Below are 57671 nucleotides of genomic sequence, written 5' to 3'. Positions count from 1 at the left end.
TTTTGGCTGTATGTTGATCCCAAACAAAAGAAACCACATTTGCACGCTTTTAGCAGTTGGATTGATGATGCGGTTTATAATTACTACCTCGTAAATCTCGATAAACATTTTGTTGAACAGGCTTTGCCTTTACTCAATACTGATTATCACGTTTGGGAAGCGGAAAAGCAGCTGCCTTCCAAACTGTTCTGGCAGTTTGATGTACGCGACGCGATGGAGGAAAGTATCAGCGGGGGCCGTAAAGTCAAAAACATCCGTCCTACTATTAACAGTTACATGTACGGCAATGCTGTGGCGTTATCAAAAATGGCGGCCCTAACCGGCAATGATTCACTGAAAACAAAATACACTCAAAAAGCTATCGACCTTAAAAAACTGGTGCAGGACAGCTTGTGGAACGATAGCGCGTCCTTTTTTGAAGTACGTAAACCCGACGGGCATTTTGCCAATGCCCGCGAAGAATTGGGTTTTATCCCCTGGTATTTTAAGCTTCCCGATGATAAACCAGCTTATGCCAAACAATGGGATCAGCTAACCGACACCAAAGGTTTTAACGCCCCATGGGGAATTACTACTGCCGAGCGCAGGCACCCATTGTTCCGCACCCATGGTACCGGGCACGGCTGCGAGTGGGACGGCGCCGTATGGCCTTTCGCCACTACGCAAACATTGAAAGGATTGGCTACCCTGCTTACGGCTTATCAAAATAAAGGCGCGATGACATCTGGTATTTTTTATAATGAACTGCATAAATACGCCCTTTCGCACGTTAAACGGGGACAGCCTTACCTTGGCGAGTACCAGGATGAAAAAACAGGTTACTGGCTTAAAGGGGATAACCCAAGAAGCAGTTATTACAACCACTCCGGTTTTTGCGATTTGATCATCAGCGATCTTGTTGGCCTGAAACCTCGTGAAGATAATATGCTGGAGGTTTTCCCGCTGATCCCTCAAAACCAATGGAAATGGTTTGCGCTGGATAATGTGCTTTATCATGGACGCATCATAAGTGTTGTATGGGATAAAAACGGCGCTAAATATCACAAAGGCAAAGGTTTTATCATTTATGCCGATGGAAAGATGATATCCCGTAGTACGCAACTGAAGCATGTACTTGTGAAACTTCCGGGTTAAATCCTGACTCATTTTCTCTCTTTTATTGGCCTGTTGGGTTTAATGATGGTAATATCGTATAGTAGATAGAGAAAATATCAGATGAAATTGCAGCAGTGTACTGATATTTTTGAATACTATACAACCAATTAAGTTCAAAACCCGAGAGCTGATTTCAGAAGCTAATTCGCTTCAAGCGTTGAAAACCGGCTCTGCGTATGCCTGTCTAAATACCAATGAAAATGAAGCTGTTTAACCGTTGCCTGCTGCTGTTGCTCATATTGATCTCTTGTTTTCATTCTCCCTTACAAGCACAAGTTCAATCAAAAAAAATAACCATTGTTACTTTACCCAAGCACCATGCAAGGATAAGTTATGGTGTGCAAAAGTTAACGTTTGCTTTAAAAAACGCAGGTTATTCGGTTGTTGAACAATCTTACAAAGGTGCGTTCCCTTCAGGTAATACCATACTTGTTGGTCTGCTTACCGATGCTTCGATTAAGAAATTGGCGGGTAGTCCAAATAATCAACCTGGAAAAGAGGGTTTTATCATCAGTGATAACGGTCTTAAAAATAAATTGCTGATAGCCGGTGCCGATAACTCAGGCGTGCTTTATGGCTGTCTTGAACTGGCGGACAGGGTCAATTTAAATAAAAAACTCCCCGTAAACATCAAACTACATGATCAGCCCGAAATGGTTTTGCGGGGTGCTTGCATCGGCGTACAGAAGCCTGCTTTATTACCCGGTCGCGGTACTTATGAGTATCCTTACACGCCGCAGAATTTTCCATGGTTTTATGATAAGGCTCTGTGGATTCGTTACCTGGATTCGCTGGCGCATAACCGTATGAACTCTTTGTATTTGTGGAATGGTCATCCTTTTGCTTCATTGGTGAGGGTAAAAGATTATCCGTATGCTGTTGAGGTTGATGATGCTACTTTTAAGAAAAACGAAGAGATCTACAGTTTTTTGGCCGAAGAGGCTGATAAACGCGGTATCTGGCTTATTCAGGGTTTTTATAACATCATCGTATCCAAACCCTTCGCCGAAAAAAATAACCTGAAAACGCAGGACAGGAACCGGCATATCGTACCCGTCATCGCCGATTATACCCGTAAATCAATAGCTGCTTTTGTACAAAAATACCCTCACGTTGGATTGTTGATTACACTGGGCGAAGCCATGGAAGGTGTAGGTCAGGATGATATCGATTGGTTTACGCAAACCATTATTCCTGGGGTAAAGGACGGGTTAAAAGCATTGGGCCGTACAGATGAGCCGCCGATCGTACTTCGCGCGCATGATACCGATGCGCCTACAGTGATGGAATACGCCAAACCTTTATATCATAACCTGTACACCATGGCCAAATACAACGGCGAAGCGCTTACTACTTATGAACCACATGGTCCATGGGCAGATCTGCATCGCACTTTGAGTAATATCGGTACCGTACAAATAGAAAACGTCCATATCCTTGCCAACCTGGAGCCTTTCCGCTATGGATCGGCCGATTTTATCCAGAAATGTGTGCAGGCCATGCATACCGTTTATGGGGCAAATGCCCTGCACCTGTATCCGCAGGCATCCTACTGGGATTGGCCTTATACAGCAGATAAAACGGATGGCAAACGCCTGCTGCAGTTGGACAGGGATTGGATCTGGTACAAAGCATGGTCGCGCTACGCCTGGAACAGCAAGCGGGACAGGGCCAGCGAAATAAACTATTGGTCAAAGCAACTGGCTGATAAATATGGATGCGACCAGGCGCATGGCGAAGCCATCTTAAAAGCTTATGAACAATCAGGCAATATCTCGCCCGAGTTGTTGCGTCGTTTCGGGATCACCGATGGTAACCGCCAAACAATGACTTTAGGGATGCTGATAAGCCAGCTGGTTAATCCTGAAAAGTATGGTTTGTTTTCGCTGCTGTATAACTCCGAAGGTCCTGTTGGTGAAATGATGAGCGAGTATGCCGAAAAAGAGTGGAAGCACCAGCCGCACATAGGCGAAACACCGGTTAAAGTTATCGATAGTGTAATAGTGCAAGGGAAAAAAGCGGTTGAGGCCATCGACGAAGCATCTGCACAAGTAACTAAAGATAAAGCCGAGTTTGCCCGCTTAAAAAATGATATGTATTGCTATAACGCAATGGGCGATAGCTACGCCTACAAGGCAAAAGCGGCTTTATGGGTGTTGCGCTATAAATATTCAGATAATGTTGCGGATCTGGAAAAGGCTTTACCCGGGTTGCAAACCAGTCTGGATTATTATAAGCAATTGGTGAAGCTAACCGAAAATACTTACCTGTATGCCAACAGCATGCAAACCAAACAACGCAAAATTCCGGTGGGGGGTAATGATGCCAAAATGAAAACCTGGGCCGAACTTTTGCCGGTTTATCAAAAGGAACTGGAAAATTTTAAGCGTAATATCGATTCATTGAAATTGCCTCAAACACAGCAAAAGAAAAAGGAGGTTGTAGTTTTGAAAGATGCGCAGGTGAAGTTTGAAAATAGTGGCAGTGGCAGCTATCAGGTAAATTTCGGCGAAGCGGTTTATGCAGATACGACCGCTCTGATAAAAAATATCGCAAAAGAATTGACGGGTTTAAAAGGTGTAAAACTATCTAAAGGAGATCAGCAGAAGAACGGTACAACAATCAGTTTTAAAAATGATAGGCCGGTAAAGGTGCTGGTTGGCTTTTTCAATAGCAAAATGCCTCAATACCTGCCCGAACCACAGTTGGAAACGGATGCCAGCGCCAATGATTACGGTCAGGCCGATATTAAGATTGCCAATGCCATTCAAATTGATGGCCTGCCACCCGTAAATATTCATACCTATACCTTTAAAACCGGTTCAAATACGCTTACCTTAGGTAAAGGTGCGGCACTGGTTTTAGGCATTGTTGATGCTGACGCCAATGTGCCGGTTTACGACGCCGGACTGAGCAACGAAGGTAATATCAAGGACTTACGATGGCTTTTTAACTGATATTTATGAATAGCAGGAAGGGTTTATGTATTACGATTTTATTGTTTGGAGTTGTACAGGCTTTTGCCCAGCAACCCTTGAAACTTTGGTATAAACAGCCGGCCCAAAAATGGACGGATGCCCTACCCATTGGCAATGGCCGGATAGGGGGAATGATTTACGGTGCCGTTGCCGAAGACCATATCCAATACAACGAACAAACGCTATGGACTGGAGGCCCCCGCGATTATAACCGTAAAGGTGCCGTGAAATATCTGGAACCTATCCGCAAACTCCTCGCCGAAGGTAAGCAGACCGAAGCAGAAGCCATGGCCCAGCAGCATTTTATGGGGATGAAGAGTAATGAAGCCACTTATGCGGTTGATTCGGCGAAATGGTTCAATATGATGAGCTCATACCATTTACCGCAGGACGTGCTATTTCATGATAATAACCTTAGAACTATCAATTTGCCAATTGAACAGGGTTGGGAAATAACACCCGGTTTTGAAGGTTTGGATGGAGCAGTTTGGTTTATTAAGCATTTTAATATTCCTTCCGGTTGGAAAGGGAAAAATATCGTGATTAGTTTAGGCAGGATACGTGATATAGACCGAACCTGGCTTAACGGAGATTACATCGGCACAACATCGGGTAACGCTTACAGGAAATACATTATCCCTTCTGATAAGGTACATATCGGCAAAAACAGGCTTGCTGTACAGGTAGTTAATTTTTACGATAAAGGTGGATTTACAAGCAACGCTAAAACTTTATCGGTTTATCCCGAAGGAAGTGAAAGTGATGCGATTAGTTTGGCCGGTCAGTGGAAATATTTTATACAGGACGATAATCCACCTGCATATCCCCGTTACAATGCCGATTACCAACCTTTTGCCGATCTGTACCTGCAATTTCCAAAACAGGATGTAACTGATTACAAGCGTGATCTCGATCTTACAAACGCCATTGCTCATGTGAGTTATAAAGCGGATGGTGTTACCTATGCCCGCGAATATTTCAGCAGTGCTCCCGATCAGGTGATGGCTGTACATTTAGCGGCTGATAAGCCCGGTAAAATTACACTCAAAGCTTTGCTAAGTAGTCTGCACAAAAACTACATTAGCCGCAAAGTTGATAACCATACACTCGCGCTGTCTTTAAAAGTAAAAAGTGGTGTTTTGCGTGGCGTAAGTTATCTGCATGTACAGGCGGCGGGTGGTAAGGTTGTAGTGGATTCAAAAAACATATCGGTTACCGGAGCTAATGAAGCCACATTTTACCTTACGGCGGCAACCAATTTTAAAAACTATCATGATGTATCGGGCAATCCCGAGGCTATCTGTAAGGCCCAGATTGCAGCTCTATGGCATAAAAGCTATGCCGTCATTAAAGCTGCTCATATTAAAGATTATCAAAAGTATTTCAATAAGTTTTCCATTGATTTAGGTAAAGGCGAAACTGCCGAGCTGCCAACAGATGAGCGAATCCTGAAGTTTAGCCAGTCGCCCGATCCTTCGTTTATTAGTTTGTACGCGCAATATGGCAGGTATTTACTGATCTCCTCATCCCGACCGGGCGGTGGCCCGGCGAATTTGCAGGGTTTGTGGAATAACCTGCTTACACCGCCATGGGGTAGTAAGTTTACTACCAATATCAACCTCCAAATGAATTACTGGCCAGCCGAAGTACTTAACTTATCGGCTTGCAGTCAGCCGTTTTTTAGTATCGTTGATGACCTTTCCAAAACCGGGCATGAAACCGCAGCTGAGCATTATGGTGCTCCGGGTTGGGTGCTGCATCACAATACTGATCTGTGGCGGGGGGCGGCACCTGTTAACGCTTCCAATCATGGCATTTGGGTTAGCGGCGCTGCCTGGCTTTGCCATCAGTTATGGGAACATTATTTGTATGCCGGCGATAAGGATTTTCTGCAAAAACGGGCTTATCCCGAAATGAAGGGTGCAGCCGAGTTCTTTGTGCATTCTTTGGTGAAAGATCCGAAAACTGGCTTCCTCATCAGCACGCCATCTAACTCGCCGGAGCATGGGGGTTTGGTTGCGGGGCCAACGATGGATCACCAGATCATTCGCGACCTGTTTAAAAGCTGTATCGAAGCAGCTAAAGTGCTGAACACGGATAAAGCTTTTGCCGATACACTCAAACTCAAATATAGCCAGATAGCACCCAATAAAATCGGCAGGTACGGTCAGCTGCAGGAGTGGTTGGAAGACAAGGACGATACTACGGATACCCATCGTCATGTTTCGCACATGTGGGGTGTTTATCCCGGCACGGAGATCAACTTAAAAACTCCCGAACTGCTGAAAGCGGCTGAACAATCTATGAAATACCGTGGAGATGAAGGCACCGGCTGGAGCATTGCCTGGAAGGTAAATATCTGGGCGCGGATGCACGAGGGTAATCATGCTTATCTGATGCTGAGCAAACTGCTATCACCTGCGGATGTAACTTCCGGCAAGGAGAAGGGTGGAGTTTACCATAACCTTTTTGATGCACACCCACCGTTTCAAATTGATGGCAATTTTGGCGGCGCAGCAGGTTTAGCCGAAATGCTTTTACAAAGCCCGGGTGATGCTATTGAACTGCTCCCTGCCTTACCAACGGCATTACCGCAGGGCAGCATTAAAGGTATTTGTGCAAGAGGCGGTTTTGTGCTGGATTTTGAATGGCAAAACGGGCGGTTGAAAAATGTGGGGGTGTTTTCCAAATTGGGTAATACCTGTCGCTTGTGTTATGGTGGAAAGACCACCGATATCGAAACTCAAAAAGGTAAAAGTTATCGCTTTGATGCCGATCTGAAACAATTATAAAAGATGGGCGCGGGGAAAATCTATCATAAGCAAAATTATAGGATGATCGACCGGATCGCTTTTGTATTATTGGTTTGTCTGGTTAACCTGAAGGTTGTTGCTCAACAAAATATCCGTAATGATATCCCGCTAAATACCAACTGGAAAAGTATTGCAGATGATAACAATCCAAAGGCAAACGCCGGTTTTGAGCAAGCCGGTTTTAATGATGCCAAATGGGAAACGGTTAGTGTACCCCATAACTGGGACACCTACGGAGGCTATCGTCGCCTGAAACATGGCAACAGGCACGGCACCGCATGGTATCGTAAAATATTTCCGCTTGAAAATAAGCAAAATGCTAAGCGTTACTTCCTGTGGTTTGAGGGAGTTGGTTCTTACGCAACAATATGGCTTAATGGCAAACAGGTTGGCTATCATGCGGGCGGGCGCACATCATTTACCATTGATGTAACAGATGCTATCAAAGCAGGTAAACAAAACCTGTTGTGTGTTAGGGCCGATCACCCTTCGTTTATCAAAGATTTGCCATGGGTTTGCGGTGCCTGCTCAGATGATCCGGGTTTTTCGGAGGGTTCGCAGCCGATGGGTATTTTCAGGCCGGTTCATTTGATCGTCACGAATGCTATCAGGGTGGAGCCTTTTGGTATCCACATCTGGAACGATACTACCGTTCGTGAAAAATCGGCTACGCTTAATCTCGAAACTGAAGTTAAAAACTATAGCGGAAAGCCATCTGCAATAACCGTGACAAACAACCTGGTTGATGCCGCTGGCAAAACTATCGCGCAAGCAAAATCAAACAAAATATTGAAAACCGGTGAAGTTAATACGGTAAGTCAGCAGTTTGCCGATGTTAAAAGCGTGCAGCTATGGTCGTTGGAGAAACCTTACCTGTATCATGTAATAACAGAGGTTTGGGCCGATGGAAAACTGATCGACAGAACGCAAACGCCGTATGGGGTCCGGTGGATCAGCTGGCCCATCGGCAGAAATAATAACAACAATCGTTTCTATCTCAACGGTAAACCTGTTTTTATCAATGGCATTGCGGAGTATGAGCACCTGATGGGCAAAAGCCAGGCTTTTGAAGCGCAGGAAATCAAAGCAAGGGTAATGCAGGTAAAAGCTGCCGGATTTAATGCATTTAGAGATGCGCACCAGCCTCATAACCTCGCTTATCAGCAATATTGGGATAAACTGGGCATTTTATGGTGGCCACAGTATTCGGCGCATATCTGGTATGATTCGCCGGAGTTTAGGGCCAATTACAAAGCCTTACTGGTTGACTGGGTGAAGGAACGGCGCAACAGCCCTTCGGTGATATTATGGGGCTTACAGAATGAAAGTAAACTACCTGCCGATTTTGCCCGTGAATGCAGCGCTATCATCCGTAAGCTTGACCCTACGGCCTCATCGCAACGCAAAATTACAACCTGCAATGGCGGCGAAGGGACTGATTGGGACGTGCCCCAAAACTGGACAGGCACTTACGGCGGTAATCCGCTTAGCTATGACGAAGACCTGAAAAAGCAAATATTAGTAGGCGAGTATGGCGCATGGCGAAGCCTCGGTTTACATACCGAAGGCCCTTTCAATGCAAACGGCCCCCTGAGTGAAGACCGCATGACCCAACTGATGGAAACTAAAGTTCGCCTGGCTGAGTCTGTAAAAAATCAGGTGGCAGGGCATTTTCAATGGCTGCTCTATTCGCATGAAAACCCTGGTCGCATACAAGGCGGCGAAGGGGAACGGGAGCTTGATAGGGTAGGACCAATTAATTACAAAGGCTTGTTTACGCCATGGGGCCAACCAACTGATGCTTTTTACATGTACAGAGCCAATTATGCGCCTAAAGGTAGCGAGCCTATGGTTTACATCGTATCGCACACCTGGCCAAACCGCTGGCTGGCTCCGGGTAAGAAGGATAGTATCATTGTTTACTCCAACTGCGACGAGGTTGAGCTTTTCAATGATATTAACCACGAATCTTTAGGCAAAAGAAAGCGGAAGGGCATAGGCACGCATTTTCAATGGGATAGCGCGGATATCAAATACAATGTGTTGTACGCCGTAGGATATGTTAATGGCAAGCCGGTAGCGCATGATGAGATCATGCTGAACCATTTACCATCAGCACCTCATTTGCCTAAAGAGGATCCTGCTATCCTGAAACCGGAAACTGGTTATAACTATTTGTACCGCCTCAATTGCGGCGGGCCGGATTACACCGATACCTTCGGCAATACCTGGATGGCCGATAAACATCAGGATAATCAACACCAACCCGGCTCCACATCATGGACGGATGATGATCCGGGTATGCCCCAGTTTTTTGCCAGTCAGCAACGCACTTTCGATAGAATTGGTAATACGGCTGATGATACCTTGTTCCAGACTTTTAGGTATGGTTTGAATAAATTGAAATTCAACTTCCCGGTGCCGGACGGTGATTATCATGTCGAACTATATTTTACCGAACCCTGGTATGGTACAGGCGGCGGAATGGATTGTTCAGCGTGGCGTTTATTTGATATAGCTGTGAACGGCAAAACCATGATCCGTAATCTGGATATCTGGAAGGAAGCCGGGTATGCAAAGGCACTTAAAAAAAGTATCACCGCGCATGTTACAGGCGGGATGCTAAGCATATCTTTTCCAAATGCCGCGGCCGGCGAGGCGATCATATCAGCTATAGCCATCAGTACTTTAAATAAAACAGTAAAATCACAACAGGCAGGTAATGGAATAATCGGCCAATTACGGGGCAATAATAAATGGATAATAAAAAGCTGGATGGATATCGGCCAAAAACAATACACCGATGCCGGGGTAACTTTTAATGATCTGCCGCCAATATTTTATGGTGCAGATTGGATAAGTAGCCCCTTCCAACCCTCCCCGGAAGGGAGGGCTTTAAAAGTCTCCCCTACCGGGGGAGATTTAGAGGGGGCTTTTGGTTCATTTACTCTGAATGCTGATGCCGATGTATATGTTGCTATGGACGTATCCGCTTTGCAAAGACCATCCTGGGTTGCCAATTATGAAAACACCGGTTTATTTGTAAAAAATGATTCCAATGGAGGGAGTCGACTGGCTGTTTACAGGAAGCGTTTTAAAAGGGCTGATGTAGTTAAGTTAGGTGAAAATAAAAGCAGGTTCATGTACACTGTGGTGGTGCTGCCTGTTACTTCGCTGCAACCTGCTACCGATCTTCGTAAAACCGTAAGCTATAAAGCGGAGACGGCTGAGATAAAAGGCGATGGCATAAAAGCCGACACCCTGAACGGAAAAAAAGTAATTAAATTTAGCAGCGGGGCAGGCGGCAGTGTATCATTCGCGTTAACACCTGGTGTTGCCGATTTGTATGCCTTGCGCATAAAATATTATAACCTGAGCAATCAAACTTTAACGGCAAAAATGCAATTACTGGCCGCTGACGGTACGGTGATGAAGGAGGAAGAATTGAGTTTTAAACCGGTTGCCAAAAATAAATCGGGCACGGTTGCAACTAATACGGGCACAAGTATCAACGCGGGGAATTATAAGCTGGTGATCACGGGCATAAAAGCTGATGGTTTGGCTGTTTCGGGTATCGAAATGCAATAAAATATTAACATGAAAGAAAGGATCAGCCTGTTGTTTTTGTTACTACCCTTCGGCCTTTTTGCGCAAAGCCTGAAGGTGTTAAACCTGCAATGCGAGTACAAAACCAATCCGTTGGGTATCGAATCGCTTAAGCCGAAGCTGAGCTGGCAAATGCAAAGCGATGCCCGCAACACCATGCAAATCGCTTACCGGGTTTTGGTTGCTGGTGACGCTGCTAAGCTCAAAAGTAATATTGCCGATATATGGGATTCGGGAAAGGTACCATCCGGTGCCTCGTTACAGGTTTCATGCAATGGTAAGCCTATGCAAGCCGCAAAAACATATTACTGGAAAGTAATGGTTTGGGACAACCATGGCAAAGCATCGGCATGGAGTAATACTGCCAGCTGGCAAATGGGCCTGCTTACTAAAGCCGACTGGCATGGTGCCGATTGGATTGCCTATGATAAATTACCCGATTCATCGGCTATCGTTCCCTTTTATCATGGTAAAGGACCTAAAAAATTGGGTGCTGCTAATGATGTTTTGCCTTTGATTAGGAAGGCATTTAATGTGGAACAGAAGTTAAAAAAAGCTACACTTTTTTTATGCGGGTTAGGCCATTTTGAGTTGAGTTTGAACGGTAAAAAAGTTGGTGATCATTTCCTTGATCCCGGATGGACAAAATATAATAAACAGGCCTTATATGTGCCTTTTGATGTAACCAGTCAACTTCTTTCGGGAAAAAATACTATTGGCGTAATGCTCGGCAATGGATTTTATTACATTCCGCGGGATAAACGTTATCGCAAGCTCACCGGTGCCTTTGGTTATCCTAAAATGATTTGCCGGTTGATGCTAGAATATGATAACGGCAAGGTAGAAAATGTTGTTAGTGATGGCTCATGGAAAACGGCACCTTCGCCGGTTACTTTCAGCAGCATTTATGGTGGCGAGGATTATAACGCTAACCTTGAGCAACCGGGTTGGAATACCAACAATTTTGACGACTTAAAATGGCGCAATGTGGTTAAGGTAGATGGCATACCTGAGCTGAGCGTGCAAATGGCGGAGCCTTTGAAAATTATGCAGGTGTTGAAGCCTCAAAATAAAAAGCAACTTGCTAATGGTGCATGGATCTATGATTTGGGCCAGAACTTTTCAGGAATCCCGCAAATTAGTGTGCAAGGCAAAAAAGGAGATACTGTACGTATTATCCCCGCCGAATTGGTAAATGAGGATGGCAGCGCTAATCAGAAAGCTTCCGGCAGTCCACATTATTACGATTATGTGTTGAAGGGCAACGTTGTTGAAACCTGGCATCCCTTGTTTACTTATTACGGTTTCAGGTATTTGCAGGTACAGGGTGCTGTAAATCAAGGTGAAACCAACCCTCACCTGTTGCCCGTAATTGTAGAGATTAAAGGATTGCATACCCGTAACAGTGCCGAAACCGTGGGCAATTTCGCCTGTTCAAATGAGCTGTTTAACAAAACGTTTAAACTAATTGACTGGGCCATGAAAAGTAATATGGCCAGCGTATTTACCGATTGCCCTCACCGCGAAAAACTGGGTTGGCTGGAGGAAGCGCATTTAGTTGGCAGCTCCCTGCATTATAATTATGACATTGTGGGCCTGGCGCGTAAGTGTATTAACGATATGCGCATTTCCCAAACGGAAGACGGATTAATCCCCGAGATCTCACCCGAATATGTAAAGTTTGATGAGCCTTTTCGCGATTCGCCTGAGTGGGGGAGCAATGCAGTGATCTTACCCTGGTATGTATACCAATGGTATGGAGATAAAGAGGTTCTTGCTCAAAATTATGATATGATTAAACGGTACCTGGCGTATCTCGACAAAAAATCACAAAATCATTTGCTTTATCAGGGGCTTGGTGACTGGTATGACCTCGGCCCAAATCCTCCCGGCGTTTCGCAGTTAACGCCGCAGGGCATTACGGCTACTTCGCTTTACTATTATGATCTTGATATAGCGGGCAAAATAGCTACGCTGCTTGGTAAAAGTGATGATGCCGCATCATACAAAAGGCTCGCTGCCGAAGTTAAACAGGCGTACAATCAAAAGTTTTTTAATGCTGACACTAAACAATACGGCACAGGTAGTCAGACGGCCAATGCTATGTCGGTTTATGCCGGTTTGGTTGAGCCACAATATAAAGCAGCTGTAGTAAATAATATCGTAAAAGATATCCGCGGCAGAGGGAATGCCCTTACCGCGGGGGACATCGGTTATCGCTACCTGTTGCGTGTGCTGGATGATGAAGGCCTTTCGGATGTGATCTATGATATGAACAGTCGTGCCGATGTACCGGGCTATGGTTATCAGTTGGCCCATGGTGCCACAGCCTTAACCGAGTCATGGGCGGCATTGCCTTCGGTATCCAATAACCACTTTATGTTAGGGCACCTGATGGAGTGGCTTTACAGTGGCCTTGCGGGAATCCGCCCGGCCGATAATGCTATTGCGTTTAACAAAATTGAGATCAGGCCCGAAACAGTAGGAAACGTTACCTGGGCTAAGGCTAATTATCAATCGCCCTATGGCAATATTTCTAGTAACTGGGCGAAGGACAAAAATCAGTTTAAACTGGAGGTGAAAATCCCCGCAAATACTATCGCAAGTATTTTTCTGCCAGTAAAAAATAACGCAGTTATTATGGTAGATGGGCAAAATATCAAAACCCACCGTGATCTTAAATTTATCGGCTATCACGATGGGAAGGCAGAGATCAAGGCTGGTTCAGGCAACTATACATTCATCGCCAAATAATATTGAAACTAAAATGAAACACATTTTTAAATCATCTGCACTCCTTATCTGTACTTTGTTACTACTTAGGGCACATGCCCAGGAAGTACCCGAAAAGGTGATGAAAGATATTTACGAGCAGGTAAAAACGCCTTACAAATATGGCCTGGTGATAGCACCTGAAGATAATAGCCAAAAGGCTGATTGCCCCACGGTTTTTCGCCACGGTGACAACTGGTATATGAGCTATATTATTTTTAACGGTCGCGGTTATGAAACCTGGCTGGCCGATAGTAAAGACCTGCTGCACTGGAAAACACGGGGCCGCATCCTTTCATTTTCGGACGATACTACCAAATGGGACAATAACCAAAAAGCCGGTTATGTCGGCTTGCAGGATTATAAATGGGGTGGTTCGTACAAATTGCAGCAGTATAACGGCAAATACTGGTTGTCGTACTTCGGCGGGCAAAGCAAAGGGTACGAAAAAGGTTTGCTATCCATAAGCGTAGCTTCTACCGATAAAGATCCGGGTATGGCACATGAGTGGCAGGGTTTAGATCATCCCGTATTATCAAGCATTGATAAAGATGTAAGCTGGTGGGATAATCATACGCAATACAAACAAACCGTGATCTGGGATAAAAAGAAGCTAACCGGTCACCCGTTCATTATGTACTACAACGCCAATGGCGACAGCGTTAATAAAAAACGTGGTGCCGAGCGCATTGGCATGGCTGTGTCTGACGATATGCTGCACTGGAAACGTTTTGGCAAAGACCCGGTATTGAATCACGGCGACGGTATTACCGGCGACCCGTACATTCAGCAAATAGGAAATGTATATGTTATGTTTTATTTCGGCGCTTTCTGGAAAACCGGCGACTCAGGCGTGTTTAACCGCTTTGCCTGCTCGTACGACCTGGTGCACTGGACTGATTGGACAGGGGAGAAGCTCATCCAATCGTCCGAGCCTTATGATAATATGTTTGCCCATAAATCGTGTGTGGTAAAATATAAAGGCGTGGTTTATCACTTTTATTGTGCCGTAAATAAAGCCGATCAGCGTGGTATAGCAGTAGCTGTTTCAAAAGATCTGGGTAAAAGCGAGCTGAACTTTGTTGCTCCTCCTGTTAAGAAAAGCAAAACGTAATGAGGTTCCGTTATCTATATACACTGTGTTTAATATTTTTCGTGGTTGGTTTTGTATCTGCGCAAAGCGTACGCAAAACGGAAAACTTTAACTCCAACTGGAAGTTTTTTTTAGGTGACGATTCGACGGCGAACAATGTAAAATATGATGATAGCCGCTGGCGAAAGCTTGATTTGCCGCATGACTGGAGCATTGAAGGTAAATTCGACAGTAAAAATCCTACCACGCAGGCCGAGGGCGGATTGCCAGCAGGCATTGGCTGGTATCGTAAAAGCTTTTTGATCCCTGCATCATCAAAAACTAAATCTATTTTGATTGATTTCGACGGCGTTTTTCATAACAGCGAAGTTTGGATAAATGGCCATTATTTAGCCAAACGGCCAAACGGCTATATCTCGTTCAGGTATGATTTAACGCCTTACCTTAAATTCGGTACACAACAAAATGTGATTGCCGTTCGGGTAGATAACAGCGATCAGCCCAACTCACGCTGGTATACAGGTTCGGGTATTTATCGTAATGTGTGGCTAACAACCGTTAATAAAACCCATCTGCCGCAATGGTCGTCATTTATAACTACACCGCAGGTTGATCATCAAAAGGCAGAGATCAATATTCGTACGGTTTTGCCGGGTTTAATTAACTCAAAGTTTAAGCTCAAAGCTTCTGTTTGGGATGATAAAGGTAGGGTTGTTGGATCTGCTGCCGCTGCAATAAAGGACACTGTAATTCAGCAAAGCATCCGGGTAAATAATCCTCAACTATGGTCGGTAAAACATCCTTATCTGTACAAAGTAAAGCTGCAAATGATGGCTGGTGATCAGGTTATTGATGATTATATCGCCACTACAGGTATCAGGTATTTTAATTTCGATGCAGATAAAGGTTTCAGCTTAAATGGTGAGCCGATGAAAATTCTTGGTGTATGCCTGCACCATGATCAGGGAGCTTTGGGTACGGCTGTTAATACCCGCGCTATCGAACGTCAATTACAGATCTTGAAAGACATGGGTTGCAATGCTATCCGTACATCGCATAATCCTCCCGCGCCGGAATTACTCGACCTATGTGATAAAATGGGTTTCCTGGTGATGGACGAGGCTTTTGATATGTGGAAGAAGAAAAAGAGCAAACACGATTACCACGAGGATTGGGACAAGTGGCATGTGAAAGACCTGAAAGACCAGGTTTTACGCGACCGGAACCATCCATCTGTTTTTGCATGGAGTATTGGTAACGAAATAAGGGAACAGTTTGATGGTACAGGTGTAAGTATTGGTCGCGAGCTGGTTAAAATTGTAAAGCAACTGGATAATACCAGGCCGGTTACATCAGCTTTGAGCGATGCTGATCCTAAAAAGAACTTTATTTACCAGTCGGGTGCGCTTGACCTGGTTGGGTTGAACTACCATCAGGAAGTATATGCCGATTTTCAAAGAAACTATCCCGGTCAAAAGTTTATCGGTACCGAAAATATGTCGGCACTGGCAACAAGAGGGCATTATGATATGCCCTCGGATAGTATCAGGCGCTGGCCAAAGGATGGTAAAACACCTTTGAAGGATGGTAATGCCGACTTCACCGTATCATCGTATGATAATGTTTCGGCCTATTGGGGCTCAACGCACGAGGAAACCTGGAAGATCATTAAAAAACACGATTTTCTTTCGGGGCTTTTCGTTTGGACGGGCTTTGATTACATCGGCGAACCAACTCCGTACCTGTGGCCTGCCCGTAGCTCGTACTTCGGCATTGTTGATTTGGCCGGTTTCCCCAAAGATGTTTATTACATGTACCAAAGCGAGTGGACAAATAAGCCGGTTCTGCACCTGTTACCACACTGGAACTGGAAGCCGGGACAGATGATTGATGTTTGGGCTTATTACAATAACGCCGATGAGGTAGAAGCATTTTTGAATGGCAAGTCGATTGGTATAAGGAAGAAAGCCGGCGATGATCTACATGTAATGTGGCATGTTAAATATGAACCGGGAGTATTAATAGCAGTATCGCGCCGTAAAGGCAAAGTGGTGATGACCACGCAGGTGGTTACGGCGGGCGAGCCTTATAAAATACAGCTAAAAGCAGATCGCGATAAAATCAAAGCCGATGGTAAAGACCTTTCGTACATTACCGTATCTGTTTTGGATAAAAACAACGTTCTGGTGCCCCATGCTAATCAATTGGTGAAGTTTAAAGTAACGGGGCGGGGAATACTAAAAGGTGTGGATAATGGCTCACAAACAGATCTGGAAGCTTTTGTATCTGATCAGCATCACCTGTTTAATGGTTTGGGATTGGCTATTATTCAATCTAAAGCTTTTGCCGGGAAAATTACCATTACTGCTACGGCTGGTGGACTGAAACCGGCTCACTTAATTATTGAAAGTAACCGTATCGCTTTTAAATTACAATTACAAAAATAAAGAGTGAATATGAAGTCCTTAAAAATAGTTTCAGGTGTAGTTTTTATAATTATAGGAGTTCTTTTCTTTATCTTTTTAAGAATGCTGAATGACCCGGAAATTGAAGGTGAATCTGGAAGGATCGGTTTAGACACATATTTCATTTCCCTTATCCCCATAACAATAGGTCTGATTATTTTATTCTTTAAAAAAAAGTAAAAAAAATTCCAGCCGCCGCTTGGCTCCGGCCGAGTGGCAGCTATCAAGCGGCCTCTGGCCGCCGTAAACAAGTGTTGTGTATACCGGCCGGAGGCCAGAGAATAGTTGCCACTCGGCTGGAGCCAAGCGGCGGCGTTTTTTGTTTGTATATTTATTTGTTTGTGCTAATATCCTACAGTAGCAGGAGAAAATATTACAGTAAAGGTTAACTGCTGGACGTTAAATTTGTTATACAATTTTAAACCACAATACTAATTTTTACTGTACTACCCGATTAACGCATGAAAGTGTTGCCCGTGTTAGATTTTACCATTATAGGTATTTACCTTATAGCTATGGTGCTGGTGGGTTTTTATTTTTCGCGTAAAAATAAAAATGCCGAACAGTTCACCGTTGCATCTGGTTTAATACCGGGCTGGGCTATCGGTTTATCAATTTATGCTACTTTTTTAAGTAGTAACACCTTTTTAGGTGTACCCGGCAAAGCCTACGGCGGCAACTGGAACGCTTTCGTTTTTAGCTTATCTATGCCAATAGCGGCCTGGATAGCCGTAAAATATTTTATACCATTTTATCGTAATACCGGCAATATTTCAGCCTATACACATTTCGAAAAACGCTTTGGTCCATGGGCCAGGGTTTATGCGGTTATTTGTTTTTTGCTTACGCAGATAGCCCGCATGGGATCTGTATTTTTTGGTATAGCGTTAAGTCTGCAGGCGCTTACCGGTCTGTCTATGAAGACCATTATGGTGGTAATGGGAATCTCTATTATCCTGTACACAGTATCAGGAGGGATCAAAGCTGTGATCTGGACAGAAGTTGTGCAGGCTATCATCAAAACTTTAGGAGCCCTGCTGATTATTTATTTGGTGGTAAACAGCATCCCCGGCGGCTTTGATAAGATCGTAGAAATTGGTAGAGCTGATCACAAATTCAGCCTGGGCAGTTTTTCATTGAACCTTACCGAACCAACTTTTTGGGTGATCCTGTTCTACGGTTTCTTCATCAATCTCAACAATTTTGGAATGGATCAAAATTATATCCAGCGTTATCACGCGGCCACATCAACCAAGCAGGCTGCCAAATCAGTGTGGCTTTGTGTTGGCATTTATGTTCCGGCATCTTTCCTGTTTTTTGTAATAGGTTCATGCTTATATGCTTACTACAGTCAGCATCCCGATCTGATCTTAAGCCTTAAGCACCAGGTAGCTATAGAGCGCCTGCCTGCAAAGGCTTCGGCAACCGATGTTTCGGCATTTATGAACAAATTAACCCCTGCCGATTACGGAGATAAGATCATGCCGAATTTTATGGTTACCAAAATTCCGGCAGGATTGGTGGGTATTATCGTTGCCGCAATTTTATCAGCTGCCATGAGCACCATCAGCTCGGGCATGAACTCATCAGCTACCGTTTTTACCATCGACATTTACAAACGGTACTTTAAGCCGCAACTTAATGATAAAAATACATTGAACGCCCTGCACATTGGTACCGTACTTTTTGGCTTTGCGGGTATGGCCGCCGGGATAGCCATGATAGGCGTAAAAAGCATCCTTGATTTATGGTGGCAGCTTTCGGGGATTTTTGCAGCAGGCATGCTCGGTTTGTTTTTGCTGGGCATTATCAGCAGGCAAACCGGTAACCATGAGGCTATCATTGCCAGTATTATAGGTGTTTTGGTGATCATCTGGCTTACTTTTCCCGCCCTTATCCCCGAGCAATACGCGGCCCTTCGCAGCACATTGAATACCAATATGATCATTGTAGCCGGTACATTGGCTATTTTTTTAACAGGAATTTTTTTAACCAAAACAAGGCAATTAACAGTTTAATAATCATCACAAATGGAACAATCAAAAAAGGGTTTTATCCCGGTAATGTTAACGCCTTTTAAAGATAACGGTGCTATTGATTATTCAGCGCTTACCCGCTTAACCGAAATGTACCTGCGCGCGGGTGCGGCCGGTGTGTTTGCCAATTGCCTCTCGAGCGAAATGTTTGAACTGAGCGGTGAGGAGCGGTTAGCAATTATCAAACACGTGGTTGAAACTGTTGACGGTGCTGTTCCTGTGGTAGCTACCGGTACCTTTGGTGGCCCGGTTGAAAAACAAGCTGATTTCATAAAGAGGGTGTATGATACCGGCACTTCAGCGGTAATTGCCATTACCAGTTTACTGGCCGATGCAAATGAGCCGGATATTGCACTTAATGATCGCGTTTTTGATCTTTTTGATCAAACAGAAAATATTCCTTTAGGATTTTACGAATGTCCCGTGCCATACAAAAGGTTATTATCGGCAGAACAGCTTCATCATTTTGCAGCAACAGGCAGGGTAATATATCATAAAGATACCTGTCTTAAAATTGACGTGGTAAAACAGAAATTGGAGGCAAGTAAAATTAACTCAGCTTTTGGTTTGTATGATGCTTACATGGTTCACGCGGTTGAATCGCTTAAAGCAGGTTCGGCGGGATTGTCATGTATCCAGGGGAATTTCTTCCCTGAGCTTATTGTTTGGTTATGCAATCATTATGCCGATGCATCCCGCCAGCATGAGGTTGCCATGGTACAGGAATTTCTAACCGAAAATATGGATGTGATGCACAATGTTTACCCGGTAATTGCTAAATATTATCTTACCAAACGCGGTTTGAAAATATCTACCACCACCCGGCGCGATGTTGGCTACTTTTCGCCAGCCATCCGCAATAAGATCGAGGATCTGTATAGTAGTTATACTATGTTGCAAAGTGAGATAGGTATTGATTAGTCTTAAGTCGAAAGCTTTAAGTTCTAAGTAAGAAGTCATGATTTGACTCAATACTTTCGACTAAGGACTTGAGACTTAACAAAATCAAGCAGAAATTGCCTGCTTTTGTCCTTTAATATAACGGCGTTTATACTCAAGCGGGGTCATGCCGGTAACCCTTTTAAAGTGTCGGTAAAAATTAGAGATGTTGTTGTAACCGCATTCAAAGCACAAAACTTCGGTGGGTAATTTGTCCTCAATCAAAAAACGGCAGGCATGACTGATCCTGATCTCGGTTAAAAAATCAAAATACGTTTTCTTGGTCATCAGTTTAAAATACCGGCAAAAGGAGGTGACACTGAGGTTGCCGATGGCTGCTATTTTTTCCAGGCTGATCTCCTGTTTGTAGTTGGCCAGCGTATATGAACATACTTTATTGAGGCGGATAGTATCCGATTCGTTTGATTGGTGGAAGTCGCTGTGCGATAATGTTATCGGTTCAAAGTCCTCGTTTTCGGCCAGCACTTTCAGTATCGATAGCAGGATAATGATCCTGTCGAGATTGGTGGCTTCAGCCGCCTGCCGCATCAGTTTGGCCAGCTCGGTTCTTGCTTCACCCTTAATTACCATACCACTTTTTGCTTTTTCAAAAAGCTTGGGCAGCATGAACGCTTCAGGTAAATTTAACAAATAACGGCCAAGGCAGTCGGGCAAGAAATGGATCACGATCACCTCAACATTCAATCCGGATTCGGGCAAAAAATATTCATCCTTGCAGCGCCAGCAGTGTGGTAGGGCCTCACCCAGCAAAGTAATTTCGCCCGGCGAAAAATTGCTGATATTATCACCAATAAACCTAACCCCTTCGCCCTTTATTACGTAGTGTAATTCAAGCTCGGGATGGTAGTGCCAGATACCCCGGAAGGTGGGCAAAATATCATGCCTGATACTGAATGAATTTTGCGGTTTAACCGCAACCTTGAGAAAATGGGGCTTCATTTTGTAAAAATCAATAAAGATTAGCAGGTAAGCGGACAAATAAGTATGCGTCGCGCTGGTTTATATTTTAAAAGTAGTAATTTTTAATCAAACCCAATTTGCACGAATGTAATTTTCTTTTGACAAAAAATTAGCCTAACACGAAAAGCGGGTTATGGTAAGATTGTATAATAAATAGATAAATACAAATAGGAAAGGCAAAGGCTAACCATTGATATTTGTTAAAGCAACTTGTAAATCAGGCTGCAGGATACCAGGAAATATAAACCAATAAAATTAATTATACTTTTTATCAGGCTTTTAGAACTGACAAGATTTTAACCGTTAATTAATTGTGATATGAACAATTAATTGCGTAAAAAACGGCAGGATACTATATACTTTTTTTAAGGCTTTTATAAAAATTGTAAAGAATTTAACCAATTGAAACAACCATGAAGCACTTTAAATACATAGTGATATTGTTATTATCAGTTGCAGTCAGTGAGGCTTTCGCGCAGGCACCAGTGGATAACAACTACATAAAAGTTATAACCGAACGTTCAAACAAAATTGTTACAGGAGCAGGCATCTCCGACTCGGTAAAATTTAAGAAAGTGCGTGATATTGTAGTTGCCCAGTACAGTGATTTGAACACCATTTATGATGCGCGTAAAGCAAAAGTAAATGATATTAAAACCCAGATGCCCGATGATAAGGCAGGTGCCAATGCCAAAATCGCCCTTGTAGATAGTAATGTGGCTAAGCAGGTTAAGGTTTTACATACCTCATATATCAATAAGCTGAATAAGGAATTAAGCGCTGATGAGGTTGATAAAATAAAAGACGGCATGACCTACCGCATTTATCCAATCACTTACACCGCTTACCAGGATGAAATACCTAACCTCACCGAAGAACAAAAAAGCAAAATTAAGGGATGGCTGCTGGAGGCGCGGGAAAACGCTATAGATGCTGAATCATCAGAAAAAAAGCACGCCTGGTTCGGCAAGTTTAAGGGCCGCATTAATAATTACCTATCCGCACAGGGCTACGATATGAAAAAGGAGGGTGAAGAGTGGCAAAAACGGATCAAAGAGCGGCAGGCAGCAAAACAATAATTTTTGAACTAACCTAAATATCCCGGTATCATGAAATAAGCTTTAGCCGGGCAAACCAATTATACCAATTAATTAACCTGATCATGAAAATTAAATTATCAAGTTTATGAGAAAACTTTTCCTCTTACTTTCGGTGTTGCTGTGCTTAGGCAGCGCGCTAAAAGCCCAGGACCGTAATATAACAGGTACGGTTACGGACGAAAAAGGTGCTCCCCTGCCAGGGGTTGCCATCCAGGTAAAGGGCAGTACTACAGGTACTATCACCAATGCCGATGGTAAATATTCAATTAAGGCTACTAACCTGCAGGCCATTGTGGTTGGGGCTAAATTTCTTGGATACAACTACCAGGAAAAAACACTGAAGATTGGCGAAATGAATGCCGACTTTAAAATGCTACCATCACAAAATGCTCTCGATGAGGTTGTGGTAGTAGGTTACGGTACTCAAAAGAAGGTACACTTAACAGGTGCTGTTGCCGCGGTGGATATGAAAACCATCCAGGATATCCCAACCACTAATCTTGCTGCCGCGTTACGCGGAACCAATGCCGCGGTAAGTGTTACCGGTGGTATTGCAAGGCCGGGCCAAAGCGGAACTATCACCATTCGTAACCCTGTTTTCCTGGCAAAGAATGGCGGTAGTACAACACCATTATACATTATTGATGGCGTACAACGCAGTGAAGCAGATTTCAACCTGCTTGATCAAAGCGAGGTTGAAAATATTTCGATATTAAAAGATGCAGCCGCTGCCATATACGGTATTTTAGGCGCGAATGGCGTTATCGTTGTAACAACCAAACGCGGCCAGGCAGGCGGGCCAAAGGTAAGCTTCAGTTCATCAGTGGGTATAGCCGATGCAATCCAATTGCCAAAAATGATGTCGGGCTTTCAGATGGCTACTTATTTGAATGATGTTGAGCAAACCAGGTATAACCACACCATAACACCCGAAGGTTATATCAACGGCGATTTAAGCAATAAAGACTTAAAATATTATACGCCTGATGAGCTTGAGTATTTTAAAGCTAATAACCAAAATTTCCTGGAGCAGGCGTTTAAACCGGCAGTAACCAGCAGGAACGCGTTGAGCATAACCGGCGGTAATGATAAGGTTACCTATTTTGCAGGTGCCAACTATGTAAACCAAAACTCTAACTTTAAAGGGGTAAATACCAATCGCTTCGGGTTTAGGGCCAGTGTTGATGCAAAAGTTGCTAAAGGTTTAAAACTATCTTTGTCATTGAGCGAAGACCTTGCTAAAAGCAAAATTTACTGGTACAAACTTTCAAGCACCAGCGAAAGCCCGGATAACGACTTCCTGTCGCTTAACCAGGCACCACCATGGCAAAAATATTTTATCGACGGACACCCTGTATACTTAGGAACCAGTAATAATGATAACCTTAACTTCTTTGCTGTTCAAAATTCCAATAACTATACAAGTAACAATAATACTGTATTTAATGGTTTAGCCAATTTGAGTTACGAAATTCCGGGCATTAGCGGCTTAACAGCCAATGTAAGCTACAACCGTAATCTTAATAATGCCTTTAACAAGCAATATGGCTCAACATTTTATTATAATCAATATTCGGGCGAAGGCGACAATAACCATATTCCCGGAGGAACGGTGGTAGGCGTAAAAGCGATAAAAAATGGGGATAGGGTGCGCCTTACACCAACAATGGCCGATAACTACCAGTTCAATGCAAATCTTACTTACCATAAAAGGTTTGGCGCGCATGAAATTACAGCCCTTGCCTTGTATGAGCAATATGAATCATACAGCGAAGGTGTGGCGGCTGAGGCCGACGGTGTAATTGTAGGCGGAAAAGATAACCAGACATTCACCATCGGCGATCAATCGTCAAACCAGGCCACAATGGTGAAGGAATATGGCCGTAAAGCTGTTGCAGGCAGGGTAAATTATGCCTACGCCGATAAATACCTGGTTGAATTGGCCATGAGGGCTGATGCTAATACCAACTTTGCACCGGGCCACCAGTGGGGATATTTCCCTTCGGCTTCAGCAGGCTGGGTAGTTTCAAAAGAAAACTTCTTTAAATCAGTGAGCTTTGTTGATCTTCTGAAATTCAGGGGTTCGGTAGGTTTGTTGGGCTCTGATAATACACCGTCATTCTTATACGCGGTTAACTACCAGTTTGGTACCGGCAACAAAGGTGGTGCTGTTTTTGGCGGCAATGGCGACAGGGGCCTCGGCGCATTGCTAAATATAGCTATCCCTAATGCTAATTTAACCTGGGACCATGACCTGAAAACAAACTACGGTTTAGATGCCGCTTTTTTGGGTAACCGCTTATCAGTTTCGGCCGATTATTTCTGGGAGCACCGCTATGATATGCTTGCATCGCTGAACACTTCAGTTCCTGTAACTATAGGTGCAGCGCCATCTGCCGAAAATTATGGTATCGTCAATACTTTCGGATACGAGATCTCTGTAAGCTGGAAAGACAAAATTGGTTCTAATTTTAGCTATAATTTTAGCCCGTTCTTTTCCTGGAGCGATAATAAATACATTAAATACGATATCGCTGCAGCGCAGGTGGGTACCATTCAGGATTTGACCGGTAAATCAAGCGACCAGGGAACACTGGGGTACAAATCACTCGGTATCATCCGTACACAAGCCGATGCTGATGCGATCATTGCAGAAAGGGCCGCAGCAGCCGGAGGCGCGCAAAACGTTAAGATTTTTGGTTACGTGCCTTCACCTGGTATGATCAATTACGTTGACAAAAACGGCGACGGTGTTATCAAACAAAACGATCTCAACGACCAGTTTTATTTAGGTAAGAAATCATCAAACCACTACAATCTTGGTCTGAACTTTGGCGGTGCGTATAAAACATTAAGCTTAAATGTGGTTATGGGAATGAGCTGGGGTGGCAACCAATCAATTGAGAGCGCCGCCATTAAACAAGCTACTGCTAACCAGAACAGGCCTGTATTCTGGGCCGATCACTGGACCCCATCTAATCCAAATGCTAAATATCCCGACCCTTATTACTCAGACGATGTGAGTGCTACAAGTGATTTTTGGTTTGTTAGCCCCTTCACCTGGAATATCTCCAGTGCTAACTTAAGCTATACCCTGCCTGCTTCCATCACAAAAAGACTTGGAATGTCAAGCATAAGGGCGTATGTGGTAGCTACAAATCCAATCAACTTTGTAAACCCGTTCCCCGAACATTATCGTGATATTTCATCACCATTTGGGGCATATCCCAACTTACGCACAGTATCTTTTGGTTTAAACTTAGGCTTCTAAACTTTGAAAGACATGAAATTATTTAAAACCATATTTGCAGCTTTGATCGTATCAGCCCTGTTTACAAACTGTAAAAAAGTGCTTGATAAGGAAGATCTTACACACAGCACCCCCGGTCAGATTTTTAATGACTCAACGGTGGCTATTTTAAACATCAATTACCTGTATACAGCAAACCAGCCCGGCTGGTTTGGCGATACCGGCGGCGCTATTGGCAGCGGGGGCGACAAATGCGACGAATTTTACAGCGATAACGCGTACGTAAAAGGTACGGTTACCATCGAAACTGTTGGTGACATCGGTACCTCGGTGAATATCAGTAATAACTACGGCCGCATCCGTAACATTAACCAAACCCTGCAGGATCTCGACGCCAGCACCCTGCCTGCCTCTACCAAAAACAGGTATAAAGCACAGGCTTATTTTTGGAGGGCTTTCAGGTATTTTGACCTGGTAAGGTTATATGGCGGTGTTCCATTGGTATTAAAACCGCTTGATGCTATTGGCCAGGATGCCAAAAACGCGGCGCTTTTACCTCGTAACAAAACCTCAGAATGCTTTAAACAAATTGTGAGCGATCTGGACAGCTGTATAAAATACCTGCCCGCCAAATGGAGCGGCAGCGATTACGGTCGCATTTCATCGGCTGCTGCGGCTGCGTTTAAAGGAAGGGTGTTGCTAACTTATGCAAGTCCTCAATTTAACCCCAGCAACGATGCAGCCCGCTGGCAAACAGCTGCAGACGCCAATGATAAGGCAATGCAGATATTGTCTGCTAATAATTACGGTTTAAACCCATCTTATGATAATATGTGGTTTACCGAAAACAGCAGCAATCCGGAGGCAATTTTGATAACAGGTTTTAACACATCATCAACCGATCAAAACCAGAATAACAATACCTATGATAACGCCACTCGTCCTGCCTATTTAGGTACTAAAGGCGGTTCCAATCAACCTACCTGGGATATTGTAAAATCATACCCGATGCTTGACGGAAAAGCACCAGGTACCTCGTTAAAGTATACATATGATGATGCAAAGTTTTTTGATAACCGCGATCCAAGGTTTAACAAAACTATTGCCTACAACGGTTGTAACTGGCCTATAAACGGCAATAGCTCTTATCGCCTGTGGACTTACTTTTATTACAATAAAGCGGATGGCTCCGGTGTTAAAACCACTGAACCGGCATCGGCAACAGGCTCAGGTTTCTACCTGCGCAAAGCTATTGACCCTAACGTCAGTGTGGCAAATACACCATATGTTGGTACAGATTGGATGGAGATCCGTTATGCCGAAGTTTTATTGAACCAGGCCGAGTGTGCCGCAGCGTTAGGTAACGTAACTACCGGTTATACCAATATAACAGCTATCAGGAAACGTGCCGGTATTGAAGCAGGTGCCGATAACCTTTACGGTTTAGACGCAGGCATGAGCCCTGATCAGATGATCAACGCTATTATGAATGAACGTAAAATTGAATTTGCCTTTGAAGGTAAACGCTATTGGGACCTTCGCCGCCGTAAACTGCTCGAAAGCACATTGAATGGCTCAAAAAGAACAGGTTTGACAGTTACCCTTAATAACAACGCAAGCGGTAAAGATTATCTTACCGGTACAAGAGATGCTTTAGCAGCTGCATCATTGGATGCCTTGTACAGCACATCTTTCACCGTTAAAACTAAAACTATGGATTCTTATAACATTGCGGTTCAGTCGGGCGATTACTTTTTCGGTATCCCTTCGGCGGCATTGTTAAATAATATCAATTTACAGCAAAATAACACCTGGGGTGGGCCGTTTGATCCGCTTCAATAATAAATTAATTGAACGATGGGTGCCTGCTAACCATTTAACAAAAGAAGATTACGAATACAAATATGAAAAAACACACAGCTTTATTTTTAGTAGCAGCGGCATTGGGTTTAGCTAAACCAGCTTTTGCCCAATACCCTGAAGTGCCGGAGAAGGTTAAAGCAGAGAGTGAAGCTTTGATGAAAGAGGCTACCCGTCGTTCAGATTCAGCATGGGCGGTTGCCCTGCCCATTATCCAGGCCGATCAGCGCCGTGGCAAAGTATACGTACCATGGGCTGCACGCCCGACCGATTTGCCGCAGGCCAAGATCCCGGCTTTTCCGGGTGCCGAAGGTGGTGGTAAGTTTACCTTTGGCGGCCGTGGCGGTAAGGTGTATGTAGTTACCAGTTTGGCAGATAATGGCCCTGGTACTTTGCGTGAAGCTTGCGAAAAAGGCGGCGCGCGTATCGTGGTATTTAATGTTGCGGGCATTATCCGCATAAAAACACCGATTATCGTGAGGGCTCCGTACATTACTATTGAAGGCCAAACTGCTCCGGGTGATGGCGTTTGTATTGCAGGCGAATCATTTTGGGTGAATACACATGATGTTGTGATCCGTTATATGCGTTTCCGTCGCGGCGAGACCAATGTTGGCCGCCGTGATGATGCTTTGGGTGGCAACCCGGTGGGTAACATCATTGCCGATCACGTATCTGCAAGCTGGGGACTGGACGAAAACTTTTCCATGTACCGCCATATGTTTGATCCGGGTGATGGCTCGAAAGAAGAGAAGCTGGGTACCGTGAACATCACTATTCAGAACTGTATCTATTCCGAATCATTGGATTACTGGAACCACGCTTTCGGTTCAACAACAGGTGGCGAAAACAGCTCATTAATGCGGAACCTTTGGGCAGATAATACCGGCCGTAACCCATCTGTTGGCTGGAATGGCGTATACAACTTTGTAAATAACGTAGTATTTAACTGGCACCACCGTTCGATGGATGGAGGCGATTATACCACCAATTACAATGTGATCAATAACTACTTTAAACCGGGGCCAGTTACACCTAAAGATGAGCCGGTTGGTCACCGTATCCTGAAACCGGAATCGGGCAGGAGCAAGTTGAAAGAAAAAGTATTTGGTCGTGTTTATGCATCAGGTAACATTATGGAAGGTTATCCCGAAGTTACCAAAGATGCGTGGAACGGTGGCATCCAGGTTGAAGGCCCTGGTGGCAAAGAATTGCCTGACGCCGGTCAGTACAAGGACTACATGAAATCGGATGTTCCGTTCCCTATGCCTCCGATGACTATCCTATCGGCAAAAGACGCCTTTAAATTTGTTATAGCAAATGCGGGAGCAACGCTTCCAAAACGTGATCCGGTTGATGTGCGCATTACCGAGCAGGTACGTACCGGTAAAATAACTTATAAAGAAATGAACACCGATACTGCTTACCAGTTTAAAGTGCGTAAATTACCTAAGGACTCGTACAAACTGGGTATCATCACTGCTCCATGGCAGGTTGGTGGCTATCCTGAATATAAAGGTACGCCTTACAAAGATTCGGACAATGACGGTTTGCCCGATAGTTGGGAAACAGCTCATGGCTTAAACCCTAAAGATGGTAACGACTCGGCCCTGCCTGCAAAAAATGGTGGTGGTTATACCAATATCGAAGTATATTTAAATACAGTAGCCGCTAAAGGCGAAAAGAAATTGGCTTCGTTAAAATAAAGATATATCAGAAATATTAAAACCATTTGTTCCATTTGTATAGACCATTGCCGTTGGTTTTAACCAACGGATAATAAAATGGAATAAAGAGAGCTTTAGCTCAAATGCATAATTAGGCTAAAGCCCAGGTTCTTCAGTTTCTGTTACCGTTGGTTAAAACCAACGGCAATGAATAAATTACATTTTTAACAACTGCTAATAATGCGGGGATTGAGGTTTATAAGGATTTATTTTTGGGTTGGTTTAATGACTGGGGGGATGTTTATGCATTCCCCCTTATTTGCACAGGATAAGAAAAAAGCACCTAAACCACAACCGCCTGTTGCTGCCGATAAAAACGGCAAACTAAATTATGCGGTAGCCCCTAATGGTGACCGTATTCCTGATTATTCGTACTGCGGATACATGGCTTCTGAAAAGCCTATCCCTTTTGTGCCTGTAAAAGTTGTGGTGCCTGTAAAAGCAGGTGACGCTACGCTGAGGATCCAGGCCGCTTTAGATTATGTTGCCGGATTACCTGTTGATAAAGACGGTTTTCGCGGAGCAGTATTGCTTAACAAAGGGGGGTACCAGGTTAATGGTAGTCTCAAAATTAACGCATCCGGCGTTGTTTTGCGCGGGAGCGGCATGGGCGCCAACGGCACCACATTATTCGCAGCCGGTACCGACAGGGAAACCTTTATTCATGTTACCGGTAAAAATGACCGGCAAACATCCAAAGAAATTAAAATTACCGATGCTTATGTACCGGTAAATGCCAATACTTTGCACATTGCTGAAGGCGCAGGCCTAAAAACCGGCGACATGGTGTTGATCCATCGCCCGAGCACACAAGCCTGGATCAGTACCATCAAAACCGATCATTTTGGTGGCGATTTAACCGCCCTGGCCTGGAAACCCGGCGAACGGGATATTTACTGGGACCGCAAGGTAACAGCAATAGATGGCAATGCCATAACCCTTGACGCACCTTTAACAACAGCATTGGATACTGCATACGGCGGTGGTTTGATAGCCTCTTACCAATGGTCCGGCAGAATTGTGCAAGTGGGGATCGAAAACTTAAAACTGCAATCAGCTTACGATGCTTCAAACGCAAAAGATGAAGCTCACCGTTGGATGGCCATCACCATGGAAAACCTGAGTGATGCCTGGGTGCGACAGGTAACATTTGAGCATTTTGCAGGTTCGGCAGTATTTGTTGGTGTTACTGGAAACCGGGTAACGGTTGAGGATTGTAAATCGCTCGCGCCTGTTTCAGAAATAGGGGGGCAGCGCCGTAACACATTCCTGACTATGGGCGGGCAAAACCTTTTTCAGCGTTTATATTCCGAACAGGGCTTTCATGATTTTGCTACCGGGTATTGCGCGCCGGGGCCAAACGCTTTTGTTCAATGTATGTCGGTAGGTTCGCTGGGCTTTAGCGGTGGCATCGACAGTTGGGCCTCAGGCGTTTTGTTTGATATCGCTAATATCGATGGACAGCCTTTAAGTTATATGAACCGGGGGCAGGACGGACAAGGTGCCGGATGGAGTGCGGCCAACAGTCTGTTCTGGAATTGTACCGCAGCCCGTGTGGATTGTTATCAGCCGCCAACGGCTCAAAACTGGGCTTTTGGTACCTGGGCGCAATTTGCCGGTGATGGCTACTGGAGCACGTCAAACAGCACTATCAGCCCAAGAAGCTTTTATTATACGCAACTGGCTAACCGGTTGAATAAGGATATAACTAAACAGGCTGATATCCTGTATCCGGCTACTGAACCATCAAGCAGCCCGACAGTTGAGCAGGCAGCCGAACTGATGGCCGCTGCCCGCAAACCGGCTGTTACCATGAAGGATTGGATAGATCAATCGCCCAAAAGAAATTCTATCAGCATTTCATCGGCAAACGCCAAAACTATTGATGAAATAGGATATAAACGCCCGGTTGTTGCTGCATTGGCACCCAAAATGAGTGTCACGAACGGCTGGTTAACACGTGGTAACGTGGTGTTAACAGGCAGGCATTTTGAAACCCCATGGTGGAACGGTACTGTTCATCCCGATTATACAGAAACGGTGGCCAAACCAGCAATCTCCCGTTGGGTACCCGGCCAAACCGGCACCGGTTTAACGGATGATCTGAACGCGGTAACCGACTGGATGCAGAAAGGTAATATTGTAGTTTTTGAACATAACTACGGCTTGTGGTATGATCGCCGCCGCGATGATCACGAGCGTATCCGCCGGATGGACGGCGACGTTTGGGCTCCGTTTTATGAACTGCCTTTTGCCCGGAGCGGAAAAGAACTGGCCTACGACGGCTTAAGCAAATACGACCTGACCAAATACAATACCTGGTACTGGAACCGCCTGAAACAATTTGCTGACTTGGCCGATGAGAAAGGTTTGGTATTGGTTCACCAAATTATTTTCAGCACAATATTATTGAGGCTGGGGCGCACTATACCGATTTTCCATGGCGCACGGCAAATAATATCAATGGCACCGGTTTCCCGGAGCCTGTACCTTATGCCGGCGACAAACGCCAGTTTATGGCTGAGCAGTTTTATGACGAAACCGACCCGGCAAGGCGTAAGCTTCACATTGCCTACATCAATAAATGTATGGACAACTTTGCAGGTAATACCGGGGTGATCCAACAGATTGGAGCGGAATTTACCGGTCCGCTGCATTTCATGAAGTTTTGGGTAGAAACCATTAAGCAATGGGAAACCACGCATAAAAAGAAGCAGATCATAGGTCTGAGCGCCACCAAGGATGTACAGGACGCTATCCTTGCCAACCCGGCAACTGCTTCTGTTATTAACGTGATCGATATCCGTTATTGGTACTACCAGGCCAATGGAACGGCTTATGAACCTATTGGCGGCCAAAGCCTGGCCCCGCGCCAGCAAGCCCGCATCTTTAAACCCAAGGCTTCATCATTTGAGCAGGTTTATCGTGCGGTACATGAGTACCGTACCAAATACCCGGATAAAGCTGTGCTTTATTCTGCCGATGGTTATGATCATTTTGGCTGGGCGGTATTTATTGCAGGCGGATCATTGCCGGTCCTTCCTGCCAATACCAATAAAGCTTTTTTAGCCGATGCGAGCGGTATGAAACCTGCCGAGCTGCCGGGTTCGCCTAAAGATCAATGGGCGTTAGCTTCATCAAAAGGGTATATAGTTTATAGTAACGGCGGTGGGATTCACCTTGATTTATCGGCCGGTGTTAGTTACAAAGCGCGATGGATAGATCCTAAAACAGGCGAGCTTTTGCCTGCTACAGAAACGATAAAAGGTGCTGCTAATACAGAAATTAAAACGCATGGGAATGAGGCTGCCATTTTGTGGTTGAGCAGTAATTAAATAAAAGAATTAAAAGGGGGCTTGTGCGATTCCCCTCTCAAGAGGGGAGCTTTTAAAGAACTAAATTATGCTTAAAAAATCTACCATATTAATTGCCATTGCTTTATTGCTTTTTTCATTCAAAAGCGATGATGTAATGCCGCGTTTAAGCATATCCACCAACCACCGCTATTTTATGACCGGTGATAAACCATTTTTCTGGCTGGGTGATACAGGCTGGCTGCTATTCTCTAAGCTGAAAAGGGAAGAAGCTGAGCAATATCTGGAGATCCGCAGCAAACAGGGTTTTAATGTGATTCAGGTAATGGTAGTGCACAGCATTAAAGAAACCAACGCCTACGGCGATTCGGCGCTGAGCAAAAAAAATATCGCTTTGCCAAAAACAACCCCCGGCAATACTTTCGGTAAAGGCAACGAATATGATTACTGGGATCATATCGACTGGATCATCACCAAAGCTGCCGAAAAAGGATTATATGTTGCCTTGGTTCCTGTTTGGGGATCGGTTGTTAAGGAAAGTAATATTGGCGCTGATAAAGCAAAAGCCTATGCCGAATTTTTAGCCAAAAGATACCGCGACCGCCCAAATGTGATCTGGATGAATGGGGGCGACATTGCAGGTTCAGATTCATTAAAAACCTGGAATGCGATAGGCAATACGTTGCATGATCAGGACGGAACGCACCTGATAACTTATCACCCACGGGGCCGTACGCAATCATCAAAATGGTTTCATAATGAAAACTGGTTAAGCTTCAATTGCTTTCAATCCGGCCATCGTACATATGCACAGGATACTTCTAAAAAAGATTTAAGATACGGCGAAGATAACTGGCGCTATGTGCAAACAGATTATAATCTCTCGCCTGGAAAGCCAACGCTTGATGCCGAACCATCCTACGAAAAAATCCCTTACGGATTACATGATATTAAACTACCCCGCTGGACAGCCGCCGACGTTAGGCGCTATGGCTACTGGTCGGTTTTTGCAGGCGCCTGCGGTTACACCTATGGTGATAACGACGTGATGCAGATGCACAAGCCAACAGATAAAGGCAGCGCTTATGGTTCCAAAGGATATTGGTATAATTCGGTTAATGATCCGGGAGCTATGCAGATGGTTTATTTGAAAAAGCTGATGCTGTCGCGCCCGTATCTTGATCGTGTGCCGGATCAATCATTGATCGCCGGTAACAACGGCGTAAAGTACAACAGGCTGATCGCAACCCGAAGTAAAAACTATGCTTTTATTTATACCTATACCGGCCGGGAGATGAATATCAACGCTGATAAACTGGAGGGCACGAAGCTGAAAGCATCATGGTTTAACCCGCGCAACGGGCAAACTACGGCTATCGGAACCTTCGCGAAAGCTAAAACAATAAAATTTAAGCCACCCGGCAAAGTATCAAATGGTAACGACTGGGTGCTCGTTATTGACGCGATATAACAGTGAACAAAGGAATTAAACATATCACTTTACTATTTGCCATTGTGCTGGTGTTTTCATGCAAGGCCGGTAAAAGCGTGTACCTTTTTACGTCGTTTCACGAGCCGGCCAATGAAGGTTTGCGCTTTTTGTACAGTAATGATGCTTACCACTGGAATGCTATCGACCACATTTTCATTAAACCGGAAGTTGGCGATGCTAAGATCATGCGCGACCCATCCATAGTCCAGGGCCCCGACGGGGTTTACCATTTGGTATGGACAACCGGCTGGAAAAATGATAAAGGTATCGGTTATGCCAACTCAAAAGATTTGGTCCACTGGTCGGCCGAGCAGCACATTGAGGTGATGGCCAACGAACCTACCGCGGTGAATGCCTGGGCGCCCGAGTTGTTTTATGATGAGGAGAACAAATATTTCATCATCGTTTGGGCTTCAACTGTGCCGTTCCGTTTTCCGAAAGGGCAGGAAGATGAGAATAATAATCACCGGCTTTACTATACCACAACTAAAGATTTTAAAACTTTCAGTCCCTCAAAACTTTTCCTTGATCCGGGTTTTAGTGTAATTGATGCCGAGATTGTAAAGCGGGCCAAAAATGATTATGCGCTGGTGATGAAGGATAATACCCGGCCTAATCGCAATATCCTCGTGGCGTTCAGTAATAATCCGTTAGGACCGTATAGCAACTATACCCCACGATTTACCGAGCCTTTCAGTGAAGGCCCCAGCATGACCAAAGCGGGCGATAACTGGCTGGTCTATTATGATTCGTACCGTTTAAAAAGATATGGCGCCATGCGCACAGCCAACTTTAAAACTTTTACCGACCTGGCCGATAGCGTGAGCGTACCGATAGGGCACAAGCACGGCACCATATTTAAGGTTACCAAAAAACAGCTTGCGCAGCTTTTACAGGCAGCCGGGCAAAGCAAAGCAGCTAAACATGAATAAGTTCATCATCATATTGTTTTTTATATCGATGGCTGGCATAGCCAGTGCGCAGGATACCGTGCATTACAGCGGCAATACCGTTGCCAACGTTGATTATCATCATGGGCAATTAACTCCGGTGATAGGTGTGCACAGCAAGCAGATCTTCAGGGCTAACCGTGAACATCCGGAACTGGCCGATGACTTCGGTTTTACCTATAACCATGCGCCTATGCTGGCCTACTGGAACAATACTTTTTATGTAGAATACCTGAGCGATAAGGTAGGCGAAAGCCTGCCGCCAGGCCAAACCCTGCTCATGACCTCGAAAGATGGTGAAGCATGGTCAAAACCTACGGTAGTTTTTCCTCAGTATAAAATACCCGATGGCACTACCAAAGAGGGGCACGCCGGTGTGGCAAAGGACCTGTATTCGGTAATGCACCAGCGCATGGGCTTTTATACTTCCAAATCAAAACGCTTACTGGTGCTTGGTTTTTATGGGATTTGTTTGGATGGGCATGATGATCCGAATGATGGCTTGGGTATTGGTCGCGTAGTGCGGGAAGTATTGCCAAACGGCAAATTCGGACCGATCTATTTTATCCACTACAACCCTAAATGGAACGAAAAGAATACCTCATATCCTTTTTACAAAACCAGTAGAGACAAAGGTTTTGTGCAGGCTTGCGATGAATTAATGGCCAACCCGTTAATGATGATGCAATGGGTTGAGGAAACCGACAGGAAAGATCCGCTGATCCCGCTGCATAAGGATTATAAAGCATTTAACTTTTATCATCTGCCAGATGGCCGGGTGGTCGGCTTATGGAAATACGCGCTTACCGCTATCAGTACAGATAACGGCAAAACCTGGCCAACAAACGCTGCCCGCGCACCGCGTTTTGTAACCGCTAATGCCAAAATCTGGGGGCAGCGTACATCTGATGGTAAATATGCTACGGTTTATAATCCTTCGGAGTTCCGCTGGCCGCTGGCGTTGTCTGTAAGTAAAGACGGATTGGATTATACCAACCTGCTGTTAGTTAACGGCGAGATCACCACTATGCGTTATGGCGGTGCTTATAAATCATACGGTCCGCAATATACGCGTGGCATTGAAGAGGGTAACGGTATCCCGCCGGATGGCAAGCTTTGGGTTACTTACAGCATGAACAAGGAGGATATCTGGGTATCATCTATCCCAGTGCCGATTACCGAAAAAGCGGATGTGCATGCTAATGAAGTTTTTAACCAACTACCTGCCGGTAAAGAGCTGGAAAAATGGAACACCTACAGCCCGCAATGGGCACCCGCGGCTATCGACAAATCGCCCGATGGTGAACGCGCGTTGACCCTAAAAGACAGCGACCCATTTGATTTTGCCAAAGCTGAACGTGTTGTGCCTGTTTCAAAAAAGCTGATGACCGATTTTACCATCACAGCAGGGCAAAATAATACCGGTATGATGGATATCGAATTTCAGGATGAAAAAGGTACAGCTGCTATCAGGCTTACGCTTGATTCTGCCGGTCAGTTCAGGACCAAGGCCGGGTATCGCAACAAAAATTTCATGAATTATGAAGCAGGTACGCAATATCATATTGTGATAAAGCTAAATACTGATACCCGTTTTTACACCGTGAATGTAAACGGCAAGGATGTACTTACCGGCTTGTTTTTTGCCCCGATGCTAAGCGTAAACCGGATAGTGTTCCGTACCGGGGATATCAGGAGGTTCCCGGATGCTGATACGCCTACCGATCAGGATTACGATCGGCCAAATGCGGGAGAAGCAGCGAAGCAAGCTGTTTTCTATATCAAATCATTCAAAACAAGTAATTACTAATGTTACGCTTTATAAAATATTGTTGGTTGACGATCTGCCTGCTAAGCTCCGGAATTGCCGGGGCGCAGGTTGTTTTGCCCAAAGTATTAGGCAACAATATGGTATTACAGCGTAATGCTCCAGTGCCCGTCTGGGGTACCGCGTCGCCGGGTGAAAAGGTTACGGTAAAGTTCAATAAGCAAACAAAAACAGCTATAGCCGATGCATCAGGCAAATGGATGGTAAAGCTTGACGCAATGCCTGCATCTGCCAAACCCTCAACATTAGCAATATCCGGTATCAACACTATTCAACTGCAAAATATACTGGTAGGTGAAGTATGGCTTTGCTCAGGCCAATCAAACATGCAGTACGAAATGCGCAAAAATAGCAAGGTAAAAAAGCCGGATACCAGTACGGCAAATTCGCCTGTTGATGAGCTGGACCGCGCGCATAACCCACAGATCAGGATTTTCCTGGTTACGCAGAAAAATTTGTTAAAGCCCGATTCAACCCATTCGGGATGGAGCGTGGCCGAAGATTCCGCTTTGAGGGCATTTTCGGCGGCGGGGTATTTCTTCGCTAAAAATCTGCAGCATGATCTGAAAGTGCCGGTAGGTATTATTTCATCGGCAGTAAGCGGCAGCAGGATTGAGCCCTGGGTATCGCAGGAAAGTTTTGATGCCATCCCATATTTCAAGGCCAACAATATTAAGATTGATGGCGATCCCGGTAAGTTTTATGCCAAAATGATCGAGCCTGTCGCTCCGTTCGCGCTGAAAGGTTTTTTGTGGTACCAGGGCGAAAGTGCTTGTTTTTTAGGCGAAACCATCAGTTATACCTACAAAATGGAAGCGCTTATCAACAACTGGCGTAAGCTATGGGGCGATAAAAAGCTGCCATTTTATTACGTACAAATAGCGCCATATTACTACACCCTGGGAAAAGGCCCTGTAACCTATACGCCCTTTACCGAACCTGAATTGCGCGAAGCCCAGGCCGCTGCTTTGCAGATCCCAAATACGGGGATGATCATCACTACCGATTTGAATGATGACCTTAAAAATATTCACCCGCCATTTAAATGGGAGATAGGCAGGAGGCTTGAACTGCAGGCGCTTGCCAATACCTACAAACAACGGGTAGTTTTTTCGGGCCCGGTGTACAAACACATGAAAATAAATGGCGACAAGATCATCCTTGAGTTTGATCATCTGGGTGCCGGCTTGGTAAGCCACGACGGTAAACCGCTCACCGATTTCACCATTGCTGGTGCCGATGGAAATTTTGTAACCGCCAAGGCCATAATAAAAGCAAACACGGTTGAGGTATCGGCCCAATCGGTTGCCAAACCTATAGCCGCGCGTTTTGCCTGGTCGGAAACCGCACAGCCAAATTTTTATAATAAAGATGGTTTGCCTGCTGCCCCATTCCGTACGGATAACCCTTTGAAGTTTACTTTAACTGCTAACTGAATATACCAATGAAATCTGCCTGCTTTAAAATATGGATTGCTTTACTGTTTGTTATCAACTGGTCGGTAAGCCATGCCCAGGAAACACAAAAGTTATTCTTATCGGGTACAGGGAGCGACCATACCATAAACTGGCAATTTTACTGTACCGCGGGCAATAATTCAGGGAAATGGACAACCATTCCGGTGCCATCAAACTGGGAGTTTCAGGGTTTTGGCAAGTACAATTATGGGCTTTCGAAAGATAGTTTAAGAGGCAAGGAGCAAGGGCTTTATAAATACGAGTTTAACGTGCCGACATCATGGCAGGGTAAGGATATCAACATTGTTTTTGATGGCTCCATGACCGATACCGAGGTGAAGCTGAATGGTAAATCGGCTGGCCCAATTCACCAGGGATCATTTTACCGTTTTAAGTACGATGTAAGCGCTTTGCTCAACTACGGTAAATCAAACTTGCTTGAAGTTACGGTATCCAAGCATTCGGCCAATGCATCGGTAAACGCCGCTGAGCGTAAAGGCGATTTCTGGATCTTCGGCGGGATTTTCAGGCCGGTATTTCTGGAGGCCGCCCCTAAATCACACATCAATTATTATGCTATTGATGCCAAAGCCAATGGGAATTTAAAAGCCCAACTGAAACTGGTATCTGTAAAAAGTGGTACAATAACAGGACAGGTATATACCTTGACCGGACAGAAGTTTGGCGCTCCTTTTTCTGTAAAAGTTAACGCGGGTGATACCATTGCCAATATCAGCACACATGTTGTTTCGCCAAAATTATGGTCGCCCGAGTTTCCTAACTTGTATAATGTGGTGTTTACGCTGAGTGAGAATGGTAAAGCTATTCATACTGTAAAACAACGCGTTGGCTTCCGTACGGTTGAATTGAGGGAGCATGATGGCATTTATGTAAACAACGCAAAAATCAAATTTAAAGGCGTAAACCGTCACTCGTTTTGGCCAACCACAGGCAGGGCGTTAAATAAAAAAGTAAGTATCGGGGATGTTCAGTTGATGAAGGATATGAACATGAATGCGGTACGGATGTCGCATTATCCGCCCGATGATCATTTCCTGGACGTATGCGATTCATTAGGCCTGTTTGTATTGGATGAGCTTACCGGCTGGCACCATGCCTATGACGATGTGGTAGGCTCAAAGTTAGCAAAAGAGCTTATCGAAAAAGATATCAATCACCCATCCATCGTACTATGGGACAATGGCAACGAAGGTGGGTTTAACTTTAACCTCGATCATTGGTTTGATGAGCTGGATCTTCAAAAACGCCCGCTGATCCATCCATGGGGAATCTTCCGCGGAACAAATACGCAGCATTATATCAATTATGACTACGGTACCAATACAGGTATCAACGGACACGACGTATTTTTCCCGACCGAGTTTTTACATGGTTTGTACGATGGTGGCGCAGGTGCAGGGCTGGATGATTTCTGGAAACAGATGTGGCATACACCAATTTCGGCAGGTGGTTTTATCTGGGACTTTGCCGATGAAGCTGTGGTTCGTACGGATAAAAGCGGTCAGCTTGACAGCGATGGTGATCATGGCCCGGACGGTATAGTAGGCCCATACCACGAAAAAGAAGGCAGCTATTATGCCATCAAAGAAATCTGGAGCCCGGTTTATCTTGAACCCAGAGAAATAACTCCGGCGTTTAACGGCACCTTGCGTTTAGAGAACAGGTATAGCTATACTAACCTTAAACAATGTACATTTAGCTATAAGCTGGTCACAATCAACGGTACGGGATCAACAAATAAAACCGGTACCATCGCATCACCGGACGTTGCGCCGGGCCAGTACGGAAACCTGCAGTTACAATTACCAAAGGACTGGCAAAATTTCGATGTGCTATATGTATCTGCCTTTGACTTAAACAAGCACGAACTGTTTACCTGGAGTTTCCCGCTGAGCAGCCATGATAAGATCACAAACCAAATCATTACCAAAACCGGTGGAAGCAAAGCTGTAATTGCGGAGACAGATTCGCTGTACAAAATAAAAACAGGCAACGGCATCGAGCTGGCGTTTAACCGTAATTCGGGCATATTGGTTAGTGTGAAAAACACTAAGGGCGATATCCCTTTCAACAATGGCCCTATGTTGGTTGAAGGGCAGGATCAAACCGGTTTTGAAAAGCTCAACTATCATTACGAAGGCGATAACCTGGTGGTTGAAGCCGTATTCCCGCCCAAAAAATCAGAACCTTTACTGAAGTGGACGATCTACCCATCGGGCTGGGTGCAGCTTGAGGTAAAATACTGGCCAATTGGCGAGGACGCAACATTGATGGGCGTTAATTTCTCTTTCCCCGAAAAAGATATCAAAGGTGTTACCTACATGGGCGATGGTCCTTACCGGGTATGGAAAAACCGTATGAAAGGTACATCACTGGGGGTATGGGATAAAACCTACAACAATACCATAACCGGGCAGGGTAAGGTTGTTTATCCCGAGTTTAAAGGCTATTACTCTAACCTGTACTGGATGAAATTGCAAACCACCGGTCAACCGGTAACTATAGTTTGCAACAGCCGCGATGTTTTTATGCGCCTGTTTACGCCGGCAAATCCTGCAAAGGTTTACAATACGGCCCCGCCCTTCCCTTCGGGTGATATTTCGTTTATGCATGGTATTACACCTATCGGCACCAAATCACAAAAGCCTGAAAAACTTGGTCCGGGCGGACAAAGAAACCAATATTTTAATTACGACAGAAATATAGAAGACGCGCTTTCGCTGAACCTGTATTTCGACTTTTCGGGTAAATAATCAAATGAGAAACGTGTGTTCACATATAGGTTTGGCTGTGGTGGTTGTTCTAACTTGCCTGGGCAATTGCTATGCAGATGCGCGTATCGGTTTACAAAACCTGAAATGCGAAATGCTGAACAATCCTTTAGGCATCGGCACCGCTAAACCCCGGCTTAGCTGGCAGATTACCAGCGATACGCGGAATACCAACCAGGTTGCTTATCAAATTTTAGTTGCTTCGTCTCCCGAAAAACTAACAGCAGGGCAGGGAGATCTGTGGGATTCACATCGAATAAACTCAGCCGAATCCATCATGGTCGACTATGCGGGCAAACCGTTGAGCAGTCGCGCCGAATGTTATTGGAAAGTTAGGGTATGGACAGACAATGGAGCAAGCGCCTGGAGCCAACTGGCTAAATGGAGTGTAGGACTTTTAAATCCGGCGGATTGGAAAGCAAAATGGATAGGTTGTGACCGTGGTTTTGCCTGGGATAGCGTTTCCAAATTTTCGCGGCTTTCGGCACGTTATTATCGTCGCGGATTCAATTTAAATAAAGCCATCAAACGCGCCACAGCCTACGTAGTTGGTTTAGGCCATTATGAACTATACCTGAACGGCGAGGCTATCGGCGACCAGGTATTGGCCGAAGCTCCTACCGACTATACCCAATCGGTTAAGTATAATACTTTTGATGTTACTGCTTGTCTGAAAAGAGGTGATAATGCTATCGGAACGGTATTGGGTAACGGTCGGTATTTTACCATGCGGCCAAAATACAAGCCTAAAAAGATCAAGGAATTTGGTTTCCCCAAAATGCTGCTGCAATTGGAGGTAGAGTATACCGATGGATCAAAACAAACCATCGTAAGCGATAACAGCTGGCATTTCACAGCCGCCGGTCCTATCCGTACCAACAACGAATATGATGGTGAGGAATATGATGCCACCAAAGAGTTTCCGGGATGGAACAGTGCGGGTTTTGACGACAGCCAATGGCTTAAAGCTGAATTGGTGCAGGCTCCCGGAGGCAAGCTTGACGCGCAGATGAACGAATCGATCTGGGTAATGGATACCATCAAACCTGTAAGTATCAGTCAGCTTAAAAAAGATGTATGGATCCTGGATATGGGGCAAAATATGGCGGGTTGGGTACAGATGCGGGTAAAAGGAAACCGGGGGGATAAAGTAACACTTCGTTATGCCGAGACACTGCAGCCCAATAATGAACTTTATGTAGCTAACCTCCGTGATGCCAAAGTAACCGATATGTATACACTCAAAGGAGGATCAGAAGAAACCTGGCATCCGGTATTTGTATATCACGGTTTCAGGTATGTGGAGATTAGCGGTTATCCCGGCAAACCCGAATTAGCCGATTTTGAGGGACAGGTGGTTTACGATGCCTTGCCAACCATCGGCCATTTTGAAACCTCCAATCCCATCGTCAATAAAATCTATCACAATGCTTATTGGGGGATACTGAGCAACTACAAAGGTATGCCGGTAGATTGCCCTCAGCGTAACGAACGTATGCCATGGCTGGGCGATAGGGCAGTAGGTTCGCTTGGCGAAAGTTTTGTGTTTGCCAACGGCAATTTCTACGCTAAATGGCTGGATGATATAGCCCAATCGCAAAAGCCTGATGGTGCTATCCCTGATGTGGCACCCGCTTACTGGAATTATTACAGCGATAACATGACCTGGCCTGGTACTTATATCCTGGTGGCCGATATGCTTTACCGTCAGTTTGCCGATAAAGCGCCTATTGAAAAGCACTATGCCTCCATGAAAAAGTGGATGGATTATATGCGGGTGAAGTACATGAAAAATAACATCGTCACCAAAGATAAATATGGCGATTGGTGCGTACCTCCCGAATCATTGGAACTGATCCATGCCAAAGATTCATCATTGAATACCGACGGGCAATTGATAGCTACAGCCTATTACTATCACTTATCTGGCTTGATGGGAAAGTTTGCAGCAATGCTGCACAAACCTGCTGATGCACAGTTTTTTGCTACCATGCAGCTGAATGTAGCCATGGCTTTTAACGACAAGTATTTTGATAAAGCTACATCTAAATATAGCAACAATACGGTTACCGCCAACCTGCTGCCGTTATATTTTGGGATCACACCTTTAGCCAATAAACAAGCAGTATTTAAAAATATAGTGGCTAAGATCAATGAAGCGCATGACCATATTAGTACTGGTGTTATCGGTACCCAATGGCTCATGCGTGGCCTTACCGAATTTGGCCGCCCTGACTTGGCCTGGAAAATTGCATCTAATACCACTTACCCAAGCTGGGGCTATATGGCCGAAAGGGGAGCAACTACCATTTGGGAATTATGGAATGGCGATACTGCTAACCCGGCAATGAATTCACGTAACCATATCATGCTGCTGGGCGATCTGATTGCCTGGTTTTACCAGGACATAGCCGGGATAAAAACGGTTAATGCAGGCTTTATGCAACTGGTGATGCAACCGGCAATTATCAAAGGGCTGGATAGTGTTAACGCTTCGTACCAAACGGCCTATGGCCTTGTGAAAAGCAGTTATAACAATACTACGAGCAGTTTTAACTGGCATGTTACCATACCGCCAAACAGTTCGGCACTGGTTTATGTGCCTGCAAAAGCTATGGATGAAGTAACCGGGAACGGAAGGAAAGTATCTGCCATAAAAGATGTTAAACCGGTGAAAATGGAAAACGGAAAAGCGGTGCTCAGCATTGGTTCGGGCGATTATGATTTTGAAGTAAAATATTAAAGCAACATTGATATGAAAAAATTAAACATGGCGGGTGCTATGCTGATAGCACTATTATCGCTATCAGGTACGTTGAAGGCCCAGGAACAACAGGCAACTAAAGCAGCTCCATCTCCCGAGGCACAGGCCAAAGCCGATGCCGAAGTGGAAAAAAAAGCTACGGATTGGGTTGCCTCATTATCGCTTACTGATACTGCAAAGGCTACCCGCGTAAAAAATGTAATAGCAACCCATCTCAAAGCCATCCGTGATTGGAATAACACCCATTCTTATGAATCAGTTCCGGCTGGCATTGACCCGGCAACAGGCAAAGTTTTAAGCACTATGGACAGGCAGATTATCATTAATTCGTCGTTGCCAAAATCGGTACACGAAAACCTGATGACCGGTTTGCGTAACGACCTTACCGAAGAACAGGTTGAAGCCGTACTTGATAAATACACCATCGGCAAAGTGGCCTTTACGCTGGCTGGTTATAAATCTATCATCCCCGACCTGACACCAGTTGAAGAAGCAGCGATCCTCGCTAACCTGAAGCAGGCCCGCGAACAGGCTGTCGATTTTAAGAATATCAAACAGGTATCGGCCATTTTTGAGATCTACAAAACCAAAAACGAGCAATATCTCAACAGCAACGGCCGAAACTGGCACAAGCTATATGGCGATTATACCAAGGCCATCATCGCAAAAAAAGCTGCTGATAAAGCCGCAAAGGATAAGGCTGCCACTCAAAAATAATTGTACTATGCTAAAAAAGATCTTGTTCGCCGGTGCAGTAAGCTGCTTATTTATAATCAACGCCTTTGCCCAAAATCCATGGCGTAAGGGGATTGTGAAGGATGAGTTTATATACGATAAAGCGCCATACCCGGAGTGCCATGCAGCAACCATAGCCGAAACACCGACCGGCCTTGTAGTCTCATGGTTTGGCGGCACCAAGGAGCGCAACCCCGATGTATGTATTTGGGTGAGCCGGTTTGTTAAGGGCAAATGGACAGAGGGTATCAACGTAGCCAACGGCATCCAGAACGATACTTTGCGCTACGCCTGCTGGAACCCGGTGCTTTATCAAGTGCCTAAAGGTGAGCTGCAACTCTATTACAAAATAGGCCCAAGTCCGGCAAAATGGAAAGGCTTTGTAAAAACATCTAAAGATGGCGGCATCACCTGGTCGGAGCAAAAGGCTTTGCCCGATGGCTTTTTAGGGCCGATCAAAAACAAACCGGTACTGCTTAAAAACGGCACGTTGTTAAGTCCGGTAAGTACCGAAGGCAAAGCCTGGCAGGTGCATTTTGAAGCCACCAAAGATTTCGGCGAAAACTGGACAATGATCGGCCCAATCAGCGATGGTAAGGATTTGAAAGCGATCCAGCCAAGTATTTTAACTTATAAAGATGGCAGGCTGCAGGCGCTTTGCCGCAGTCAGAACAGGGCGATATTAAGCACATGGTCTAAAGATGGTGGCCAAACATGGTCGCCTTTGGAAAAGACCAGTCTGCCCAATAACAATTCCGGTACCGATGCTGTGACTTTGAAAGATGGCCGCCAGTTATTGGTTTATAACCATGTTTTGCCGCCAGGAAACCTGGCTAAAGGAGCCCGTACGCCGCTGAATGTTGCTGTTTCTAAAGATGGTGTTGCCTGGTACGCAGCGTCGGTCCTGGAGGATTCGCCTATCAGCCAGTATTCTTATCCATCGGTGATTCAAACTTCGGATGGGATGGTGCATGTGGTTTACACCTGGCGCCGGCAAAAAATAAAACATGTGGTTATCGATCCGTCGAAATTAGAGCTGAAACAAATAAAGGATGGTATTTGGCCAAAGGTGGATGGTTATACGCCGCCGGTACCGGTTGGGGAGACTAAGGATTTGTAAGTGAAATAGACCTTGAGGGGCAAAAAAAGCATCATGCCGAACTTGTTTCGGCACCCCACAGGACGGGTAGTCAATTTGCTTAGCATGATCGCTTAGCGAGTGAGGTGCTGAAACAAGTTCAGCATGACCATAATTTGGTTAATTGTTTAAATGTAGAGACGCATAATTGCGTCTCTCGTAGGACAGGCCGGTTAAAAGGGGGGAACGCCTGATTTGCATGCGGGAGACGCAATTATGCGTCTCTACAAAATAAATAAAACAATGAAAAAACTGATCTATATACTGGTAACCTGCCTCATCGCCATGAGTTTCACTGCCCACGCGCAGCAAACTACCGATGCCATGTTCAGGAAAACCCTGAAGGAGGTGCTTGATGAAGTGCAGGATAAATATCATGTAAAGATCAAATACACCGCTGCCCAGGTTGAGGGTAAATGGGTTAACTATGCCCAATGGCGTTTCAGGCCCAATGTGGATACGACCCTGGCCAACGTTCTTACCCCGCTTGATCTGAAGGTGAATAAAGAAGCTCCCGGCAGGTATAAGCTTAAAGAATATGAATACTTCCGCTGGTCGGTAAGCGACGGCTGGAAGGAGCTTGACAGGATAGCCTCCCAATACCACGACCGTGATACCTGGGAACAACGCAAAGCCATGTTAAAACCTGAGCTTTATAAAGCTTTAGAATTATCGCCCCTGCCTGCGAAACCAGCGTCAAAACCAATCATTACCCCTAAAAGGACTTTTGATGGCTATACTGTTGAGAACATCGCTATTGAAATTTTGCCTGGCTTGTACATCAATGGTTCGCTGTATAAACCATCCAAAATTAAAGGTAAAATTCCGGTGATTTTAAGTCCGGATGGACATTGGGAACACCAGCGTTACCGTGCCGATTGCCAGATCCGTTGTGCATCACTGGCGCGGATGGGGGCGATGGCTTACAGTTATGACCTTTTTGCCTGGGGCGAATCATTGCTGCAATTTAAAGATGAAGATCATCGCCGTAGCCTGGCGCAAACTATCCAGGCACTTGGCGCTATCAGGATATTGGATTATGTGCTTTCACTTAAAGAAACCGATCCTGAACGGGTAGGTATTAGCGGCGGCTCGGGTGGCGGAAGCCATACTGTTTTAATGACTGCCCTGGATGACCGGATCAAGCTTAGCGCCCCGGTGGTGTCAGTGTCATCTTATTTTTATGGTGGATGCCCTTGCGAAAGCGGCATGCCTATCCACCAATGCGGCAACGGAACTGATAATGTAGAACTGGCGGCCATGGCAGCACCCCGGCCTCAACTCCTGATATCCGACGGGCAGGACTGGACAGCCAACATGCCGGAGCATGATTTTCCTTATCTCCAAAAAATGTATGGCTACTACGGAGTTGCCGATAAGGTAGAAAATGTGCACCTGCCCAATGAAGGCCATGATTTCGGTCCGTCAAAAAGGGCTGCGTTGTATGCTTTCGTAGCTAAAAATTTCCACTTGAATCTTAATAAAATTAAAGGCAGCAGCGGCAACTTCGATGATCAAAAAGTCACTATCGAAAAAGAACCTGCCATGTACGTATTTGGCAATAAGGGCGAAAAACTTCCTGCCAATGCCATAAAAGGTTTTGATCAGTTAGAGAAAGTATTCGCGCAGGCCACAAAAAAATAAGTTATGAAAAACAGGTTGATATCGGGTTTTTGGATAGGGTTGATGGTGTGTGCCTTTGGTGCGTCATCGGTTGCTCAAACAACCTCAAAACAGCGCTATAAAGTAGCGGTAGTTGATTTGATGATCCTAAAACGGCAAAAGTTAGGTGCATTTCAGTTAGCTAAAGAGATTGGCGCCGATGGCGTTGAAGTAGATATGGGTGGCCTCGGCGACCGTGAGACTTTTGATAACCAGCTGGCCAATGATTCGATCAGAAAAGTGTTTTTGAACAAGGCGAAAGAACTGAGCCTCGAAATCCCATCTATGGGGATGACCGGCTTTTTCGCCCAATCATTCGCCGAACGGCCAACAGCGGTCAAAGCTGTTACCGATTGTATCAACACCATGAAGCAAATGGGTGTTAAAATTGGCTTTTTATCGATGGGGATAAAAGGCGACCTGGTGAAATTTCCTGAATTGCGCCCGGCTATAGTTTCCCGCCTGAAGGAGGTTGGCAAAATAGCCGAAAAGGCCGGCGTGGTGATTGGTATAGAAACGGCGCTGGACGCCAAAGGCGAGTTGCAGCTATTGAAGGATATAGGCTCGCCGGCCATCAAAAGCTATTTCAATTTTGAAAACGCCATCAGGAACGGCCGCGACCTGGATAAGGAGCTTCAAATATTGGGTAAAAAATACATTGTTCAGATCCATTGTACCAATGATGATGGTGTTTGGCTGCAAAACGATCCTAAAATCAACATGGAGCATGTAAAAGCCACTTTAGATAAAATGGGCTGGGCGGGCTGGCTGGTGATTGAACGCTCGCGCGATGCCAAAGACCCACGGAACGTGAAGTGGAATTTCAGCGCGAATACCACCTATGTGAAATCAATTTTTCAGGCTAACTAATAAACGCAAATGAACATCCGCCGCATAGTTGTTTTGGTATTGCTGTTAAATGTTATTTTGACAGGTAGCCTCTTTGCGGCCGAAATCTGGGTATCACCTAAAGGCTCTGATATAAATGCCGGCACCCGTGAACAGCCGCTGGCCACCGTAGCCATGGCTATCAGGAAAGCCCGCGAACTGAGGCGGTTGAATGACGCATCGATAAAAGGCGGCATTTATATCAAGGTAGCTGCTGGGATTTATTACCTGGAAGAACAATTATTTATCCGCCCGGAAGATTCCGGTACTGCCGATAGCCCGACTATTATTGAGGGCGATGGCATTGGTAAAACTGTTTTAAGCGGCGGTATTAAGGTTGGTGGCTGGCATAGGGTAAGTACCGCCGTACCCGGTTTGCCTGCGGAAGCCAAAGGTAAAGTTTGGGTTGCCGATGCCCCTGTTATTGGCGATGAGCCATTGCAATTCCGGCAGCTTTGGGTGAATAATGAAAAGGCAGTTCGCGCCCGCGACATCGAAGACCCGCTCATGAACCGCATCCTTTCCTGGGATCATAAAACCCAGACCTGTGTAATCCCGTGGTCTACCTCTGCGGATACCTCTCACCTTAAGGGTATGGAGATGTTTATTCACCAGTGGTGGGCTATTGCCATTTTGCGGGTTAAAGCAGTTAAGGTAATGGGTGATAGCGCGCGCTTATCATTTTATCAGCCCGAAAGCCGCATCCAGTCAGAGCACCCCTGGCCTGCGCCCTGGATCTCAAAAAAAACGGGTAACTCAGCGTTTTATCTCAGCAATGCTATCAACTTTTTGAATAAACCTGGGGAGTGGTATCATGACCGGAAGGCCAATAAAATCTATTATATCCCTCGTAAGGGCGAAGATCTGCAAACGGCCACAGTAACCATTCCCCAATTGGAAACATTGGTGAAAATGCAGGGTACTGTTGATAACCCGGTAAACTATATCAACTTTAAAAATATCAGTTTTGAGCATAGCAGCTGGCTTCGCCCATCAAGAGAAGGCTTGGTTCCGCACCAGGCGGGGATGTATATGCTGGATGCCTACAAGCTGAAAATTCCCGGTACGCCGGATAAAAAAGGATTGGAAAACCAGGCATGGGTAGGCCGGCCAAAGGCTGCTGTTGAGGTGGCTTATGCTTCACACATTGCATTTGATGGATGCGGTTTTGAACATATGGCTTCAACCGGCTTGGATTTTCAGCGCGGCACACATAATGATGTGGTTAAAGGCAGCTTGTTTAAAGATATCGGTGGCACGGCGATCCTTGACGGTGTTTACTCCGACGAGGCACAGGAAGTTCACATGCCCTATAACCCAGGCGATAAACGGGAGATCTGCACTAATGATACCATCACCAATAATTTGATCACCTACGTTACCAATGAAGATTGGGGTAGCGTAGGCATAGGCGCTGGCTACGTTAAAGGCATCAACATAACGCATAACGAGGTTTGCGACGTAAACTACACCGGCATCAGCATGGGCTGGGGCTGGACAAAGACCGCTAACGCCATGAGCGATAACCACATCATCGCTAACAAAATCCATCATTACGCTCGCAATATGTATGATGTGGCGGCCATCTACACGCTATCGGCACAGCCCGGCTCGGTTATCAGCAATAATTACGTGGATAGCATTTATAAAGCGCCTTACGCGCATGACCCACAGCACTGGTTTTACCTGTATACCGACGAAGGTTCGTCATACATCACTATCAAAAACAATTGGTGCCCGGCAGATAAATTCCTGAAAAATGCCAACGGTCCCGGTAATGTTTGGGAAAATAACGGTCCGCAGGTTGGCGCGGGTGTAAAGAATGCCGCGGGATTGGAGGTAAACTACCAATATCTGCTTAAGTATAAATCGGTAAACCGGGAAAATTGGCCCATTAATCATAAAACAGAATGAAGCAGTTGAGAAAATATTTATTGTTCACGATGTCCTTTGGGGCTTGCCTTACATGGGTTCTAAGCGGTTGTGATCTTCCGCCCCAAAGTAACCCACCTCAAACAGATACCGTAACCAAGGCAAAACCGCGTTTGATTGCGCGGCCGGCTGTTATTGAAATAATTGCGCATGATAAGGTAAAACTTGATCCTGATGCATTGTATGATATTGAAAAAAGTGTAGATGGGGATGCTGATGACATTAAACAATGGAAAAACCATGCAATAATGTATCTGCACATTCCCAATCCCGAAGATGCACTTAAAGAAATAAAAAAAGCGTACCCTGATGATTCGATCAAATACTACGAAAAACCTTTCTACGCATTTAACAGGAGAATGTGCGCTGATACTGTTAGCTCAAAACAATGGGAAAATATAGTCATGACCGCCAACCTGGTTAATGATCCCAAGCTTCAGCGGGAATATTTAAACTACCATACCACGCAATTTAAAAACTGGCCCGAGGTAGCCAAAGGTTTTTGTAACGCTAATTTCCAGCAACTGCTCGTGTTCAAAAACGGTAGGCAGTTAATGCTGGTCATCAGTATCCCTAAAGGAGAAAGCCTCGATAAACTGAACTCTAAAACCACCGAAAACAACCCAAGGGTAAACGAATGGAACAGCCTGATGAAGAAATACCAGGAAGGCATCTACGGTGCGAAACCGGGTGAGGTTTGGGTTGAATTTAAACCTGTTCATACTAACTAAAGCATCAGCAATCAGATATAAAATGAAAATAGGAATAATAGGATTAGGCGAAGGGCGCAGCACCATGTCGGCAGTATTGAAAAGCGATAAGCTTGAACTGAAAATGGTATGTGATATGAATATTGAAATGTGCAAGCGCCGCGCGGAGGAGTTTAACTTTCATAAATATACCACCAATTACCAGGATATGCTCAATGATGCCGAAATAGACATCGTTGCCATTTATACGCCCGATCATTTACACGCCGAACACGTTAAGCTGGCTTTATTGCACGGCAAACATGTGGTATGTACCAAGCCTTTTATTGATGATTTGAGCAAAGCTGCCGAACTGCTCGAACTGGTTGAGCAAAGCGGCAAAAAGGTATTTGTAGGCCAAAGCTCACGTTTTTTTGAGCCGATGAAAAAGCAGCGTAAGGATTATGAAGCAGGTTTGATAGGGGATTTGATCACTGTAGAGGCTTATTATCATGCAGATCATCGCTGGTTTTTAGAGAAACCATGGTCGTTGCAGCAAGCTTTTAAATGGCTGTACGGCGGCTTAAGTCACCCGGTTGATTTTATCCGCTGGTATTTGCCGGAAATTGAAGAGGTAATGGGCTACGGTATGCTGAGCGCTAACGGTGCCAAAGGCGGTTTGAAAAACCCGGATACCATGCACTTTATTTTCAAAGCTAAGGATGGACGCATTGCGCGGGTGAGCGGTTGTTACACTGGTCCGGTGCAACCCGTTACCCGCGACAGTGAGATGAGCTGTATTTTACGTGGTACCGAAGGCTGTAGCCAGGGCGATTACATGGATTTGCGCTACGCCATTACAGATAATACCGGCGAGGAACGCATCATTACCTGGGAGCATAAATTGAAACATTATTTCAGGTTTGAGGGCAAAAGCCACCATGCAGGGGAATATCAAAACTACCTCGAATACTTTGCTGATAGTATCACCGAGGGCTTTACCGCTTACCCTGATATTAAAGAGGGAATAGGCACAATTGCCCTGCTTCAGGCTATGGACCGTTCATTGCAAACTGGTAAGCCTGTAAAGGTTGATGACATTCTTACTGAGTTTAATTTAACCGTAAATGAGTTAAGCGCATGATCCTGGGCATGAGCAATATAGTATCGCGCCTCACGCTGTTGGATTACTCGGTTGTGGCTGTGTACCTGATTGTCTTGATGATAATCGGGTTTCGCGCCAGCTTTAGTAATAAAAACAAAACAGACGAAACGCTTTTCCTCGCCAATAAATCATTGGGTTGGGCGAGCATTGGCTTTAATATGTGGGGTACCAATGTGGGGCCATCCATGTTGCTGGCCTTTGCCAGTATTGGCTATAGTACGGGTATCGTGGCCGTCAATTTCGACTGGTATGCTTTTGTTTTTCTGATGCTGCTGGCGCTGGTATTCGCGCCCAAATATATTGCTGCCAAAGTATCAACCATGCCCGAGTTTATGGGGAACCGTTACGGAGATTCAACCCGTAATATCCTGGCCTGGTACGCGCTCATCAAAATGCTCATCTCGTGGCTGTCGCTGGGTTTATTTGCAGGTGGGTTTTTAGTAAGGCAAATATTGGGCATCCCCATGTGGCAATCGGTTATTGTACTTGTTTCATTTGCAGGCTTATTCGCGTTTACTGGTGGCTTGAAGGCCATCGCCAAAGTAAATGTTTTCCAGATGTTACTGCTTATCGGCGTGTCGCTCACTTTAACCGTTTTAGGTATAAGCAAAGCTGGTGGCTTATCTGCGGTTTTTCATCAGACACCAGCAAATTACTGGAACCTTATTCACCCAGCAAGTGATGTTAAATATCCATGGTATGCTATTTTGCTGGGTTACCCGGTATCGGCTGTGGCTTTTTTCTGTACAGATCAGGCTATGGTACAATCGGTATTGGGCGCCAAAAATCTGGAGCAGGGGCAACTTGGCGTTAATTTCATTGGCTGGCTTAAAATACTATCGCTGCCCTTGTTTATTCTCACGGGCATTTTGTGTTTCATCCTGTTTCCGCATCTGAGCGATCCGGCATTGGCTTATATGACCATGGTTACCAATCTTTTCCCCCCGGGGATGAACGGATTGGTTATCGTAGTACTGATAGCGGTATTGGTTGGCACCATCGGCTCGTCGCTCAACTCGCTGAGTACGGTATTCACCATGGATATCTATGCCGAAAAGATCAACCCCAACGCTACGAACAAAGATCTCATCAGAGTAGGGCGATACACCGTAATTGGCGGCTGCCTGTTTGCCATAGGTATGGCATTGGCTATCGACAGCATTAAAGGGCTGAACCTTTTTGATGTATTTCAATCGGTATTGGGCTTTATCGCGCCGCCATTGGCTGTAGTTTTTTTGCTTACCGTTTATTGGAAACGTACCACCCGCAAAGCGGTGAATATTATTCTTTCGGCAGGTTCGGCTTTTAGTTTGGGGACTGGTGTGGTGTACCTGTGGGTATTACCGCCCGATAAGTATAGCTTTTGGCCGCATTATCTCATGCTGTCGTTTTTCATATTTGTGTTTCTGGCGGCATCTGCCGTCTTGATTTCGCTGCTTGATAAAACGCCGGCTGTTTACATTGCAGAGCAATCCGAAACAGAAAATACTTCAAAACCTACCCGGCGTGTAAAAGTGGCCTGGGTACTGCTCACAATAGTTATGATCGCTTTATACCTCATTTTTAACGGACATTAAAATGCATAAAATATCTACCTATATAAAATTGAATAAGCTTCATGTATTTATCATGCTGCTAACCTTCATGCTTTTTGCCGACATGACAAAAGCGCAAAAAGCTACCTGGATCTGGTATCCCGGCGATTATGAAGTGTGGCTCAGCAACCGAATGCAAAACCGCCGTACGGAGCGCGGGGCATTCTTCCCGCCATTTTGGAAATTGGACAGCCATTATGTACTGGTTGATTTTCATAAGGATTTTACGCTTGCCAACCCCGAAACTGTTGAACTGGCTGTTGAAGGACAATACAATGTAAAGCTTGATGGTAAGGCATTGGCAGGTTACCCTAAAAATATTCATGTGCCGGCTGGCAGGCACAGGCTTAGTCTCAAAGTTTATAATCAGGCTGCTGCCCCCGCCATATTTGTCAAGGGGCAGCAACTGGTGTCAGATACTTCATGGCTGGTAACTTATGAAGATAAAGAATGGATTGATGAGTCGGGTAAAACTTCGGATGTATCGGCCACCAAATATGTGAACGCCGGTAACTGGAACTTTGATTCGGCGGATAAGTTGCCTTCTGCATTTCGTTTACCTACTGAAGAGCATAACCCGGAAAAGATTGAACGAAAAGAACATTCCATTTTGGTTGATTTTGGCAAGGAAACATTTGGCTACGCCAAGCTTATCGGCCTAAAAGGCAAGGGCAATATTAAATTCTGTTACGGAGAATCAAAAGAAGAAGCTTTATCCCTAACCAATTGCGAACTGTTGGATAGTGTTTATATCGATCAGCTTCAGAAAGCAGATCATACCATGGAGGGCTCACGTGCATTCCGTTACATCAATGTATTGTTTGATGATCATGTGAGCGCCGATGATGTATCCATGCTTTACGAATATTCGCCGGTTGAGCAGCGGGGGAGTTTCAAATGTTCGGATGAGTTGATCAACAAGATCTGGGATGTTTCGGCCTATACCCTGCACCTGAATACCCGCGAATTTTTTATCGACGGTATTAAGAGGGATAGGTGGATCTGGTCGGGTGATGCTTATCAAAGCTACCTCATGAATTATTACCTGTACTTTGATTCACCCACGGTAACCCGCACCCTGTATGCCCTCCGCGGTAAAGACCCGGTAACCAGCCATATCAATACCATTATGGATTATACATTTTACTGGTTCATGGGTATTTATGATTACTACCAATATACCGGCGATAAAAGTTTCATCAAACAAATGTACCCGCGCATGCAAAGCCTGATGAGCTATTGCCTGCAACGCCGTGATAAAAACGGCCTGATGGAAGGCCTGCCCGGTGATTGGGTATTTATCGACTGGGCCGATAAACTCAGTAAAAAAGGCGAGGTAAGTTTTGAGCAGCTATTGCTTTGCCGAAGCCTGGAAACCATGGCCCTGTGTGCCAATATCATGGATGATAAAATGGGCAACGATCAATATCAAAAACTGTCCGCCGATCTGAAATCAAAGATCTTCTCCCTGTACTGGAACAGTGATGAGCATGCCTTTGTACACAGCCTGGTTGATGGAAAGCAAAGCGATAACGTGACCCGGTACACCAACATGTTCTCGATATTTTTCAATTACCTGAACCCCGGTCAGCAGCAGGAAATAAAAAAGTACGTGCTGCTGAACGATAATATCCAGAAGATAACCACCCCATACATGAGGTTTTATGAACTGGAAGCCCTTTGCGCCATGGGTGAGCAAAGCTATGTACTCAAAGAGATGAAGGATTATTGGGGCGGGATGTTGAACCTCGGCGCCAAATCTTTTTGGGAAGAATACAACCCGGCTAAAACAGGCACCGACCGCTATGCCATGTACGGACGCCCGTTTGGTAAAAGCCTGTGCCATGCCTGGGGTGCAAGCCCGATATACTTGCTGGGTAAATATTATCTTGGTGTAAAACCAACGGCACCGGGTTATCAGCAGTATATTATCGAGCCTAAATTGGGTGGCCTGCAATGGATGGAAGGTAGTGTACCGACAGCTGATGGCGATATCAAAGTATCATGCAGCACCAAACAAATTAAAGTAAGCAGTAACACCGGGATTGGCCTCTTACGGTTTATAAGTACTTCAAAACCTGTTTGTAAGGAGGGTGAAGTAATTGCTAAAGGCAACGGCTCCTATGAGCTTAGCATCCAAAAACAAAAACAATACACCATAAACTACAGCGCAAAAAAATGATGAAACGGCTCATTAATATCCTGCTTTTAACAGCATTTTCATCAACGGGGCTTTACGCGCAACTGGTTGATAAAACGCCTGCTGCCATACCCAACGCGCCATCGGTTTATGATGCCGAGCCCTGGGAAAACCCATTGGTTGATGGTATAAACCGGGATGAGGCACGCGCTACAGCTTATTCGTATAGCAATATCAAAGACGCTTTGGCTGGCGACAGGGAAAAATCCGGCAGGATGTTATCCCTGAACGGTTACTGGGATTTTAGCTACGCTGCTAAACCTGCCGATGCCCCAAAAGACTTTTATAAAAGCAGGGTAAGCGGCTGGAAAAAGATCATTGTGCCCTCAAGCATTGAGATGCAGGGTTATGATAAACCCATTTATAAAAGTGCGGTTTACCCATTCCGGCCGGTCAATCCGCCTCATGTGCCGCAGGATTATAATGGTGTTGGCAGTTATCAGCGCACTTTTACCCTGCCAACTAATTGGAAGGACATGAACATTACGTTGCATTTCGGCGGGGTAAGTTCGGGCTTTAAGGTTTGGTTGAATGGTAAGTTTTTAGGTTATGGCGAGGATAGCTTTCTGCCGTCGGAGTTTAATATTACTCCATATCTGCAAGCCGGTGAAAACGTAGTATCTGTACAGGTGATCCGCTGGAGTGATGGCTATTTTTTGGAAGACCAGGATCAGTGGCGTATGAGCGGCATTCACCGTGAAGTAATGCTTTTGGCAGAGCCTAAATTACGCATAGCCGATTTTCAATGGCAGGCCAAATTGGACAAGCAATATAAAGATGCCATTTTCAGTATCCGTCCGCGGATTGAAAACCTCACAGGCAAGGCTGTTCCCGGTTATAAAATTGAAGCAAGGCTTTTCGACAGCAATAATAAAGAAGTATTGCAAAAGCCTTTGGAGCGAAGCGTTGAAAGTATCATCAACGAAATTTACCCAAGGTTGGATAACGTGAAATTTGGCTTACTGGAAACCAAACTGAAAAGCCCGGAAAAATGGAGCGATGAAAAACCAAATCTGTATACGCTTACTTTATCATTAGTGGATAGCACCGGCCAAACGCTGGAGGTTAAAAGTTGCAAGGTAGGCATCAGGAGCATTGAGTTTAGCAAGGAAAATAGCAAGCTGCTGATCAATGGTAAAGTAACCTACCTGTACGGCGTAAACCGACCCGATCATGACCCGGTAAAAGGAAAGGCGCTATCTCGCGAAGATATCCTGAACGACGTGCGCACCATTAAACGTTTCAATTTTAATTGTATCCGCACCAGTCATTACCCTATGGATCCGTACCTGTATGACCTGTGCGATAAGTATGGGATACTGGTTATAGACGAAGCTAACCTGGAAACCCACGGCCTGGGCTCAAAATTAAGTAATGACCCCATGTGGACCGGCGCTTACCTCGACAGGGCTACCCGTATGGTGATGCGCGATAAAAACCATCCGAGTGTAGTTATCTGGAGTTTGGGTAACGAGGCCGGCAGGGGGCCAAACCACGCGGCAATGGCCGGTTGGATCCATGATTTTGATATCACCCGTCCGGTTCATTATGAACCGGCGCAGGGTACGCCACAGGCCGAGGGTTATATTGATCCAACTGATCCGCGGTATCCTAAAACAAACGATCATTCGCACAGGCTACAGAACCCTATAGATCAGCCTTATGTAGATATTGTAAGCCGGATGTATCCCGGCATTTATACTGCGCCCTTGCTGGCCAATCAGCAAAACGGCGATAACCGGCCGATATTTTTCGTGGAGTATTCGCACGCAATGGGCAACTCCAATGGAAACCTAAAGGAGTTTTGGGATCAGTGGCGATCAACAAAACGAGTAATTGGCGGGGCTATATGGGAGTTTAAAGACCAGGGACTATTAAAACATGATTCAACAGGTAAGGCATACTATGCCTACGGCGGCGATTATAGCGAACGTTATTTTGATAATTTCACCATCAAAGGCATTGTAGCATCTGATGGTCGCCCGAAACCTGCTATTTACGAATGCAAGCATGTTTTTCAGCCGGCGGTTTGTGAATTGGTTGATGCCGATAAGGCCACTATCCACATCAAAAACTGGCATGGTGTAGCTTCATTGGCTGATTATGAGGTTACCCTGCAGTTGAGGGAAGACGGCAATATGATCCTGAAAAAGCAAATTTCCCGGATCAATCTTGCTGCCGGGCACGATACAATCATCAGTATTAAACAATACCTGCCCAATTTAAAAGCAAACCACGAATACCTGGCCGATATCCATTTTACTCTTGCCGAAGATAAGCCCTGGGCAAGTAAAG

30 protein-coding genes and 1 pseudogene (2 of these 31 running past the window's edge) are annotated in these 57671 nt (G+C 45.1%); 30 read left to right on the top strand and 1 reads right to left on the bottom strand.

Annotation, left to right across the window (positions count from 1 at the left end; translation table 11 throughout):
- From DIU38_RS18085 to DIU38_RS18045, 9 genes are all read left to right on the top strand, one after another.
- Positions 1-1134 carry the 3' portion of an MGH1-like glycoside hydrolase domain-containing protein gene (locus tag DIU38_RS18085; RefSeq protein WP_112654716.1) on the top strand. Its footprint begins 417 nt before the window's first position, so 1134 of the gene's 1551 nt are visible here — the last part of the coding sequence; its start codon lies off the left edge, out of view; its stop codon occupies positions 1132-1134.
- A gap of 221 nt (positions 1135-1355) precedes the next feature.
- Positions 1356-4112 carry an alpha-d-galacturonidase gene (locus DIU38_RS18080; RefSeq protein ID WP_243770715.1) on the top strand — a complete coding sequence of 919 codons (2757 nt, stop codon included), beginning with the start codon at positions 1356-1358 and terminating at the stop codon, positions 4110-4112.
- A gap of 5 nt (positions 4113-4117) precedes the next feature.
- Positions 4118-6925, top strand: coding sequence for a glycoside hydrolase family 95 protein (locus DIU38_RS18075; RefSeq protein WP_112654714.1), 2808 nt, complete (start codon positions 4118-4120; stop codon positions 6923-6925).
- Between the two features lie 42 nt (positions 6926-6967).
- Positions 6968-10534 (top strand): malectin domain-containing carbohydrate-binding protein, encoded by a 3567-nt coding sequence (locus DIU38_RS18070; RefSeq protein ID WP_112654831.1) that lies wholly within the window; start codon positions 6968-6970, stop codon positions 10532-10534.
- A gap of 9 nt (positions 10535-10543) precedes the next feature.
- On the top strand, positions 10544-13306 hold the full coding sequence (locus DIU38_RS18065; RefSeq protein WP_112654713.1) for an alpha-L-rhamnosidase: 2763 nt from the start codon (positions 10544-10546) through the stop codon (positions 13304-13306).
- Positions 13307-13319: 13 nt separating this feature from the next.
- Positions 13320-14438, top strand: a complete 1119-nt coding sequence (locus DIU38_RS18060) for a glycoside hydrolase family protein (RefSeq protein ID WP_112654830.1) — start codon at positions 13320-13322, stop codon at positions 14436-14438.
- Positions 14438-16864 carry a glycoside hydrolase family 2 TIM barrel-domain containing protein gene (locus DIU38_RS18055; protein WP_112654712.1) on the top strand — a complete coding sequence of 809 codons (2427 nt, stop codon included), beginning with the start codon at positions 14438-14440 and terminating at the stop codon, positions 16862-16864. Before DIU38_RS18060 ends, DIU38_RS18055 begins: the two co-directional genes overlap by 1 nt.
- A gap of 479 nt (positions 16865-17343) precedes the next feature.
- Positions 17344-18900 carry a sodium:solute symporter gene (locus DIU38_RS18050; protein ID WP_112654710.1) on the top strand — a complete coding sequence of 519 codons (1557 nt, stop codon included), beginning with the start codon at positions 17344-17346 and terminating at the stop codon, positions 18898-18900.
- Positions 18901-18912: 12 nt separating this feature from the next.
- A complete protein-coding gene (locus DIU38_RS18045) occupies positions 18913-19839 on the top strand; it encodes a dihydrodipicolinate synthase family protein (protein WP_112654709.1) in 927 nt (308 codons plus the stop codon).
- A gap of 84 nt (positions 19840-19923) precedes the next feature.
- Here DIU38_RS18045 and DIU38_RS18040 read toward each other — a convergent pair whose 3' ends face one another.
- On the bottom strand, positions 19924-20817 hold the full coding sequence (locus tag DIU38_RS18040) for an AraC family transcriptional regulator (RefSeq protein WP_090531643.1): 894 nt from the start codon (positions 20815-20817) through the stop codon (positions 19924-19926).
- A 434-nt stretch (positions 20818-21251) separates the two neighbouring features.
- Between DIU38_RS18040 and DIU38_RS18035 the strand changes: the two genes are divergently transcribed.
- From DIU38_RS18035 to DIU38_RS17935, 21 genes and pseudogenes are all read left to right on the top strand, one after another.
- Positions 21252-21917, top strand: coding sequence for a DUF3826 domain-containing protein (locus DIU38_RS18035; RefSeq protein ID WP_112654708.1), 666 nt, complete (start codon positions 21252-21254; stop codon positions 21915-21917).
- 106 nt (positions 21918-22023) lie between these two features.
- A complete protein-coding gene (locus DIU38_RS18030; RefSeq protein WP_112654707.1) occupies positions 22024-25209 on the top strand; it encodes a SusC/RagA family TonB-linked outer membrane protein in 3186 nt (1061 codons plus the stop codon).
- A gap of 12 nt (positions 25210-25221) precedes the next feature.
- Positions 25222-27030 (top strand): RagB/SusD family nutrient uptake outer membrane protein, encoded by a 1809-nt coding sequence (locus tag DIU38_RS18025; RefSeq protein WP_112654706.1) that lies wholly within the window; start codon positions 25222-25224, stop codon positions 27028-27030.
- A gap of 62 nt (positions 27031-27092) precedes the next feature.
- Complete coding sequence (locus DIU38_RS18020) at positions 27093-28754, top strand: polysaccharide lyase (RefSeq protein WP_091172323.1); 1662 nt, start codon at positions 27093-27095, stop codon at positions 28752-28754.
- Positions 28755-28955: 201 nt separating this feature from the next.
- Positions 28956-32110 (top strand): annotated as a pseudogene (locus DIU38_RS34720) (DUF6298 domain-containing protein).
- A gap of 67 nt (positions 32111-32177) precedes the next feature.
- A complete protein-coding gene (locus tag DIU38_RS18010; RefSeq protein ID WP_112654705.1) occupies positions 32178-33560 on the top strand; it encodes a glycoside hydrolase family 140 protein in 1383 nt (460 codons plus the stop codon).
- A 2-nt stretch (positions 33561-33562) separates the two neighbouring features.
- Positions 33563-34513 carry a glycoside hydrolase family 43 protein gene (locus tag DIU38_RS18005; protein ID WP_243770717.1) on the top strand — a complete coding sequence of 317 codons (951 nt, stop codon included), beginning with the start codon at positions 33563-33565 and terminating at the stop codon, positions 34511-34513.
- Positions 34506-36341, top strand: a complete 1836-nt coding sequence (locus tag DIU38_RS18000) for a sialidase/neuraminidase family protein (RefSeq protein ID WP_112654704.1) — start codon at positions 34506-34508, stop codon at positions 36339-36341. Before DIU38_RS18005 ends, DIU38_RS18000 begins: the two co-directional genes overlap by 8 nt.
- Complete coding sequence (locus tag DIU38_RS17995; protein ID WP_243770718.1) at positions 36341-37795, top strand: sialate O-acetylesterase; 1455 nt, start codon at positions 36341-36343, stop codon at positions 37793-37795. The genes DIU38_RS18000 and DIU38_RS17995 overlap by 1 nt, the downstream gene beginning before the upstream one ends.
- An 8-nt stretch (positions 37796-37803) precedes the next feature.
- Positions 37804-40590, top strand: a complete 2787-nt coding sequence (locus tag DIU38_RS17990) for a glycoside hydrolase family 2 protein (protein WP_112654703.1) — start codon at positions 37804-37806, stop codon at positions 40588-40590.
- A 4-nt stretch (positions 40591-40594) separates the two neighbouring features.
- Entirely contained in the window at positions 40595-43351 is a 2757-nt protein-coding gene (locus tag DIU38_RS17985; protein WP_112654702.1) for an alpha-L-rhamnosidase, read from the top strand.
- Positions 43352-43363: 12 nt separating this feature from the next.
- Positions 43364-44089: a DUF3826 domain-containing protein gene (locus tag DIU38_RS17980; protein ID WP_243770719.1), complete on the top strand. Its 726-nt coding sequence runs from the start codon at positions 43364-43366 to the stop codon at positions 44087-44089.
- A 7-nt stretch (positions 44090-44096) separates the two neighbouring features.
- Positions 44097-45227 (top strand): sialidase family protein, encoded by a 1131-nt coding sequence (locus tag DIU38_RS17975; protein WP_112654701.1) that lies wholly within the window; start codon positions 44097-44099, stop codon positions 45225-45227.
- A 261-nt stretch (positions 45228-45488) separates the two neighbouring features.
- Positions 45489-46889, top strand: coding sequence for an alpha/beta hydrolase family protein (locus DIU38_RS17970; RefSeq protein ID WP_112654825.1), 1401 nt, complete (start codon positions 45489-45491; stop codon positions 46887-46889).
- A 3-nt stretch (positions 46890-46892) separates the two neighbouring features.
- A complete protein-coding gene (locus tag DIU38_RS17965; protein WP_112654700.1) occupies positions 46893-47777 on the top strand; it encodes a sugar phosphate isomerase/epimerase family protein in 885 nt (294 codons plus the stop codon).
- A 9-nt stretch (positions 47778-47786) separates the two neighbouring features.
- Positions 47787-49709: a hypothetical protein gene (locus DIU38_RS17960; protein WP_112654699.1), complete on the top strand. Its 1923-nt coding sequence runs from the start codon at positions 47787-47789 to the stop codon at positions 49707-49709.
- Complete coding sequence (locus DIU38_RS17955; protein WP_243770720.1) at positions 49706-50458, top strand: L-rhamnose mutarotase; 753 nt, start codon at positions 49706-49708, stop codon at positions 50456-50458. The genes DIU38_RS17960 and DIU38_RS17955 overlap by 4 nt, the downstream gene beginning before the upstream one ends.
- Positions 50459-50480: 22 nt before the next feature.
- On the top strand, positions 50481-51560 hold the full coding sequence (locus DIU38_RS17950; RefSeq protein WP_112654824.1) for a Gfo/Idh/MocA family protein: 1080 nt from the start codon (positions 50481-50483) through the stop codon (positions 51558-51560).
- Positions 51561-51568: 8 nt separating this feature from the next.
- On the top strand, positions 51569-53158 hold the full coding sequence (locus tag DIU38_RS17945) for a sodium:solute symporter family transporter (protein WP_112654823.1): 1590 nt from the start codon (positions 51569-51571) through the stop codon (positions 53156-53158).
- A gap of 1 nt (position 53159) precedes the next feature.
- A complete protein-coding gene (locus tag DIU38_RS17940) occupies positions 53160-55358 on the top strand; it encodes an alpha-L-rhamnosidase-related protein (protein WP_112654697.1) in 2199 nt (732 codons plus the stop codon).
- On the top strand, positions 55355-57671 hold the 5' portion of the coding sequence (locus DIU38_RS17935; RefSeq protein WP_208057785.1) for a glycoside hydrolase family 2 TIM barrel-domain containing protein. It continues 992 nt past the right edge of the window; 2317 of the gene's 3309 nt are visible here — the first part of the coding sequence; its start codon is at positions 55355-55357; the stop codon falls past the right edge of the window. The genes DIU38_RS17940 and DIU38_RS17935 overlap by 4 nt, the downstream gene beginning before the upstream one ends.

The sequence above is a fragment of the Mucilaginibacter metallidurans genome, from assembly GCF_003286435.2.
Taxonomy (GTDB): domain Bacteria; phylum Bacteroidota; class Bacteroidia; order Sphingobacteriales; family Sphingobacteriaceae; genus Mucilaginibacter; species Mucilaginibacter gossypii.
This window is presented reverse-complemented; position numbering and strand designations above follow the sequence as displayed.

Excerpts from the sequence above, each read along its gene's own strand:
- DIU38_RS18080 (WP_243770715.1), top strand. The coding sequence starts at position 1,356 with ATGAAGCTGTTTAACCGTTGCCTGCTGCTGTTGCTCATATTGATCTCT.
- DIU38_RS18075 (WP_112654714.1), top strand. The coding sequence starts at position 4,118 with ATGAATAGCAGGAAGGGTTTATGTATTACGATTTTATTGTTTGGAGTT.
- DIU38_RS18070 (WP_112654831.1), top strand. The coding sequence starts at position 6,968 with ATGATCGACCGGATCGCTTTTGTATTATTGGTTTGTCTGGTTAACCTG.
- DIU38_RS18065 (WP_112654713.1), top strand. The coding sequence starts at position 10,544 with ATGAAAGAAAGGATCAGCCTGTTGTTTTTGTTACTACCCTTCGGCCTT.
- DIU38_RS18060 (WP_112654830.1), top strand. The coding sequence starts at position 13,320 with ATGAAACACATTTTTAAATCATCTGCACTCCTTATCTGTACTTTGTTA.
- DIU38_RS18055 (WP_112654712.1), top strand. The coding sequence starts at position 14,438 with ATGAGGTTCCGTTATCTATATACACTGTGTTTAATATTTTTCGTGGTT.
- DIU38_RS18050 (WP_112654710.1), top strand. The coding sequence starts at position 17,344 with ATGAAAGTGTTGCCCGTGTTAGATTTTACCATTATAGGTATTTACCTT.
- DIU38_RS18045 (WP_112654709.1), top strand. The coding sequence starts at position 18,913 with ATGGAACAATCAAAAAAGGGTTTTATCCCGGTAATGTTAACGCCTTTT.
- DIU38_RS18040 (WP_090531643.1), bottom strand. The coding sequence starts at position 20,817 with ATGAAGCCCCATTTTCTCAAGGTTGCGGTTAAACCGCAAAATTCATTC.
- DIU38_RS18035 (WP_112654708.1), top strand. The coding sequence starts at position 21,252 with ATGAAGCACTTTAAATACATAGTGATATTGTTATTATCAGTTGCAGTC.
- DIU38_RS18030 (WP_112654707.1), top strand. The coding sequence starts at position 22,024 with ATGAGAAAACTTTTCCTCTTACTTTCGGTGTTGCTGTGCTTAGGCAGC.
- DIU38_RS18025 (WP_112654706.1), top strand. The coding sequence starts at position 25,222 with ATGAAATTATTTAAAACCATATTTGCAGCTTTGATCGTATCAGCCCTG.
- DIU38_RS18020 (WP_091172323.1), top strand. The coding sequence starts at position 27,093 with ATGAAAAAACACACAGCTTTATTTTTAGTAGCAGCGGCATTGGGTTTA.
- DIU38_RS18010 (WP_112654705.1), top strand. The coding sequence starts at position 32,178 with ATGCTTAAAAAATCTACCATATTAATTGCCATTGCTTTATTGCTTTTT.
- DIU38_RS18000 (WP_112654704.1), top strand. The coding sequence starts at position 34,506 with ATGAATAAGTTCATCATCATATTGTTTTTTATATCGATGGCTGGCATA.
- DIU38_RS17995 (WP_243770718.1), top strand. The coding sequence starts at position 36,341 with ATGTTACGCTTTATAAAATATTGTTGGTTGACGATCTGCCTGCTAAGC.
- DIU38_RS17990 (WP_112654703.1), top strand. The coding sequence starts at position 37,804 with ATGAAATCTGCCTGCTTTAAAATATGGATTGCTTTACTGTTTGTTATC.
- DIU38_RS17985 (WP_112654702.1), top strand. The coding sequence starts at position 40,595 with ATGAGAAACGTGTGTTCACATATAGGTTTGGCTGTGGTGGTTGTTCTA.
- DIU38_RS17980 (WP_243770719.1), top strand. The coding sequence starts at position 43,364 with ATGAAAAAATTAAACATGGCGGGTGCTATGCTGATAGCACTATTATCG.
- DIU38_RS17975 (WP_112654701.1), top strand. The coding sequence starts at position 44,097 with ATGCTAAAAAAGATCTTGTTCGCCGGTGCAGTAAGCTGCTTATTTATA.
- DIU38_RS17970 (WP_112654825.1), top strand. The coding sequence starts at position 45,489 with ATGAAAAAACTGATCTATATACTGGTAACCTGCCTCATCGCCATGAGT.
- DIU38_RS17965 (WP_112654700.1), top strand. The coding sequence starts at position 46,893 with ATGAAAAACAGGTTGATATCGGGTTTTTGGATAGGGTTGATGGTGTGT.
- DIU38_RS17960 (WP_112654699.1), top strand. The coding sequence starts at position 47,787 with ATGAACATCCGCCGCATAGTTGTTTTGGTATTGCTGTTAAATGTTATT.
- DIU38_RS17955 (WP_243770720.1), top strand. The coding sequence starts at position 49,706 with ATGAAGCAGTTGAGAAAATATTTATTGTTCACGATGTCCTTTGGGGCT.
- DIU38_RS17950 (WP_112654824.1), top strand. The coding sequence starts at position 50,481 with ATGAAAATAGGAATAATAGGATTAGGCGAAGGGCGCAGCACCATGTCG.
- DIU38_RS17945 (WP_112654823.1), top strand. The coding sequence starts at position 51,569 with ATGAGCAATATAGTATCGCGCCTCACGCTGTTGGATTACTCGGTTGTG.
- DIU38_RS17940 (WP_112654697.1), top strand. The coding sequence starts at position 53,160 with ATGCATAAAATATCTACCTATATAAAATTGAATAAGCTTCATGTATTT.